Here is a 57,671-nt window from a genome sequence, read left to right as displayed (position 1 = left end):
GAAATCCTGCATAATACGGTCGGTTACAGCCAGCGCTCCTATTACCTGAGCATGATATTTATGGTAACAGGCGCAGTAGCGCTCATCCGCCGGTCACTACCCTTATTCCTGCTGTTGTGCATGCCGATTATGATTACACTGATCGCAGCGGCATTAAAGCAATTTTCGCTGATCGAACGTGTGGCACTGTTCATGCTGCCGTTCACGATGCTGCTTACCGGCTATGGCTTCTCAGAAATACTGAAAGTTAAGTTGCAGTCCGTTCGCTTCCTGTTTATCTGTATCGGACTCAATATGCTCTGGGAATACAATTTCAGGCAGTTGTTCTACGAGCGGTTTCTATTTCAGGAACTTACAATAGGCTTCGACTTCCTGCTCAAAAAGAATGTGACCGGAAAAGAGTTGTATGTAGATTGTACTAGTCGCGACACCTATATCTATTACACCGAAATTCATCCGGACAGAAAAAAATATGAACCATTAAAAGGTGCTTACCTGTATGGGTGGGCTGAGGATGATTACCGGCCCGCACTCGTCCATATAAAAACACCTGAAGCATTTCTTATATTTACGGGAGGAAGTGAAGAGCAGCGCGCCCATCATGTGGAACAGGTGAAAGACGTGATGGACCTGTACAAGAGCTACGATCTCAGACATTGCTTCATTTTTGAATTTGTTCCTAAAAACCATTAAGACCGGTATCTATGGCCAACAGCGCATTTAAAAAACACATACAGTCCTTTAAAGTACCCGAAGGGAAAAAGGTGAAATTGTCGAAGCTGGAAACAGCCTACGATCCGGCAGGCGTCAACAAAGACGAAAGCGAACTTATCCTCAAGCAAAGTGTGGAACAATTATCACTTGTTCAGGACAAGTTATACGCTTATAACAGGTACAGCATACTCATTATATTCCAGGCAATGGACGCAGCCGGGAAAGACGGCGCCGTAAGTCATGTGATGAGCGGACTGAATCCGCAGGGAGTAAGGGTTTCGAGCTTTAAAGTACCCAGCAGTGAAGAACTCGACCACGATTATTTCTGGAGACATTATAAAGAGCTGCCTGCAAGAGGTGAGATCGGTATTTTCAACCGTTCTCATTATGAAAATGTGCTTGTCACCAAGGTGCACCCGGAATATGTACTCGGCGAAAACCTGCCGGCGGTGCAATCGGTGGAGGATATGGATAAAGATTTCTGGAATGCACGCTATAAACAGATCAACCGCTTCGAGAAGAACATCTCGGAAAATGGCACGATCATCCTCAAGTTCTTTTTGCATCTGGGTAAGGAAGAACAGAAGCGGCGGTTTATCGAACGGATTGACAATCCTAAGAAGAACTGGAAATTTTCCACTGCAGACCTGAAAGAACGCATGTATTGGGATAAATACCAGGAGGCATATGAAGAATTATTGCAAAAGACCAGCACAGATTACGCACCCTGGTTTGTGATTCCGGCGGATAACAAATGGAGCGCACGCCTGGCCATCAGCGAAATTATCCTTCAGGAATTTGAGTCGCTCAAGATCCATTATCCCAAAATAAGCAAGGCTCAGAAGGAAGAACTGCTGAAGGCGAAAGAAGCGCTGATGAACGAAAAGTAGCAGCTATTTTTCAATAGCTGCTTTCAGCTCCGCAGACTGAGGTGTAACGGACGAAGGATACACTCCTATCAGATGACCCTGCTCATCAATAAGGTATTTATTGAAATTCCATTTTACTTCGGAATCCTGAAATCCATTTTCCGACTTGTGCGTGAGCCAGCGGTATAAAGGAACCTGTTTGTCACCTTTAACCACTACTTTAGATGCCATCGGGAAGCTCACACCATAGTTCTTTTTGCAGAAGGATGCGATTGTTTTGTTGTCTCCGGGCTCCTGCGCTCCAAAATCGTTGGACGGAAACCCAACAATTACCAGTTTACCTTTATTTGCCTTGTAAAGCGCCTCCAATCCTTCATATTGGGGAGTATATCCACATTCGGATGCGGTATTAACGACCAGAATTTTCTTTCCTTTAAACTGGGAGAAATCTATTGTCCCGCCCTCAAGCCCGGCAACTTTGAAGCCATAGATCACGGGTTGCCCGTCTTTTCCGCCTGCACGTGCAGACAGTGTAATACCGGCGCCAACAGCACAAAGTAAAATAGTGAGAATTGCAACTTTCATTTTAGCGGATTTTTGCAAACTTACGGATAGTAGCAGTTCGGCAAACACAAAACAAATCCTAAATTTGCGCATCCATGACTGTAAAAAACGGACTTATCTGCGTGGCCCTTGGGGTTTTGATTGCCGGATGTGCTAACATAATCCCTCCTACCGGCGGGAAAATGGACAAGACCCCTCCGCAGCTTATTTCCGTTTCGCCATCAGATTCGCTGCTCAATACCCGCGTTACCAGGATCACAATGCGTTTCGACGAATATGTGACTGTTGCAGAGGCGGCAAAAGAACTGCGGGTTTCCCCTACACTACGCAGCAATGCCTCCATGAGCTATTCCGGGAAAACGGTAACAATAAAAATTCCGGATTCGCTGCTTGAAAACAATACGACATACACTGTGAACCCGGGAAAAAGTATCCGGGATATGCATGAATCAAATATTTACCCCGCTAAAAATTTCATTTTCAGTACCGGAGCCTGGTTCGACTCGCTTCAGATCAAGGGGAGCGTTGAGGTTGCATCCACGGGCCGTAAAGACAGCAGCGGCAGTACTAAGATCATGCTGTATGCGGCCACAGATTCTTTCACATCCGTGTTGAAACAGAAACCACTTTATACCACGGTAACCGACAGTAAAGGCGATTTCAGCCTGGTCGGTCTGCCTTCAAAAAGTTTCCATATTTATGCATTGTCGGAGACAGACAACAGTATGGTCTTTGATAAAGACGAGGAGCTGATCGGATTTTATGATGCAACCGTTCATCCTGCCACAGATACGGCACCGGTTTTACTGAGGATATTCCGGGAAGAACCGGATAGTACGCGTCTGAAAGCGGATAAAGCGCAATTACAAAGCGGACGCATCAGCAAAACACCTGCCGGATCCGGAGCTCCGGCCCTGGATACGAAGATTTTTGAATACAGGGTGCAGACCGACACCGGCAAAACGGATAAGCGCACTTTTGAAATCAACCGGCCGCTGACGATTTATTTTTCAAGAAAAGCCGACAGCATTTTTGTCAATCGGATCGCGCTCAGCTCAGATAGCTCTGACATAGAATTAGAACAGCAGTTCGAGTACACACTTGATTCTTCAAAAAAGAAAATGGAGATCATCAGTAACTGGCAGCAAGACCGTGTATACACGCTGCGTTTATTGAAGGGTTTTGCAAAAGACAGCTCCCTGACAGACGCCATGCCTTCGAAATGGAGATTCCACAGTAAAAAAGACGAAGATTACGGAACACTGGAAATACGTGTACCCGAAAAATACCGGTCACCCGGCTACCTGATCAGTGTGAAAAAAGGTGATGATTCCGTATTTCTGAAACCTGTGGACACAACTGTTTTCCGCCTGAACCTTCTGGATCCCGGCTCCTACTCGGTTTACATAATCCGGGATACAAACAAGGATGCAATATGGACGACCGGCTCATTAAAAAGCAAAAGACAACCGGAACAGGTAATACCTTACCCGGAAATCATTATGGTAAAAGAAGGTTGGGAGCATCGTATAGACTTTGAACCGAAGAAAAAATAAAGACATGACCTATCATTTTGTCGTTGGAGACATGGCAGCCAAACCGCTGCTCGAAGCATTTGATCCGGAAACCGGGCATCATGTTGTAGTGCTGAAAGACGTATTGAGCCTGGGACCTTTGCAGAAAGCCGAGGGGCAGAGCTTCAGCGAAATGCGGAGCCAATACTGGCGCACGATTCTTAACGATGAAAAAAATGAGATTGCTGTAGATGATATGGAGCGGTTGCTGGACATCTCCAAACAAATGTTTGATGATGAGACCATCAAAGCGGTCATCTGGATGGCACCGTTGCCGGCTGACATCTGTGCTTATTACTGGATATTACCTTACATGAGCAAACACAGCATGCGCTTCTCTGTCATCAATATCGCCGGATTGCCTTTCCTGAATGAGCAGGGAAAACTGTTTTTCCCTAAAAGCATATCCGAACTCTCCGTACGGGAAATACAAAAAGCAACCAGGCTCGCCCGTGCGGTTAGCCCTTCGGAACTGGAAGTAGACTTGTACGAATGGAAGCAACTGCAGCAATCCAATTCAGGGATTCGCGTTTCCGGTGGCGGAAAAAAAATGCATGCGCATCCCGAGAACTTCTACGATCACCTGTTGCTCAATCAATGTACTCCTGCTTTCCAGAAGGCAACGAAGGTGGTGCATAACGCAATCGGTAAAGATAATGCGATCCCTACGGGAGATGCATTCCTGATATGGCGATTGCGGGCATTGGCCGAAGCGGGCGCAGTGCAGGTGCAGGAAGGCAAAGCACTCAAAGACATGGAAGTGCGTTTACACGGACAAGAAACCGCATCAAGCAATGAATAACTTTCAGATAGAGATCAAAAATCCGTACACGCGTTCCCAGCGCCATTCTACTTTTGTATACCTGCTTAACGGCTTTGCAATGGTCGGGATCGGCGCTTTCACACAACTGCTTGGCAATACGCATTGGATAAAGACCGTCTTTCATCCGCCTGTTATCTCCGTCGCCGTATTGAGTTCGGGCGTTCTGGTGTACGGGATCGCCCTGTTGCTCGCGGTGTTTTTCCGTAATAAACAATGGCTGCAGAATCCCGGCATCGCTAAATGGGTACGTATTTTCTGCATTGTTGCGAATCTGAAGGTCGCTATCATTTTCCTGATATCTCAATGGTGGGTACCTGCCGGCATCTCTCTCGTTATGCTGCTGGCTCACCTGTTCTCCCTGTACATCCAGCAAAAAATGACGCGACCCCTACTGGCGGTATTCGATACGCAACGCATTACATTACCGGCGTCAGCCCGACGCAGCACACTCGAATGGACTGAGGTGGAGCATGTATTGCTGCGTCACGGAAACCTCACGATAGACTGTGCGCATAATGTCTTATATCAATGGACAATCAGCAAACATGGGATAGAAAACACTGTAGCATTCGAAGCCTTTTGCAGGGAACAGATAGAACTTGCAAAACCTAAAAGAGTAGCAGACTGGTAAGCCGGAATTTGCTGATATTTATCATAAAAGCCCTTTTGACCGCGTTTCAAAGGGGCTTTTGTATTTACCTTTGAAGAGATCAATTATTAAAGAGACAATTATGGCACATTATCATTCCCTAGGCCAGATTCCGCGCAAACGCCACACCCAGTTCCGCAAGCCGGACGGAGGGCTTTACTCTGAGCAACTGTTCAGTACAGAAGGTTTTTCTTCGAATTATTCATTGCTTTACCATATTCATCCGCCAACCGTTATTATCCGTTCGGAAGAACCTGTGGACATCTCCCCTAAAGCGTCTACCGATAATATTCTCAAGCACAGAAGCTTTCAGGGTTTTAAGATCAAACCGGAAGATGATTTTCTGAAAAGCAAAAAGGTAGTATTGTTCAATAATGATGTGCATATTTCCCTGGCCGCTCCCACGAAAGGACTCACCGGTAATAAGTTTTATAAAAATGCCGACTCGGACGAAGTGATCTTCGTTCATGAAGGAACAGGTGTACTCAAAACCCAGTATGGACAAATCAGGTTTGCCTACGGTGATTATCTTGTCATCCCGCGCGGTACTATTTACCAGATTCATTTCGATACAGCAGACAACCGTCTGTTCATTGTCGATTCGTTCAGCCCGGTAACATTTCCCAAGCGTTACCTGAGCCGTTACGGCCAGCTTTTGGAGCATGCTCCGTTCTGCGAGCGGGATATCCGTAAACCGGAAAACCTGGAAACGATCGATGAAAAAGGCGAGTTCCTCATCCAGGTTAAAAAGAAAGGACTATTATACCCCATCTGGTACGGCAATCACCCGTTTGACGTGGTAGGCTGGGACGGCTGTGAATATCCTTATGCATTCAGCATTCACGATTTTGAACCGATCACAGGACGTGTGCACCAGCCACCTCCCGTGCACCAGACATTCGACGCACATAATTTTGTTATCTGCTCGTTCGTACCACGTTTATACGATTATCACCCACAGGCTATTCCTGCTCCTTACAACCACAGCAATATCGACAGCGACGAGGTATTGTATTACGTGGACGGCGAATTTATGAGCCGTAAACATGTGGAACGCGGTATGATCACACTGCATCCGCTGGGCATCCCGCACGGGCCGCATCCCGGAGCAGTTGAAAAAAGCATCGGGAAAACGGAAACGCCGGAACTTGCAGTGATGGTGGATACCTTCCATCCGTTAATGATGACAGATTATGCCAAAGGCATAGAAGACGACCATTACATGATGAGCTGGAGCGAATAGCATTTCCGGATCTTATACAATGAAATAACCCGTTCGAGTCTGATCGAACGGGTTATTTTATTTAAATGCAGTGCCGGCGGCTTACCGTAGTAACGTGATGTTCCCTCGTTTTGTTTCCGTTTCACCGTTGATGAATGTCGCATTCACCACATAAGCATATCCTTCCATCGGCTGCGGCGATCCGTTGTAATTACCATCCCAGCCTACTTCCATATTCGCAGAATGGAAAACCTGTTGACCCCAGCGATTGTAGATATAGAAATCCATATGCTGTATTGCGGCACCGCGTACATAAATGACGTCATTCACGCCATCATTGTTCGGCGTAAATGCCGTAGGCACGTCCAGGCGCGGCACGATCAGCGCTTCCACATTTTTACACACCGTGTCCGGACAGCTGCCGGAAATAGACGCAACCAGGCAGGTTTTATAGGTGCCGGATTTCAAGAATAAGTGTGCCGGGCTTTCCAGGGTACTTTGCATACCATCTCCGAAATACCAGGTATAGCCGGTGGCATTTTTAGAAAGGTTTTTATAACGTATCGAGTCGTTTTCCACCGGTATACGCGGCTCAAAATCGAAGTCTGCCAGCGGACCCGGTGAAATCACAATAATTCCACTTACGGAATCGATACTATTACATGCTTTATCATTCTTCACAATCAGGCGCACCTTATACGTACCAACGCTATAGGAATGGGAAGGATTGCTTGCGGTGGAAAAAGAGCCATCGCCGAAATCCCAGTAATAGGTAGTGCCATCGCTTGCAACAGTGGAGAAAACAAACGTCGCAGACGACCCTTTCGTACAAAGTGAGGGTGGTATCGTTGCTGCAGCTTTAATGAACAGGTTCTGAATCGTTATTGTTTTACTGATCGAATCCACAGCGTTACAGGAGAGATCGTCGCGCATAATCAGCGTTACGGTGTAAGTACCCTTGGCAGCATATTCGTGAACGGGTGGGTTTGCGCCGGTATAAGTAGAACCGTCCCCGAAGCGCCAGGTAAACGTTGCGGTACCACTGCGTCCGAATGATGAGGTATTTGTAAACTTCACACGGTAAGGAGCATTACAGGTGTCGATCATGAAGTAACTGAAGTCGGCCGCCACACTGTTCGTATCTACTGTAACGGTAAAATACATGGTGTCTGTCTGATCGAAGCAGGCATCGGGATTTGTCGCGATGAAGCGCACTTTGTACACGCCGGGTTTTGTGAAGGTATGTTTACTATCGGCGGTCGTTACATCCGGAGACCCGTCGCCGAAACTCCAGGAAAATACTTTACCATTGGTGGAATTGTTCTTAAAATTTACGGTAAGCGGTGCGCAACCGGATACATTATCGGCGGAACCGTCGACAACCGGCGGGGCAAGCTCAAATGTAATTTTCAATGCTGCCAGGTTACAGTTGCCGGAACCGTTTTTAGGACTGATGGTGCCGGGCGTAGTGGGCAGTGCCGGGGTGGAAGGGCCACCACATCCGCCGCATATGGCCTGATAGATGATACCGCTTTTATCGAAACGGCTCGTACCCCCGTCCACGTGCTCTCCCAACATCGGATTGGTACTTGAGCGTCCGTAGTAAGAGCCGTAAACAAGCGAAGATGCATCTTTGTTCAACACGATAAAGTAAAAGTCGAAACCGTCCGTCGAGGTTTGAAATGCGGAAGAAGTAATCGGCATACCGTTTGTAGTGCCCGTATTAGGAAAAGCACTACCGCCGAGTGTACCGCCCCAACCGGATATGTATATATTTTCACAGGTATCGACAAGGAACGCTACCGGAGAGATATTAGTGGCTGAAGAATTACCTGATCCGAACACTGTGGAGAAAACGTAACCGGAGAGGTTGTTCATCATTTTCATCACAAACTGACTGGAGTTAGGATTAGAATATACTCCTGAAGACACAGGGAAGGTGCCGCCCAGGGTTTGTCCCATAACATATACAAAATCCTTATCATCGACCGCAACTCCGTAGATCTGATCATAGCTGCCTTTCCCAAGGAAACTACCGGCCTGCAGGGTGTACGGCGCACTGTTGGAGATTTTCAGTATAAACCCATCTGTAGCACCCGCATAAGCGGGCTGATAGGCAGCAGCAGTTGTCGGGAAGTCAGAACTGTTTGTTCCTCCCGCAATAAAAACAGAAGTCTGTGCTTTGTTCAATGCAAGTACATAACCCGCATCATCGTCCGATCCGCCCAGATAGGTACTGAACAGCAGACTACTTACGTTGCTGTTTAGTTTGACGAGCACAGCGTCCTGCTGCCCCTGGATAGAGCCCAGAATCGGACTTTGCGTAGGGAAATTGGAAGAGTTGGTACAGGAAGCAACGTATATATTACTGTTCCTATCAATAATCACTTCGCTTCTTGCATCATCACCGTAATTGTGCTTCAGACTTCCGCCGGTGAATTCCTGTGCATCGATATTCACACAATCGTCTCCTGAACCACCGATATACGTTGAACCGTTGATACCTGTACCCGCACTATTGAGTACAGTGACCACCAGATCTGCCCCTCCGTTCCAGGTGCGGTCATATGCCGTTGCCGATACCGGGTAGTTGGCGGAATAAGTACGGCCGGCAATAATGAGATTATCAGACTCATCGACAATCATACTATGTGGCTGATCGTTATCGGAGCCTCCTATATAAGTCGCATAAATTTTAGTGGTGCCATCGGTATTGATCTTCATGATCGCCATGTCTGCCGGAAACAGATTACCGGTAGAGGAAGTACCCCCACCCCAGGTGGTCTGAAATGCGCCGGTTGTTACGGGAAAACTTGTACCGCCTACTGCGCTCACACTGCCGCCCGCATACATATTCCCGTTGCGGTCGTAAGTGGCAGTGAAGCCCCAGTTGTCTGCCGTAGAGCCGGTGAATGTTGCGAAAATCACCTTGGGATCGATGAGCAGCGGCGCTTCATGATTATAGCCTTTAGGAAAAACGAATGAAACAGTATTGTTTGCCTCCAATTTATAGCGGCAGGGAACCACAACGCGCTCTTCATTTACGTATTGGTACACAAAAGGCTTTTCCTCTGTGGCATCTCCGACGGATGTGGAAATCACCAGGTTGCCCTTCTGATCAATGTGCACTTTTTCTGTTCCGTCAAAACGCAGGCGTATTTGTGTCGCGTCGGCATTGGGTGCTACAATAAAATCGTATTTAAGCGTGCTGTTCTCCGAACTGAGGTGTAGATCGACGCCGTTATAAATACCCTTAAAATCCAGGCTCAGGGCCGGGTGAATTCCAGAGGCCCATTTGGAAGAATCGTTACCCAGAAAGTAATTATAGTAATGCTTCTGAATTTTTCCTTCCTCGAATACAGGTTGCTTTGCTCCCTCAAAAACTGTACGGTAAACATGGTATTTGATCCGGGGTGCGTTGGTCAGCTGACCGTGTTTATAAGCGTCTATTTTATCCCAGGCACCTTGTTCAGCCACCTGATAGGTAATTGCGTTTTCCTGAACAAATATTTCGGCGTTGGGACCGGAACATTTATATGCAAAATTGCCATCCCATTGGCCCTTGTTACGGACAAATTCAAGGCGGGCATTCTGTGCGAGCACAGACGACGAAGCGATAAGCATGGCCGCCAACTGTAAGAACCTTTTCATAGCAGGGGAATATAATTTTCCTTTACCGTAAATTTAAGAATTTAAAATAAAAAAGCACATAAGAAATCTTATGTGCCTGAAAATAAATGAAAAAAAGTACGTTATGGCTGTGGCTGATCACCAAGCTTGATCTCATCAATGATTATCAGCTGATAGTAGCTAAAAGGGGCAGATGAACCGCATGTATCTGCAACATCGGAATAATGATATTTCACTTTTACATGCATACCGTTATTCTGATACGCGCTGTACAACTGATAAGGCTTTTCAATAGTTCCGTCTTCAAATTGCAATAAATAACCACAACCCTTACTTGACAGGTCGCCACTATCCACTACGATAGCATTTACGAAATTCTTATCATCCTTATTACAAGCCAGAAAAGAAAAAGTAGATATGATCGCAACCAGGTACAAAGACTTTTTGGGCATTTTATGCTTATTTAATGTTAAATAGAGCGGTAAGGTAGAAAAAATAATCGAACGAAAAAAGACTTAAACCTATTTTTTTTCTTTCGAAGTAAATTTATAACCAACGCCTCTGATTGAATGGAAGAAGACCGGACTACGGCTGTCTTTCTCGAAATATTTGCGGAAACCAAGGATAAAATTATCAATTGTGCGTGTAGTCGGATAAACATTATAGCCCCATACCACCTGGAGGATGTGTTCTCTCGAAACAGTCTCCCCATCGCGTTCTATCAGTAATTTAAGCAATGCACTTTCCTTTTTGCTCAATTCATGCCTGGCACCGTTGCGATCGAAACATTCGTGCGCAGCGAAATCAATGCGTCCGCCTGCAAATTCATATATGTCCGGCACGGAGGTTGTTTGCCGCAGGCGGTTGTTTTTTGTAACTAACTTAGATACACGCAGCAATAGCTCCTCAAGGTTAAACGGTTTTGTGAGGTAGTCGTCTCCGCCTTTTTTTAACCCTTCAATACGGTCTGCAGCAGAGTCCCGTGCAGAAAGAAATAAAATAGGAACTTCCATATTCTGGGTGCGTATTGTTTCACATACCGTAATGCCGTCCATTTCGGGTAGCATGATATCCAGTATGATCAGGTCGAAGTATTCCGAACGTACCATTTTTATTGCCTGCGATCCGGTTTTGGCAACACTTACTTCGTATCCTTCCAACTCCAGATTCAGCTGAAGCATCTCACTGATATTTTCTTCGTCTTCCACTACAAGTAAGTTTCCTTTGGATGCCTGTTTGTTCATAAACGGATAATTATTAGTAAGTCAAATTTAATTGTTTCGCTGACAGATATTTTTCATTATGCGCAATTTTTTTGTGAAAATAATGTGCATTTCCCCTACATTTGCAGCCCTTGGTTCTGCGGGTGTGGTGAAATTGGCAGACACGCTAGACTTAGGATCTAGTGCCGCGAGGCTTGGGGGTTCGAGTCCCTCCACCCGCACCGACAAAAAGCTTCCTTGAAGGAAGCTTTTTTATTTTGTCTTACTCGAAGACTCAGGCTAAATAAAAAAATGCGTCCCATCAGGGACGCATTTTTTTATAAATAACTCAGGAAATAATTAGTGAGCTACAGAGAAACGCTCAGATACTTTCTGACCGTTAGCTTCTACAGTGTACATATATACACCGTTAGCCAGGGCTGAAGTATTGAAAGTTACATTACCTTTCTGACCAGCGTTGAAAGTTCCGGCATTTTGCGTAGCAACTACCTGACCCAGCATGTTGCTGATGTTTACAGATACATTTGCTTTTTCAGCAACAGTGAAAGGAACAGTCAGGCTATTGTTAGCAGGAACCGGGAATGCTTTAGCTTCAGTAACGATAGATTGTTCTTTGATGTTTGATCCCAGATCTTTAACCAGTTTACAATCAGCACAGCTTACAACAGCAGAAGCAGCCAGGTACTCGTAGAAGAAGCTTACACTGTTCATCGCTTCGATGAACGCGCTACCCCAATAGTAAGTGGTATCGCTGGAGAACATCAGCGCAGAGTGGCTGCGATCAGTCAGCGTAGCGTTCCATTTTCCTGCATAAGGCATGATTTTGCGGGAACCGCCGAAGATAGCCATAAAGCGGTGGAAAGTATCGATATGGGAAGTGTTAGGAACCCAGGTATCGCCGGATTTGAAGGTGTAAGTCAAAACAACACCGCTACCAGCCGGAACGCTTAATTTACCGGGAACGGCAAATGTGAATGTTTGGATGTCAGCAGTTGCGATCGGACTACGCATAGCAGAAGTCAGCGGCTCTTTCCAGAGAACGCGGGCAGGAGTACCGGAACCTGTAGTGAAGCTGTAAGCTGCGCGGTTAACGCTGTCTTTATTGATTGGCTGAGCGATATGGAAAGTATCCAGGTCAGCAGTTGTCAGGTAAGGAGTTACATCGATTCCGAAACCAGCCAGGTAAGCGGCATCAAATCTGTAATGAGAATATGCAGTCTGATAAGCTACAGAGATAATCAGCGTATCAACAACAGAGGTTGGACGCGTAATACCGGTTACATACAAACCACTGATACGAACCGAATCAACTGTATAAGCATTAGTTGAAGTAATTCCGATCTGATCTTTAAAGTTAGGGTTTGTTGCATCGTTGAAGATACCGTCCATTGGGTACAACACCTGCGCAACAGAGTTATAGTTTACATTGCCCAGTCCGGTGCCATATGTTTGCTGAACTGTAGAGTCAAACCAGATACGGCAAGCCCAGATACTGTCAGATTCAAAAGAGCTTACAGAGAGGTTGTAATCGAAGTGGCTGTACTCGCGGGAGCCGCCAAGAGTTGTTTTTGCAGTGCTTTTACCGGATGTAGGGGCTACAGCAGCTTTCTCACTAACCAACCCTGCATTTACATGAGGCTTAAGCCCGGCCTTCACCAAGCTTTGAGCTTGGGCACCAACCGCAGAAACTGCAGCCAAAGCACCCACCAGAAGTAATTTTTTCATCATTCTAAGTTTTAAAAGTTTGATGTAAAGATAATATTCCTCGGATACAAGACAAAAAAAATTTTGTATCCCGTACCGTCTTCAGAATCGTGTTTTTATTGCCCGGAAACTGATTCACAGGGTTATATTTGCAGCGCATTTCAAAATCATATGCTTCCTCAGTTCGAAAACACCGAAATCGCGTTCCGCTACCGCAGCAACGCAGAACTCAAACAAGCTCGTTTCTTATTTTCCTCAATGGGTTCCCCTATCCTTACAGGATTGGGCATGACCGCAACAAAATGGGCGATGGCGCTGCATCTGCCGGTAAACGGCCTGATAAAAAGAACCATTTTCAAACAGTTCTGCGGCGGCGAAACGATGGAGGAGGCAGCAGCTACGGCCGATACGCTGTCCAAATACAACGTGGGTGTGATCCTGGATTACGGGGTGGAAGGAAAGGAAGGAGAAAGCGAATTTGATAAAGCCGTGCCTGAATTTCTGAAGGCAATAGATTTTGCCGCAGGACAAAAGAATATTCCTTTCATCAGCATAAAGGTAACCGGATTCTCCCGCTTCGCCCTGCTGGAAAAATTAGACGCGGGCGAACAACTGACTCAACAGGAACAGGAAGAATGGAACCGTGTATTCACACGTATTGACAGGATTTGTGCCCGCGCAGCCGAAAAGAATATCAAAGTGCTGGTGGATGCAGAAGAAAGCTGGATCCAGAAACCGATTGATCAGATGACTGATCAGATGATGGAACGCTATAACAAAAAGACAGCGGTGGTTTACAATACATTCCAACTGTACCTGCACAGCCGTCTGCCTTTCCTGAAAGCGTCGCTGCAACAGGCCCGGCAAAAGGGATACCTGCTTGGCGCCAAACTGGTACGCGGCGCATACATGGAGAAGGAACGGCTCAGGGCTTCTGAAATGAATTATCCGTCTCCTGTACAGGTAGATAAAGCAGCTACGGACCATGATTATAACGAAGCTGTTCTTTTCTGCATCGAACACCTGAACGATCTTGAACTGTTTATCGGTACCCATAATGAGTATTCCTGCCTGCAGGCGGCAAAAGAAATGCAGGAGCGCGGCATTCCCTCCACTCATGCCCACGTTTACTTTTCGCAACTGTACGGAATGAGCGACAATATTTCATTTAACCTGGCGGATTCAGGCTATAAAGTTGCCAAATATCTGCCCTACGGGCCGGTAAGGGATGTAATGCCTTACCTGATGCGCCGCGCGCAGGAAAACACTTCCGTAGCAGGGCAAACAGGAAGAGAGCTGACTTTGATTAACAAGGAACTGAAGCGCCGTAAACTGGCGTAGTGGTCGTTACGGCACCTTCCGCAACTCTGCAAGTAATTCTGAGATATGGTTCATCGCCGATAAGGTGCTGAACCATTTTTTCTGCCGGTCGTACACAACCACGAAAGGCACCGTACCTGCATGAAAGAAACTGCCGAAAAAGAACGCCGTATCCTGCCCTATTTTCAACTGCCCCTGGCGCGCTATTCCGTTTACCACCGCAAATTTCTGGATTTCTTCAAAGGGCATCGGCGGTGAAGCCAGCACAAAGTTCACGTTGCTGATGGCAGCAAGGCTGTCCTTCAGCTCGCGCACGAGCGCCGAGCAATGATGGCAATCGGGACTTACAAGCATCAATACGCTCGGACTTCCTTTGCGGATACGTACGGTATTGAAATACCCCCCGTCTATGAGGCGTATCGAAAAAGCAGGAAGTGTGGAATGGATCCTGTACGGAGGAGCGTTGGTCTGAGCCGGAGCAGCAAAACCGATTGCGCAGGCAATAACTAAAACAGTCAGCATTCTGACCAGGCGCCGCACCAATACAGAGTACATCCTAATGAATTATTTAAACCAGGAACTGTATTTAAGGTAATTGTTGGCAATGCGCTCCACTTCTCCTTTCAGTAATTCAGGACTGACATCCTTCACCTTTTTTGCAGGCACACCTGCAAAAATACTTCCGGGAGGTACCTGTGTGCCCTCGAGCACCACTGCGCCGGCAGCGATGATACTGCCTGTACCGATGTGCGCATTATCCATAACGATCGCTCCCATGCCAATGAGCACGTTGTCTTCGACCGTACATCCATGAACAATTGCATTATGCCCTACGGAAACATTATTGCCCAGAACGGTTTCGGTTTTCTGATAGGTACAGTGGATACAGGCTCCGTCCTGAATATTTACTTTATTACCCATGCGGATCTTATTCACATCTCCCCTTACTACGGCATTGAACCAGATGCTGCAATCTTCACCCATCTGTACGTCGCCGACGATCGTTGCATTCGGCGCGACAAAACAGGATGACGGGATCTGAGGGTGAACGCCTTCCACAGGCAGAATAACTGGCATATCTTATCGATTATTTACTCCAGATATTGTATTTCATAATACACCAGATGGCGCGGAATCCGTCTCTCCATCCTATTTTCTTGCCTTCTTCGTACGTACGGCCATAGTAGGAAATACCCACTTCGTAAATGCGGATCTTAGGGATACGGCTCAATTTGGCGGTTACTTCCGGCTCAAAACCAAAACGTTTCTCCTTCAGATCAAGGCTTTGGATTACTTCCCTGCGGCAAAGTTTGTAGCAGGTTTCCATATCCGAAAGGTTCAGATTGGTAAGCATATTGCTGAGCATTGTGAGCCAACGGTTGCCTATAGAATGCCAGAAAAACAGGATCCGGTGCGGATTTCCCCCCATAAAGCGGGAGCCGTATACCACATCGGCAAACCCATCAAGGATTGGTTTCAGCAGCAGATTATATTCTTCCGGATCATATTCAAGGTCTGCATCCTGTATCACTACCAGTTCTCCCTTTGCGTTACGTATACCCGTATGCAACGCGGCACCTTTACCCTGATTCACCTCATGTTTGTAATACGAGATGGGCAAATCCGGATTGGCCGCCTGATAGGCTTTCACCGCCTCTTCAGTGTTATCACGGGAACAGTCGTTCACAATGATCACCTCCTTCTCTATATCGCCGATGAGGCGCACTGCTTTCACCTTATTTAAAATGCGATGTATTGTTGCGCCTTCGTTATAAGCAGGTATTACAATAGAAAGAGTCTGACCCATACTGTATGATTGGTTCTTAAAATTCCCGCAATTTACAACATCGTCAGCAATAATATAAACTTGCTTAATTTCGCCGACTATGGAACAGTACCAGAAATTGCTACAGCATATTTTAGATACCGGCGTGGAGAAAAAAGACCGCACCGGAACGGGTACAATCAGTGTATTCGGATATCAGATGCGTTTCGATCTGGCGAAAGGATTTCCGCTCGTAACCACAAAAAAACTGCACCTCCGTTCCATTATTTATGAACTGCTCTGGTTTTTGAAGGGAGATACCAATATCAAATACCTTAAAGATCACGGTGTATCTATCTGGGACGAATGGGCGGATGAAGCGGGCAATCTCGGACCGGTATACGGGCACCAGTGGCGTAGCTGGACAGGAGCAGACGGTAAAACTTATGACCAGATCAGGGATGTACTGCATCAATTAAAAACCAATCCGGACAGCCGCCGCATGATCGTGAATGCCTGGAATGTCGCAGACCTGCCGCAAATGGCGCTAAGTCCCTGCCATGCATTGTTCCAGTTTTATGTGGCCGACGGCAAACTGAGCTGCCAGTTGTACCAGCGAAGTGCGGATACATTCCTCGGCGTGCCTTTTAATATAGCCTCCTATGCGCTGCTCACAATGATGATGGCCCAGGTATGCGGGCTGCAGCCGGGGGACTTTATCCATACTTTCGGAGATGCCCACCTGTACAGCAATCACCTCGAACAGGCCAGACTACAACTCACCCGTGAACCGTATCCATTACCGACATTAAAACTTAATCCGGAAGTAACAGACCTTTTCGAATTTACTTTCGAGGACATCAGCATTGAAAATTATCAGGCTCATCCGCACATTAAAGCGCCGGTGGCCATATAACTCAACACATTTACTTTTTTAAACCAGCATAACAAATCATGAGCATTAATAAAGTCGTAGCAGGCGCCGCAGCCGCGGTAAGCGACATCCAGGACGGCGCAACGATCATGTTCGGCGGATTCGGCCTTTGCGGTATTCCCGAAAAATGTATCACTGCGCTTGTAGACAAAGGGGTGAAAGATCTGACCTGTATCTCTAACAATGCGGGTGTGGATGATTTCGGGATCGGACTCATGCTGCACAAGAAGCAACTGAAGAAGATGATCGCTTCCTACGTGGGAGAAAATGCAGAATTTGAACGTCAGCTGCTGAGTGGAGAACTGGAAGTGGAGCTGATTCCGCAGGGAACACTGGCTACCCGCTGTCTGATCGCCGGATATGGCATACCTTTTGTACCGGTATTGGCAGGAGTAGGAACTGAAGTAGCCGAAGGCAAAGATGTGGTAACCCGTAATGGCAAAGAATACCTGATCGAAGAAGCTTTTGACGCAGATTTCGCCATTGTAAAAGCATGGAAAGGAGATACCATGGGCAACCTGGTCTTTAAAGACACCGCACGCAATTTTAATCCGCTGATGGCCATGGCCGGGAAAGTGACCATTGCCGAGGTGGAGGAACTGGTGCAACCGGGCGAGCTCGATCCGAACATGATCCATACACCCGGTATTTACGTGCACCGCATATTCCAGGGCGACAATTACGAAAAAAGAATTGAACAAAGAACCGTACGGAAGGTTCAGTCTTAATCATAGCATTACCATCCTGTACCTTCAAAAAAATTGTATCATGGGTCTGACCAAAGAACAAATAGCACAAAGAATTTCCAAAGAACTGAAAGACGGTTATTACGTTAACCTGGGGATCGGTATCCCAACGCTGGTTGCCAATTTTATACCGCAGGGCATTAACGTTGTTCTGCAAAGTGAGAACGGCCTGTTGGGCATGGGTCCTTTTCCCGAAGAAGGAAAAGAAGACGCTGACCTTATCAATGCGGGCAAACAAACCATTACCACACTGCCCGGCTCCGCTATCTTCGACAGCGCCATGAGCTTCGGGATGATCCGCGCGGGCAAGGTGCACCTGACCGTGCTCGGCGCGATGGAAGTGGCTGACAACGGTGATATCGCCAACTGGAAAATTCCCAATAAAATGGTAAAAGGAATGGGAGGCGCCATGGATCTTGTTGCTGCTGCAAAAAATATCATCGTGGCGATGCAGCATACCAATCCGAAAGGAGAAAGCAAATTGCTGAGCAAATGTTCTCTGCCGCTCACGGGTATCCGCTGTGTGACAAAGGTTGTTACCGACCTGGGTGTATTTGAGATCACGCCGGAAGGATTCCGTTGCGTAGAGCATGCTCCCGATGTGACGATCGATGAAATAAAAGCAAAAACTGCAGGAAGACTTGTGATTGCTGAAGATGTAAAACCAGTGACGCTTTAATCGTTATCTTTACCCACAGGGTCAGGTAATAACGATAAGCAATGGAAATGTCTTTGATGAGCGCAATATTAGGTGGTTTACTGCTGGGGTTGTTTATGGCGATCTCGGTAGGGCCTACTTTGTTCGCCATCATCAAATACAGTCTGAACCATAGCTACAAGACAGGACTGGCGTTCGTGCTGGGTGTATCGATCTCTGACATCATGTATGTCACGATTGCAAACCTTGCTGCTCCCTGGCTCGATTTTATTTATAAATATGAAAAGCAGGTTGCCCTCATAGGAGGCATTGTACTGTTGGTTATCGGTCTCATCGGGCTTGTCCGCAAATACAAGCCGGTGAGACCATCTTCCACCAAAACCATTATTTCAAAGGGCCACTACTTCCGCATCTTTGCCAGTGGCTTCCTTATCAACACGGCCAACCCCGGGGTGATCATTAACTGGATCGCATCCGTAACACTGGTCACCAACGCTACCATCCACCTCAGCAATTTACAGAGCGCTCTTTACAGAACCACTTTCTTCGGCACCTGCCTCGTGCTGGTATTGGGCGTGGATGTACTGAAAGTATTACTCGCGGATAATATCCGCAGAAGGCTTACCCTGCGCAAAGTGATGTACCTGCAGAAAATTTCGGCAGCCTGTCTGTTTGTGATCGGTACCGGACTTACGTTGTTTACGCTATTCGGTAATTATTTTAAAGACGGGAAAAATTTACCTGCGAAAAAAGTAAAACCAGTTGCCGTTGTAAGCAGAAGCTAATAACGACCGGAATCGTAGTGGGCGAACTTTCGTAACTTAAGCGCTAAGTATATGCTCATGAAACAACAATTGCTGCGTTTGCTCAGCCTTCATGAGGGGGAAGAGCAACGCGAAATCACACTCGAAAAGGTAAAAGCAAATATTTCTTTCAAAGGCTCCAATCTCTGGATTCTCGTTTGTGCGATCATTATTGCCTCAGTAGGACTCAATGTGAATTCAGGGGCAGTCATCATCGGCGCGATGCTCATCTCTCCGCTCATGGGCCCGATCGTAGGTGCCGGATTTGCGCTCGGCATGTACGATTTTCCGCTTTTGAAACGCTCACTCAGGAACCTGCTGACCGCAACATTTATCAGCCTTGCTTCTTCGTCGCTTTATTTCCTGCTAAGTCCGTTTAAAAGTGCACAATCGGAACTTCTTGCCAGAACCGCCCCTAATATTTATGATATCGTAATTGCATTCTTCGGCGGACTGGTAGGTGTCATTGCCATTACACGGGTAGAAAAAGGCAACCCTATCCCTGGCGTAGCGATCGCCACCGCACTGATGCCACCGCTATGTACAGCCGGATTTGGGCTTGCAACCGGAAACATCCGCTTCTTTTTGGGCGCGCTTTTTTTGTATACAATCAATTGTGTATTCATTTGCATCGCCACCGTAGCCATCGTTAAATATCTCAGGTATCCTTCGGTAAGCAACGTAAATGAGCAACATCAGCGACAGGTTAAATACCTGTTGACTTTCTTAACGATATTACTTGTGCTGCCTGCGGGCTATTTTGCATTTTCATTATATCGTGAACAGCAATTCAAACAACGTGCCGCTCAATTTATTGAGAATGAATTTGAGCGCAAAGGGATTGTGATTGTGTATCAGAAAACAAAATATGCCGCAAGCGGCAGCACAATAGAACTAGCATTCCTGAAAAAAAATTATTCTGCAGCTGAAAAGGATACGTTACAGCGACTGCTGTCCGGCTATGAACTTAGCAATACCCGATTGATCATAGACGACAACTCGTTGAACAACCTGGACAAATTCCGCGATGATCTGCTGAACGAAGTAAGAAAGCGGGATGAAGCTCTGGATGATAAGGACAAGCGTATGGCTCAACTTGAGCAGCGGCTGGTAAGTAATAGTTTCGACGACAAAAAATTGTCGTCGGAAGTAATGGCCTTATTTCCTGACATTGTGTCAAGTTCAATCGCTTACCATAATTTTACCGGGAAAGATACCACACAGCGTATTCCGGTATTCATTTATGAAAGCAGGAAAAAGCTCAGTGCCTCCGATAAGGGAAAGCTGCAAGAATGGCTGAAGGCACGATTGAACCAACGTTCTGTAGATGTACTCTCCCGATAACTAAAGTTACTAAGATGAATGCCTATTATTTTTTTGTCGCGCTGATATTACTTGCTGCTGTCTTTTCCTACATCAACACCCGGTTCATAAAATTACCTTTTGTGATCGGTCTGTTCCTGCTTTCGACGTTGCTTTCAATATTGGTGATCAGTGCGCGCTTCTGGTATCCCGCGAGTGCCGCACAGTTGCAGTCGATCACCACACCGGACACGATCAGTAAAGTGGTGCTGGAAGTATTGCTCGGGCCCCTTTTATTTGCGGGAGCATTACACACCGACTGGCCGCAGCTCAGGCACCAGATCCGATCGATTGCTGCATTTGCACTTGGAGGAGTGCTCTTTTCAACGCTGTTTATTGCGCTGGCTTTTTATGGCATTGCACTGGCCCTGGGCATACAGGCTGATTTTATTTACTGCATGCTATTCGGTGCGCTGATCTCTCCTACCGACCCCATAGCAGTACTGGGCATCCTGACAAAAGCGGGGGTTCCGAAAAGAGTGGAAAGCATTATTGTGGGTGAATCACTGTTCAACGATGGTGTGGGTGTGGTGGTGTTCCTTTCGATCCTGCATATGTTGTATAATGGGGGCGGCAGCCATTTTCAGTTCGATGCATTTGGTCTGTTGTTTCTCCGGGAGGCAGTGGGGGGTATTCTCTGGGGACTCGGTTCAGGTTTCCTGCTGTACTGGCTGATCCGTTCCATCGATCATTACGAAACGGAGGTATTGCTTACGCTTGCATTTGCTACCGGAGGTTATTGGCTGGCCAATCAATTGCATCTTTCGGGTCCGCTTGCGATGGTTGTAATGGGTTTGCTGACCGGGAACTATAAGGAAGAAGAGGCCATGAACGACCATACACGGGATTATATGCATAAATTCTGGGAGCTTGTGGATGTGATATTGAATGCGGTTTTATTTATCCTGATCGCGTTTGTGCTGCTTTTTATAGAGTTTAAGACTACCGTGATCCTCTTGGGACTTAGTTCCATCATAATCGTGCTGCTCTCGCGCCTGGTGCTGGTGTATGGAGCGGCGGCATTGTTTCCGCGCCTGTTCGGATTAAGCAGACTGGATGCCAGGATCATTACCTGGGGCGGGTTGAGGGGTGGCTTGTCGCTTGCGATGGTATTGTCGCTGCCGGACAGCGATATGAAAAGTATGCTTATGGTGGCGACCTATTGTTGTGTACTGTTCAGCATCATTATCCAGGGTCTGACCATTGGGCGCGTTGCACAGTCCAAACAGTAATGGACATAATCATTGAAAAATTTGGAGGACAACGATCAAACATTTATGTTTGCAACCCAAAATAGGGGATATAGCTCATTTGGTAGAGCGCTTGCATGGCATGCAAGAGGTGACCGGTTCGATTCCGGTTATCTCCACAAACAAAATCAAGCGGTTACGAGATAACACTCTTAGCCGCTTTTTTGTTTGTTACAACAATTTCTGGATCAAGTTGAGAGTTGTCGAACCTAAAATAGTCGTTTTTTCGTGGTTCACAGCCGATATTATCGGGCACCATCTTATGACCATATTTACTTGGCTATCTGGAATGGTTTTATGCCAACACAGGCATTACAGATCCCGTTTGCTGGCATTGACATTTACAATGAAATGAAAGTGAGCACACTTGGGATGTAAAAATTATCCAGAATTTTGTTGATGAAAATATGACCTTTATGCCCATGCCCATTTTCGCAAATGGGTATTTTGTATTGAATATAAATTAAAAATGAATCTAAGAATACTCATAACAAGCCTGTGTGCATTGATGGCTATTACAGCCACGGGGCAACAAAAATTATCAAAAATATTGGCTTTGCAAGATATCGACAGCCTGGTAGCTACCTTGGAAACGATACATTACAACCCATACCTGCATATTACAAAAACTGCTTTTCATAAAAATGTTACTGAAATCAAACATTCCATTCCCGATACGATTGAATTTAAAGATTACCTTTTGAAGCTATACAAAATTACAGCCAGCCTGCAAGATGGACATGCTATGCCTGCTATTGTACAGCCTGCGCTTCGGTCTGAATTGGTGGGCGCCAATTTTCTGCCCTTAAAATTGGTGGTGGATAATAAAAAAGTATATGCAGGTAGCCGCGGTATTTTCAGCCTCCCACCTGACGCTCAAATAAAGCACATCAATGGTCTTTCTCTCGAAAAGTCTTTATTAGAATTGGAACAGCTTTTAGGCGGAAGCAAAAATTTTACTCAGGAAATGGCGGCAAAGCTATTGTCTTATTTTCTCTTTTTGCAAGGAGTGCAACCCCCATTTACTATCGAGTATATCACTTCAACAAAACAAACTAAAAAAGATAAAATTAATAATGGTATAACATTTATAGAAATGATACACATTAGTATGCCGCATTTAAAAGAGCAAAATTCTTTTAGGGTCATGAGTCATGAAGGTGCTTATCTGAATTTTATTTCCATGAATGGCGACTTGCAACAATGGGGCAGTTTTTTAGACAGTGCATTTATAGAAATGAGGGCGATGGAAATCAAAAATCTATACATCGATATCAGGAACAATTCCGGTGGCAATTCACTGTTTGGCAATTATTTACTGGCCTATCTTACCAAAGAAAAATTCCTGTTTTCAAGCGGAAAATGTTGGAAAATCAGTGCGCGCATGAAGCAATACCAACAGCAAAATGGCAGTTTTAATAAAGAATACCAATCAAGGGAAACAGGCACCAACTGGTGTTACGACAAATGCATACCAGAAGAAAATCCTGTAATTGCCGATAGTATTTTTAACGGAAAGGTTTATTTGCTCACAAGCCCGTTTACATTTTCGAGTGCCAATATGCTTGCCGATGCTTTTAAGACTTTTCATCTAGGCACTATTATAGGCGAATCCACCGGTGAATATACCAATGACTTTGGCGAAGTAATGCAGTTCGAACTGCCGAACAGTAAAATCAAAATTCAAACCACAACATCTTTTGAATATGGTGCAGACTGCGATAAGACATCATTTCATACAGTAAGCCCTGATATAATTATAAAACCATCATTGGACGATAAAATACGAGGAAATGATGCTGTGATGCGATATCTGCTAAAAGTAAAATGATTTGAATAAGATTTATGGTTATTAAGGCAATACCAATTTTGCAAAAAATCTTTTCTGATTTACTAACAAACTCATATTTATAGTTTACTCGTTCTTTGTGGCTTTGACAAAAACAGATTATCGCTATCAGCGGAGTATAGCTGGAATAGCTCTTTTGTTTGCAACATGTCTTGCAGATTTTTGCAAAGAGAAACCCGCACCGGAGTAAGACCAAATGCGGGTGTCTAAAATATTGGACAGAAAAATTTTTTGTACTTATGTTTAGCCGAATCTCAGCAAAGTGCTGTCAATACAGATTTTCAGAGGAAAGACATGTCTAAAGAATTGTACAAGTTGGTTCGGCATTTTGCCAAATGCCAAGCGGCATATTTCATTGTCCGTTTAACCTATCAGCTTCTCCATTTCGCAGCAGAGCAAGGTGCGGCAAAAGAGCATGATTTGTCTTTACAGTTGACATGCAGAAATTCGATTCCGAGCACCGGAACCATCCGCTGAAGGATAGTGCTACCCAATATGTAAGTGGCGTCAATAGGCTACGATAAGAGTCGCAGTGGAAGCGTCATACGTTATATTGGCAGTGGCGCATGAAGGATGACAAATTCCGAGCTGGCCCGTACTGCTATAACAGGGTCCGCTAACGGTTACCTCTTTACTACAAGGTATACCATTTGCGTTAGGATAGTATACAGTAAAAGATGGTATCCATAACGCGTTCGGCGCACCTGAACTCCAGCTCAGGGATGAAATATTAAGCGTGGCCGACGCACCGTTGGGTATTACTACTGCATTACTTTTGGTAAGCAGGTTACAACTTCTATCATAATAGGAGATATACACCTTAATGCTACAAAGGCTACCGACTGTGTTGTTGACAATTGTAAAACTGCTTTGCGATTTTGCGGCAGTACATACAAACAGAAATAAAATGATTAAAGATAAGTTTTTCATAAAATTCGGGTTGATTAGTTCAGATTAACCGCAAAATAGTTAAAATATTTATTGATATAATTTTTTTAACGATAAAAATATTTCCAACTATATGTTTACATAAGGATACACTGACACTAAATACCGAAACCTCCTGTTCCGCGGGAATAGAGGTACAACCCCTGACATAACGCAAAAGTGAATATTCCTGTTTGAGAAATAAAAAAACGGACAAGATATATCCCTAAACAGCGGTAGCTGAGTTCTGAAAAATGACGTTATAGCATCGTCATTATATGCTAACCAGCACGTCGCATCCTTTCATCATTGCAGGTCGCTGTATAGGCACGCACATGTTTGCCTTTCAGCCACATCCGCTCATAGCGCCTTTTGAGGGTCCATACTCTCGCTGACAGTAAAGCCCAGCCCAAAGCTGGCAGTAACCATCCCCAATGCGATAATAGCCTGGTGATGGTCTGAAAAACTGCCGCGCGGGGAGCAAGCCATTCTCCATCCGCTCCATAGATAACACTGGAAAAAATCCGGTCAACATCTCTGCGACTGGCTGTATGCGCATAAAGACGGTATTGGGCCCCGGCTGCCAGAATTGAGGCGAGGCTCCTCCTGCCGCCAATCGTTGAAAAATCAGGTTTCATATCTATATCGAAGAAGAACCATTGGCCGTGCAATTTAGCCTCCATAGCAAAGTGTCCCCTTAAAGCAACCTTCCGCGCAGGTACACCCATGCTGCGACATAAAGCAATGAAGATGATACTTACCTGACTACAGGAAGCAGATTCCCCGCTCAGAATATCATCCGGCAATACTTTCGCAGCGAGGTCCTTCCAGATAAACCGCCCACACAGCACAGCAATCCAGTTCTCCCGGACATTATAAACACCATAGGCATGCACAAAGCGGTGACGCAACACCCATGCTGCCGCTTCCAGATGACACAGTGTATCCCTGCACTTCTGCTGTCGTGCATAAGCCAGGAGGCTGTTCATGTCTGTGAAGCGGCCATTCAGTTCCGGCCGGTACCACGTATGCAGTACCCTGCCGAAACGATCATCGCCTGATTTGACATAAGGAAACGGGTCTATAGTATTTGCCGGGAGGAAGTTCATACACAGACCAACAACTGCGATGATCAGACACAGCGATCGGCCATACGATCTTCTATTCAGGCGCATAATGAATGGGAACATCGCTAAAACGGAATTTATCCATTGCCGGCAAAACGACAGACAGCAATAAACCGGGGCTCATTCCAAATATCACAGGGCCAGACAGGACCTACTGTACCGTTACATACCCTGTATATACCTGATCGTTCAGTACCAGCCGGATCACAAACTGCCCCTTGGGCAGTGCAGACACATCCAGCTTATACTCCTGAACATCACCCAGAATCAGTCCCCGGTGTTGCTCCTGACCCAACACATCCGTAACAATAAGCTCTCCACCCTTCAGGCTGCCCGCGCCCACACTTAACGTAAGCTCCTTATGTGCCGGATTCGGATACAGGTTCAGCGTACGATCACCCACTTCAAAATCCAGTCTTCGGGTCGGACCATATGCATAACTTCCTCCTTCGTTCACCATTTTCAAACGGTAAAGATTGATTCCTGCTGAAGGGTGCGCGTCTGTAAAGCTGTACCGGCTGTTGCTGCCCTTAGCCATCGTCTTACCTATTGCAATCCAGTTGCTGCCATCGGCACTATGCTCCACATCCATATAACGCACTCCGTCCTCTGTTCCAGTGCTCCATTCCAGTAAGGCCTGACTGTTGTTTTCCTTACGCGCTTCAAACGAAAGCAGATGTAACGGTAGCGGACTCGCGGTGGAGGACGCCACATACCCAAACGTGCTGAAGCTCGTCACCAGGAACTCTGCGTACGGAACACCACGATCTGTACCCAAAGCTACCGGTGTAACAGACTCTGAATTTTTCAATCCGCCTGCTGTAAGATCGTCTACGACATCGTGCGCGGTATGCCGGCTGCTCTTGATCCAGCCTTTAAAAGCCGTACTGCCGCTGCCCGGCCAGCTGTCTGAAACCATCGAAGCCGTATCTGAACCCTGATAATAAACACGAACTTTTACACCTCCGCCTGTTGTATAGCTGCCCGGAGCCACAACGGATTGCAGGCGTTTGGTAAGGCGTATGCTGTTCACACCATCGGTCATCTGATAATAGCCGGAACCGGACGTGCTGTACGTACCTGTTCCTGCGCTTACCAGGCTGCCTGAGTTATCTACCGTTAGGGAAGATGGAGCAAATGCATTACCGTTTGGATCAAAAGACATGATCACTTTACTGAGATCGGAAGACAGCTGATAATCGTCATAACCGGATGCGTTCGTACACGAAGCAATGGACGTACCGCTGCTGCCTGAAGGGAGCAGTGCCGGAACAGCATTGCCCAACATGATCGTGAATAAAGATGAGCCGTTGCCACCCGGCACGAATGCTACCGTATCAAACCTGGCCACGTTACCCGTAAGGGAAGATGCTGTGTACACAGAGGGGGTACCTGTGGAAAAATTCAGATCGCCATCCGTATCAACGACCATCATGATATTGGAAGCTGTGGCGCCGGGGGCCAATGCCAGCAAAGCACTCACATCACCTGCCTGCACATATACACGCTGATTGAAATCAGTGGCCTGAACCCGCCACTCACGACTTAACCGGGTGCCACACAATGACGACGGAAGACCGCTGGTCTGAGTGGTCGACATCGGTGCATAGTTGTTGCCAGCGATCAGAAAAGAATGGCCTGAAGCAATAGACGCATGCGATCCGTTGGCACCTGTAAAATTATTGTCCGTACTGAAGACCAGAGAATCTCCGCCAGTCTGTGATTTGGAGATCTGCTGATCCAGCGATCCTACGCTGTCTCTGCCCAGCCCGAACACATTGTACTGATAGGTACCTGAACCATTCCAGACCGTCGTGCTCCGGGAACTGATATAATCATAAGCTACTCCGGGGCTCAGTGTAATTCCCCACTTCAGCGCCAGGTAGCTCTCCACGCGCATACGATCAAAATAATAAACATAATCTCCGGAATACACAACCATCTCAGCGAGATCACCACTGAAGAAACTGCTTCCGCCTGTGTTGCCTCCTACCAGGTAATCACCTGCAACCGTGGGTAGCGGTGCATTTACGGAGTACACAGAACCATTATTCATACCATTCATATAGGCGGCAAAATATCCACTGCCCCCCCAAGGGTAAGCCGGCCTGTACAAATAAGTGCCCAGCTGCAGACCGCTCATGGCTGCGGTTACATTATAAGATTCACTGCGGGTACCACTGTCAGTCGCTATTCCTGCCGCGCTTACCGTAGAGCGCACAGGATCTGTTGCGAGGTTGTCGTGAGATAATACAGGACCGGAGTTACCGAATCGTCCTATCAGAAACACGGCATAGGAACCATAATAACTTTGTCTGTAACCGCTGGACGAAGCGCTTACCCGGAACAGGTCGTTCACTCCGTCAAAATGCATTACAGGATTATAGTTCAGACTATTGGCGGATAGTGTGGGACGCGATGAGGTTCCTGATTGCAGGAAGTAAGGAGGCACACCGGAACTGACAACGCTGCTACCCCAGGAGTCTACGGGACCGGAGCTTACAGTCGCTCCGCTGTTTTGGGTATACCTACCCGCATCCAGCCACAAGCTCAGATTGGTACCGAATCCGCCGGGAGTCCAGCATTGCATATCATAGTTGATCGTCCAGCCGTCATTCGCAATCAGTGATGCCCGCTGTTCGCGGCTATCGCAATACGTAAATCCAGCTGCTCCCAGCGTAACATTGGTCTTATGCGGTGCTGCCTTCCAGGCAATAAGGATGGAATCGTATTGTGCATTATTCAGACCCGAATAATCCAGCATATTAGCCATGTTGGTCACATTGTCGATTTCCAGGGTAACCAGGTTCCGGTGGTAGCCGGTGGCGCTGCTGAACATTCCGCTCATATCGGCAACATTGCGGGTGTTCCAGCAGGAGATATCCTGATTGAATACTGTATTACTTTGAAACATCCAACTCATGTTCGTAACATGCTGTAATGTGGTATCGCACCAGTTCAATGGCAGATTGTAGTTGCAACTGTTAAACATATAGCTCATATTCCGTACTGAAACAGGACGCCAGACGCTCAGTGATACACCGGCGTTCGTATAACTGCTGGCACCATAAAACATCCCACTCATATCAGTAACCTTACTCACATCCCAGCAGGAGATATCCTGATTGAAGACAGTATTGCCCTGAAACATCCAACTTGTATATATAACGTGCTGCAGCGTGGTATCGCACCAGTTCAATGGCAGATTGTACTTACATGAGGCAAACATACCGCTCAGATATAGTGCCGACACCGGGCGCCAGACGCTCAGCGATACACCGGCATTCGTATAATTGCTTGCTCCGGCAAACATACTCCCAAAATTGGTCACGTTATCGACACTCCAGCAGGAAATGTCCTGATCGAATAAGTAGGCTCCACTGAACATCCCTTGCAAAGAAGTCACACGACTCAGCGTGGTATCGCACCAATCCAGTGGCTTATTGTATTTTGTTCCGCCAAACATATAGCCCATTTCCGTTGCCGACACAGGACGCCAGCTACTCAGCGAAACGCCTCCGTTCGTATAACTGCTTGCGCCATAAAACATCCAGTAAAAGTTGGTTACCTTACTCACATTCCAGCAGGAGATATCCTGGTCAAATACAGTATTGCTATAAAACATAAAATCCGTGCTCGTTACATGCTGTAGTGTTGTGTCGCACCAGTCCAGCGGCTTATTGTATTGAGTAGTGCTAAACATCTCGCCCATGTCTGTTGCTGACACAGGACGCCAGCTGCTCAGCGAAACACCTCCGTTTGTAAAATTTCTGGCGTTGGAAAACATGGCACGGAAATTGGTCACCTTGCGTACATCCCAGCTGCTCAGGTCCTGGTCGAACGATGTAGCTAAACAGAACATTGCACGCAAACTCGTCATATTGCTCACGTCCCAGAGATTGAAGGCTCCGCCGTTTAATGAATAACAGAAAGAGAACATGTAATTCGGATCGGGATTTGCGCTGAGATCCGGAGCATCTACCATAGAAACACGGGTGAGATTTTCGCAATGACAAAATGCGTATGCGAAAGTGGTCCATACAGAACTGCCCCACTGCTCCACCGAGGTCAGTTTCATAGCGTCTCCGCGCAACTCCGGAGGATAATAATTATCCATAAACCGGAAGGAAGTAACACCCGTGTACTCGATCTGGAAACTGGTTTCCGTACCGCCCCAGTCGCTGTTCCTGATCAGCAGGCCGGCACTTACACCGGTGTAGGTCTTCAGTGTGGTTGTGCCGGTGATGTCCTTTACCGTGATATTCACTCCGGACGTCGGCAGCCCTCTGCGCAGGAAAAACTGCCCTACAGGGGTTGCATCTGTGCTTGCGTCACCGCTTGTACCTGTTCCGGGACTCAACGTCGTGTTTACCCGGATAATGAATTGGGCGTTCGACTGTTGCATTCCCAGCATCAGAACCAGCATCGCACCAAACAGCCGGAGGAGAAAGAAATTGCGTAATTGATTTTGCATATTTAATTTTTGATTAGGGTAATAAATTGATCTGCGATGAGCATAAAAATTAAAGTGAGAAGGATAACAGGCGACGATCTTTAGTCCTTTCAACAATCAGGCTGGAAAACGCTTTCATCTTAAAAAGCGTAACCGGAACGTCTATACCGATCTTCAATTTGGCAGTCAGGCGACGTTCCTCGTTATAGTAAATCACGTCAACAAAAAATATGTTCAAACAATAGGACCGGTGAACCTTCAGCATTGAATTGCTTTCGGGCAATCGCGACAAAACTGTTTTTAAGTTTTTAGACAATTTGTACACCCGATCAGAGGTCAGATACATCAACGTATAGGAGCCACAGGCTTCCAGTAAAACGATCTCGTCGAAGTTTACCAGAAAAAGCCTGCCGTCACAGTAAACCGAAATCTCGGGTCTTGTAGTCATTCGTTAGGTAGTAAAACAATAATAAAATCAGATTCAGTCCTGCTCTTCAATATCTTTAAAGAGTCGTCTGTCGTGCTCTTGCGGTTGATCGGCCATAGCAACAGCATCGTTATCGCTTAAACCTGCCTTCTGATAACTGTTGCTTTTACGCAGGAGAGAGGCTTCGGTGTTTACTGCCGTTGCAGAGGATTTCTGTTCCAATTCGTAAAGAATCCTTTCCACCAGCAACAGCCGTTCCGAAAGAGGAAGTTGAATGATATACTGTAGTGGGTATTGCATGAAAATGGTTTTATTAGAGTCCGGCACTAACCGGATAATTAACGATGCAAACTTAAACAGATATATACTATTTTTTATTAATACATATGTTTTAATACTATTATTGACCGTATGGTACTTTTGTACCAATGAATAATCTATATAAATACCTAAGTATTAATATCATCATTTTGTTATTCTGTTTCTATAGATTTGCGATCTATAATTCATTTCCATGAACACGAGAGAACACCCGAACTTTGCGCGTTATTCTCTTTCAACATTATTCCCGCTACCATTACCCTTATTCTTTAAAACAGCAGGAGATTATAGACACGGGAAAATAGAAGCGGACCCAGCCAGATCATCTAAACAGTTCGCTGCCCTGAACGAATCAGATCCGGCTCCGATCCTCAGCCCAAAGTGTAATACAGCCTCCGACCCGGCTGTTGAAGGATATTTTATTTACCAAGATGCCTATTACGTAGATCCCCTGAATTTGCAGAGTAACCGGTTTATCCATACCAGACAGCTAAGGCTTTCTGTACATCTCCCCCCCTTGGTTCACAACCGGAACATACACACCGAACAGCAGGCTATAATACTCACTCCTTATTTAAATGCCCGCTATCCTACGCACGAAAGACGCTATGATCAGGGTATTGCCCAGACGTCTCCGTGCGATGGATAAATGAAATCAGCACACACGTTCACATCACCATCATCCCCATAAAAAATGAGCATTATCAGGATTGCTGTTATAGAGGATAATTCTTATCACCAGGAGTTTATCTCGTCCATTATCAATAAAGAGAGTACTTTGGATTGCGTAGCGGTCATAGACAACGGGCTGGAAGCGGTCTTTCGCATACCTGATCTGGCACCCGACATCGTTCTTGTTGATCTGGGCCTGCCCAATATTGACGGCGCAGATTGTATTGCTCAATTGGCACCCTTATGCCCGGATACAAAGTTCATGGCACTAACGGTAAAGCAAGACGACAAACACATCTTTAAAGCACTACAGGCAGGTGCGAAAGGATATATTTTAAAAAGAAGCACACCGGCGCAGATCATACAGGCGATACATGATATTTATCGCGGCGGAGCTCCGATCAGTAGCGAAATAGCCATAAAAATTCTCGACCACATTCCTTCCCTGAAGAAAAGAACAGGTAATCTGTATGATTCGATAACCAAAAGAGAACACGAAATACTGGAACACCTTTCGGAGGGACTTACCTATGATGAGATTTCCACCAAACTGGAAATAAGCATCAATACGTTTAAATCTCACATCTACCGGATATATACGAAACTAAGTGCCGATAACAGAACAGAAGCATTATTGAAATACTTTGGAAATAGCCGAATGTGAAGTGCTAAACAAATCAAATGGTTTTCTTCACTAAGGACAAAATTACAGCTCACCAAGACGGCTTCAGAAAAGGAACTTTCATTCATTCAGGGCTGGTGTTCAGACAAAGCAAACTGAAAGTTCAGGATCTGTGATGTAAACATTTATCTCAAACTCTAAATGCAGGATTTATTATCCCTGATCAAGCTGCTACAGCGTACGCTCTCTGCGCAATATCTGCCTGTTTCACCGACTATTTGAAGTATCAACTATCTGAAGGGAAACACTGTCTCTGCGCCACAATTTCATAATGTCCGACCCATACTACGTTGTTTTCATTAAGCTATGAAGATACTGAGGGGTGTTGTCATATTGCTGCCGGTAAAGAGAAGCTGAAAACACTTCCCCCTTCTGGGAGATTCCGGAAAGACACTGTGCCTCCCTGAGCTTCGATAAACTCTTTTGCAATAGCCAGCCCAAGTCCGCTACCGCCAAGCTCATTACCAGGAATTTTAAAATAGCGCTCGAACACCCTTCCCGCATATTGATCGTCAATTCCCGGACCATTGTCGCGAACGGAAAACATGACATTGCGATCTGCATAGGTCGCCTCTACCCGAACAAGTCCGCCAGCCGTGCTGTACTTGATCGCATTACCGAGGAGGTTGATCAGCACCCAGGAAGTTTTATCGGCATCTATCAGGATAAGGGGTATATGCTCCGCAACTGAGACGGCAATCTCCACTTTCTTCTCCTCTGCCTGTATATGGAGGGTTTTCAGTGCCTGTACTACAATATCCGACGCCGCAACCTTCTGTAATTTCAGCTGAATGTTTCCTGTCTCTATCTGTGTCATATTCAGCAATTCACTTGTAAGCCGCAGGAGCCGCTCTGCATCTTCCTGAACATTCATAACCATTTCCTGTTGCTCGGTATTCAGTGAACCGGTACGCTGATCGCTTAACAGCTTAAGACTCATTTTAATAGAAGCGATAGGCGTCTTGAGTTCGTGAGAAATCGTTGCAAGCAGATTGGTTTTGGAGATGTCCAGCTCCTTAAATGAGGTGATATTACGCAGCATAAACACTTCTCCGATTGATTGGTCGTCCGTGTGCACAGAACGGTTATCTATGGAGAAATAATGCTCCTTGCCATCCACGATGATCTTCAGCGGTTCGGCTCCGGGTTCGTTTTGCAGGATCATCCGCAGAAGGTCGTTTTTCAACGCAAGGTCAGGTGCATAACGTCCTTTGCTTTCCTGTGCGGTAAGATGCAGCAGATGCTGTGCGGTAACATTGATAAACAATACCCGGCCTTTCGCATCCAGTCCTATTACCCCATCATTCATCTGGTTGATGATCGTTTCTACACGCTGTTTTTCAAACAAGACCTGGTTGATGCTGCTGTTCTCGTAATCGTATAGCTTCTCGGCCATCGTATTAAAAGCAGCAGCCATCTCCCCGAACTCATCTTTATTATCCAGGTAAATGCGCTTACTGTAGTTCTTCTGCGCAATTTCGGTAATCCCTTCGGTGAGCAGACGAACCGGACCGGCAATATAGTCCGGGAAATTTACAGCAAGGGTAAAACTGATCAGGATCAGTACAGCTGTGATAATGGATACCCATAGTCTGGCTGAAGAGGCCTCCTGCATCGCCTGCGCATTTTTATACTCCAGCGCATGCTGGTTCAATCGGTTAATGGTAAGCAGAAACTTGTTGGCTGAATCTATCACAGACGAGTCATTCATCCCTTTTTTGAGAAGTTCGAAATAAAGCCTGAGCTGCTGTGTCGCTTCGCGTTCGCCCTTTTCCGTGATATTTTGCTCCTGCAAACAAAGGTTGTCTGCAAACAGCGCCCGCATATTGCTGTCCCGCAGCCGGGTATTCAATGCATAAGACATCTGCGAGCAATAACGTATTGTCTTGTAATTCGCATCGAGCAAATTCTCCGTATTGTGCGAGATGCGATTGATAAAAACAAATGCAATGACACTAAGCGTCAGCAGCAATACGAAGAGTACGCCAATACCTAATGCGATTTTCGCTTTTATGGTTCGCAGCATATCAGGACAAAATTACCAGATCTATTTTCCGGACAGACAGTGCATTCAGTAATTCTTTGAAAACACCGGTCGCCAGGATGATCTGCAGCAGGCTCAGATGCGGCTTACCGATACATACGGTCGTAATTGCATGATCTTCCACAGCCTGCAATATCCCGTTTGCCACTTTTGTGTGTTGCACCTTCAGCACCTTCGCCCCCAATTCCGTTGCTAATTTAAAGTTGTTTATCAGATGCCGTTGCTTGTCAAGTGCTATTTTATCGGAACTTTCACGAGGTGTCTCCACAAAAAGCACGAACCATTGCGCACTGTAATATCCTGCTAAGCGTGCTGTCTTCCTGACCACAGCTCTTGCCGTACGCTCGTTGCTTCCGATGCAGGCCATAAACCGTTCATGGCGGAGCACCCCGCCCTTGGGTATGGCCATATCTACCCTACGCTCTACCTGACCTGCCACTTCTTTAAGCGCAAGTTCCCGTAACTGGAGTATATGTTCGGGCTGAAAGAAATTAGACAAGGCCCGCTCCACTTTATCCGGCTTATAGATTTTTCCGGCTTTCATCCTGCTGATAAGATCATCGGCGGTGAGATCAATATTCACGATCTCATCTGCTTCCATGAGTACGCGATCCGGTATCCTCTCCGATATTTCCACACCGGTAATTTGCTTTACAATTTCGTTCAGATGCTCCAGGTGCTGGATGTTCAGCGCGCTGATCACGTTAATGCCTGCATCCAGTATTTCCATTACATCCTGCCATCGTTTTTCATGCTTACTTCCGGGAATGTTCGTATGAGCGAGTTCGTCGACGATCACGACTTCCGGGTGCAGATTCAGAATCTGTTGCAGATCCATTTCCTCCAGCGCTTTTCCTTTGTAAAAAGCCTTTCTGTTCGGAATCAGCGTCAGCCCGCATAGCAATGCTGCAGTATCCGCTCTGTCATGCGTTTCAACAAATCCTAATTTTACATCCACGCCATTCTGCATCAGCGCATGTGCATCCTGCAGCATACGGTAGGTCTTGCCCACTCCCGCTGCCATTCCGATGTAAATCCTGAACTTACCCTTGCGGGAGCTCCTGATCAGATCGAGAAACCGGTCTGGTTCATGGTCAGTAAAGTCGGAAGGCATATTTGTCTTTTTAGGATGATCTCACCTTTTGCGGAGCATACAAAAGGAAGCGCTTATATATACCGCTACAGACGGAACAAGACTGCAAAAATGATTTTATTTTCTGTCTTAACCAGGTCCGGAGCCCATCCTGCCGGCAGGGGGGTTGTGGTATAACCGGTAGGGGATGTCACACCGCCATGTCCCGCAAAATAGGGAACGTTCGCCTGACGATGCACGAATTCCATACGCACGGTAAGGCTTTGATTCGGCATCCAGTCGAGATTGGTTGAGCAATCCCACCCTTTGAACTGATCTCCGGGATTTGCACTGAAAGGATGCGTGCCTTCTGTCTTCGTCGGGTTGTTCGGGTCGGGCAAAGGACTTGCATCGCCGGTCGGATACAGCACCAGGTAACGGCCCGGGTTAGTCATGAGTCCACCGCCTATTGTCCATGCAAATTTGTTCTGATGAAACCAGATCCGGCTGTAGAACATCGCACTCAGGAAATATTGCGCCGGACCTTTTGACGGGTCACTGTTACTGAAACCATTTACGCCTCCGCCTTTTTCAAAGCCAAGATCTCCGGTAAGCGAAAAGGCCATACGGCTGATGCCTTTACTCGCGGGACGATTATAGTAGCGCAGCAAAAAACTGTTATCGGAATGGAAGCGCTTGCGGTCCGGGATCATGGCTGCATCGGTTCCGTAATAATCATTGGTAAGCAACTTGATATTTTCGGTGGGGCACCAGGTGATATTGGCACCAACGCCGGGCATACTGTTGAATTTACCATAGCTCTGCCATCCGTTGATAATCCAGGGTTCGATCTTCAGTTTGGTGGATGGAAAAATCTGAACGCGCATTCCATTGAAGAACCAGGGAGTATTGTCCGAAGTGAAGGAAGCCTGGTATTCCCAATTCTCTGCCTGATAATAAGAATTAAGGCCTACATACGACATAAAGAGTCCGGCGTCCACATTTACCGGCACCTTTCCTATTACAAAATGATATCCCGCATAGGCTTCACTCAGGTAGCGCAATGCGTCGTTCAATTGGTACTGACCGCGATAAGGACTGTAATCATTACGGGGAACGACAATTGCACGATTACCGAACTGGGTCATTACTCTTCCGCGTGCGTTCTTATAGTTGAAATCGCCTCCGAATCCGACATACATAATGTTTACTTCATTATGCCTGGCTAAAGCCGTGGATCCCACCACCGTATTATCAATCGGGTTATTGAACGAATAATTGTAATTGGCATCCAGCATAAAGGATCCCGTGAAATATTTTGTCTGTAATACGGATTCACTGCGCCGATCGCTACCATTCTGCCAGGTCTGGTCCTGGCCTTCGAACGGAATGATCTCCTGTTGTACAGAATCGGGAATATGTTCCGCAGTTGTATCTGCATACGGAATTGTAAATGCGTACACGCTACTAAGCGGCACAGTGCCAAGCAAGGTACAAACAGCAAACCGCGTAATTTGTCTTTTCATATGTAAGTATTGATTGCTCATGGATATTTGTATTAAAATTAGTGGGAACTCAGTGATCAGCATAGGATGCAGATCATTTCTTAAGATTATCGTTATACGCCATTCTGTCCAAAGCAATATTCAGCAGAAGGACATTTATGATTGCGGGCCCAAGCAGCGATCTGCTGCAATGATCCTGAATCATTGATTTTATGCGCTTTTCGGAGACATTTCTGGCAGCTGCCACACGCTTTACCTGAATCATAGCAGCTTCATAAGAAATATCAGGATCGAGCCCGCTACCGCTCGCAGTCACAAGTTCGGAAGGTATCTGTGCTTTAATCGCGCCGGGGTTATGTATCAGAAAAGAGTCGATCCGCTGCTGAACCAATTTCAGATACAGCTTATTGAAAGGCCCTTTGTTGCTACCTCCCGATCCCGAAGCATTGTAATCCACGGCAGAAGGGCGGGACCAGAAGTAACGATCCTCAGAAAAACGCTGAGCGACTGCTATATAATATCGCTTACCTGAATACCGTATCGTGACACCATTACCTCCTCCCGCTGAGGCCTTTGCAACTACAAGCAGCAATGCAGGGTACAGCCCGCAGAGTAAAAGCGCACATAGCAGTGAGAGTACCAATGAAGATAAAATTTGCTTTTTCATCGTATGAATTTTAGAAAAAATGCCCCACAAGCAAGTCGATCAGTTTGATCCCGGCGAACGGGATAAGCACACCACCCAATCCGTAGATCAACAGATTTCTGCTAAGCAATACCGTTGCGCCGACAGGCTTATAAGACACCCCGCGCAATGCAAGCGGGATAAGCAGAGGAATAATGATCGCATTGAAAATGACAGCCGATAAAACAGCACTCTGCGGACTATGCAGCTGCATCACATTCAAGGCCCGCAACGAAGGAATGGAAACGATAAACAAAGCAGGAACGATAGCGAAGTATTTAGCCACATCATTAGCAATGGAAAAGGTGGTGAGCGTCCCTCTTGTCATCAGCAACTGCTTACCGATTTCCACGATTTCAATCAGCTTGGTAGGGTCATTGTCCAGGTCTACCATATTACCGGCTTCCCTTGCTGCCGCGGTACCGCTGTTCATTGCAACGCCCACATCAGCCTGCGCCAGCGCCGGCGCATCATTAGTACCGTCCCCCATCATCGCAACGAGCTTACCGCTCTGCTGTTCTTTACGGATGTACGCCATCTTATCTTCCGGCCGGGCTTCTGCAATAAAATCGTCCACGCCTGCTTTCCCTGCTATATACTTTGCCGTAAGCGGATTGTCACCGGTTACCATCACGGTCTTAACACCCATTTTACGGAGACGGTAAAAACGTTCGCTGATACCCGGCTTGATGACATCCTGCAATTCTATAACGCCCACTACGCTTCCATTCTCAGCAACCACCAGCGGCGTGCCGCCGTTTGAGCTGATCTCACTAACCGTATGCTCCGTTTCCGGCGGAAATATGTTTCCTGCCTTTGCCACCAGATCGCGGATCGCATCAAACGCGCCTTTCCTGATCCTGGTATGATCATAATCAATGCCGCTGCTTCGGGTTTCGGCAGTAAATTGTATAAAGCGGGGGTTGGCAATCTGATAGACAGACGGGCGCACACCTGCAAGTTCAATGACAGACTTTCCCTCCGGTGTCTCATCTGCATAGGAGGACAAAACCGCGCACCGGACAAAATAGGATTCATCTATTCCCGGTGCAGGGTAAAAATGTGTCGCTTTTCGGTTACCAATAGTAATGGTTCCTGTTTTATCCAGCAGAAGCGTATCCAGATCACCGGCTGTTTCCACCGCCTTTCCCGACTTAGCGATAACATTGGCTCTTAAAGCTCTGTCCATTCCCGAGATACCTATGGCGGAGAGCAGGCCACCGATAGTGGTAGGGATCAGACATACAAACAGCGCGATATAAGAAGCGATGGGAATAGAAGTACCGGCGTAAGAAGCGAACGGCTGTAATGTGACGCATACGATCACGAATACAAGTGTGAACCCTGCCAGCAAAATAGTAAGTGCAATCTCATTCGGTGTTTTCTGACGGGATGCACCTTCTACCAAGGCGATCATTTTATCCAGGAAACTTTCACCCGGATCTGTAGTTACCCGAACCTTAATATGGTCGGACAGGACTTTCGTTCCACCTGTTACAGAAGATTTATCGCCGCCAGCTTCGCGGATCACGGGCGCAGATTCGCCGGTTATCGCCGACTCGTCTATAGTAGCGATCCCTTCCACAATTTCGCCGTCCAGCGGGATAATATCCCCTGCATCGCAGACATAAAAATCTCCTTTCCGCAAAGCAGAAGACGGAACAGACTCCGGTTCATTAATAAATACTTCCCCGATCAGCTGGATGCGTTTTGCAGGAGTCTCTTCTCTCGTTCTGCGCAAAGACGCCGCCTGGGCTTTACCCCTGGCCTCAGCCAACGCTTCCGCAAAATTTGCGAACAACAATGTGACCAGTAAAACCGAAAAAATGATCAGATTGTAGGCAAGTGAACCCTGCGAATGTTCTCCGGTAAATATCCAGATGCACACGGCAAGCATTATCGCAGTACCAATCTCGACGGTAAACATGACCGGGTTGCGGAATTGCACTACAGGATTTAATTTGGTAAAAGACTGAGCGATTGCACGCTTCAGCAACGACCATTCAAATAATCCGGAACTTTTATTTTCCATAGCATTCATTATTATTGTTAATACTGACTCAGCCATTCGGCAATCGGACCCAGAGCCAGTGCGGGAAAAAACGCAAGTGCGGCCAACACCACTTTCACTGCCAATATGAGCAGCCCGAATGCCGGTGTATCCGGCTTCAGCGTTCCGGAACTTTCGGGTATGTATTTTTTTGAAGCGAGCAAACCGGCAATTGCCACCGGTCCGATTATCGGAAGAAAACGGGAAAACAATATGATCACCGCAGTAGATATATTCCAGAAGAAATTATTGTCCGATAAGCCTTCAAAACCACTCCCGTTGTTTGCCGAAGAAGATGTGTACTCATACAGCATTTCACTGAAGCCATGATAACCGGGGTTATTAAGCCAGGAATAACGGGCAGCCATATGAGTGGAAACAGCGGTTCCTGCCAGTATGAGGAACGGATGCAGTAAAGCAATGATCATAGCGATCTTCATTTCACGGGCCTCCACTTTCTTTCCGAGAAACTCCGGTGTTCTGCCAACCAGCAGTCCGCCTACGAAAACGGCGAGTATCAGGTAAATGAAAAAATTAAGAAATCCTACTCCTACACCACCGTAGAATGAGTTAATCATCATGCCCAACATCATATTCATGCCTGATAAAGGCATAAAGGAATCGTGCATACTATTAACAGAGCCCGTGGAGATTACCGTGGTTGCAATACTCCAGTAAGCAGAAGCCATAGCCCCGATACGTATCTCTTTCCCTTCGACATTACCATGCGGTTGCGCAATACCCATTTGTGCAATAGCCGGATTACCGGCAACTTCGGATTGTATTGCGGGGATAACCAATGCAAGAAAGCCAATGGTCATTACAGACCATATAACCCAGGCCAGCTTTTTACGATTCAGATAGAAGCCCATTGCAAACACCATTGCAAAAGGCAATAGTGTCTGGGCAACCATCTGCACCATATTAGTGAGGTATACGGGATTTTCCAGCGGGTGCGCAGAATTGGCTCCGTAAAAACCGCCGCCATTTGTGCCGAGATGTTTGATCGCCACAAAAGCAGCGACGGGACCACGACTTACATGCATGGTATCACCCTCCATTGATACGACCGTATCAGCTGCGGAATAATTCATCGGTGTACCCTCAAACACATGAATCACGGCTATGAGCACGCATAGCGGCAAAAGAATACGGGTGCAGCTCCTGAGGAAATAATAATAAAAGTTTCCAAGCCTGTCGCCGGTACGCTCACGAAGTGCACGGAATACAACCGCTGCGGCAGTCATTCCTGTGGCAGCGCTCACAAACTGGAGAAACATCAGCGCAAAAATCTGCGTAAAAAACGAAGCACCTGTTTCTCCGCTGTAATGCTGAAGGTTGCAGTTACAAAGAAAAGAGATAGCGGTATTCAATGCCTGATCGGGAGATTGATCCGGAATTCTGTCCGGGTTAAGCGGCAGCCACGACTGGTTCGCCAAACAGAAAACGGCCCAGAGAAACCAGATTGTATTAATGACAAGTAACGACTTCAAATGCTGCTTCCAGGTCATTTCTTCCGCAATGTCAATACCTGACAATCTGTAGAACAATTTCTCCACCGGTCCGAAAATACGATCAGCAGATCCGGGCAGTCCCGCGTAGACATTTGCAATATACTTACCCAGGGGTACCGCCATTAACAACGTAACGACGAACATCAACAGTACTCCTGCCATCTCTCCATTCATATAATCAGAATTTTTCCGGCTTCACCAGGACGTAAGCCATATAAACAAATACGCTTGTGGCGATGATTAATAGTGCGATCATATCAGATTGTTTCGAACCAGTCTATCGTTTTGCGGAGCAGGCCGAAGCAAACGAGCGTGGCTATTATCAGAATTGCAGTGTTCATATATTGTTTTGCTTTAGCAGTTTTTGTGCGTCTGCCTTCTGTATTGCCAATGACGTTCCATTCCGGGCAGCTAAACACTTCAAAATGTGCGAAACGGCCGCAGGAGCGGATTACAACGAATAAAAAATCAAGCCGGCCAGTAGTCACCATGAAAAAAGCTTCTCATTTTGAGAAGCCCGTATATCAGAATGAGAGGATTGCGTCTATTTTAAACCGTACTCTTCCAGTTTACGGTACAGTGTAGCCAGTCCTATGCCCATGAGCCTTGCTGCCTCGGTTTTATTTCCCTTCGTATGCTGCAGCACTTTGCGTATGTGTTGCTTCTCCACGCTAGCCAGCTGAAAAGATGCCTGCGCGTCCTGCCCGGATGTCGCCTGCTGGATAGATAAAGGCAGGCTTCCGGGCATAAGTATCCCGGTGTCTTCCAGGATAACCGCCCTTTCCATGGCATTCTTCAGTTCCCGGATATTACCCTTCCACGGATAGTGCACTATCGCCAGCATGGCTGTGTCTGAAATAGCAGCTATTGACTTACCTGCCCTGCCCGCATAGAAAGAAAGAAAATGCTGTGCCAGTGCAGGAATATCTGCTGCACGGTCCCGGAGTGCACTCAGCGTAATGGTAAATACGGCTATCCGGTAATACAAATCGCTGCGAAAGACACCTTTCTCTATTTCATCCTCCAGGCGCCGGTTAGTGGCCGCGATTATACGGATATCTGCTTTCAGCTCTTTCGTATCTCCCACACGCATATACGTTCCATTCTCGAGGAGTCGCAGTAATTTCGGCTGCAGGTCTACCGGCATTTCCCCGATTTCATCCAGGAAAAGCGTTCCGCCATTTGCCTCCTCAATCAATCCCTTTTTATCTTTCACCGCACCGGTGAATGCACCTGATTTGTGGCCGAACAGTTCACTTTCCAGTAAATCCCTGCTGAATGCGGAGCAATTCAGCGCAACAAAAGCGCTGCCCGAACGTGCACTTCCTGCGTGAATGGCATGGGCAAATATTTCCTTACCGGTTCCGGTTTCCCCCATCAGCAGTACCGCCGTATCTGTGGCAGCTACTTTACGGGCAAGGCTTATGGCCTCTCTTGTAGCGGGACTATCTCCGATTACGGATTCGAAAGCGCCCCCTCCCGGCATCCTCACTGTTCTCTTTTTTTCCTGCCGGATAACGGTGAGCTGACTCAACACAGGAATGATCTTCTCATTGTCGTCTCCTTTAACGAGATAATCAAACGCGCCCCGCTTGATCGCTTTCACCCCGTCCGGTATGTTTCCGTAAGCAGTAAGCAAAACAATGTCCAAAGCCGGGTACGCTTCTGTTACTTCCCCGACAAAATCAACACCATTACCGTCCGGCAGCTTTACATCACACAGCACAATATCAATTCCCCCGGATGCAAGCAGCTGACGACCGGAAGCAAGACTGGCAGCCTCTTTCACCGCATAGCCTTCCAGGCTGATAATACGTTTCAGCAAGCCCCGCAGCTTTTCTTCGTCGTCAATAATGAGTATTGTGGGATTCATCGATGCAAAGGTATCTAAGTTACCGACACCAATTTAATGCTTTGACAACACGAAAGTCCGCCGGAATCTGCACGTTTTCCCTGGCCAACGGGCGATCTTTGTATCTTTATTGCAGATACTTACGCAATGAAACAACTATTCATGATTGCAGCCGGAGCCTGTATGATAGCTTCATGTACCGGCAATGCAACCGAACAATCTCAGAAAAAAAGTAAAAATTTCCACGACTATACTGAGCGCTTCACTTTACAATTGTGGAAGCAGTTTCCCGGTTTCGGCAGCGCCATGGGCTTTCACGCCTGTGACAGTGTTTTGCCGATACCCGACGAACAGACCAGACTGGCGGATGATGCTTTTGCAAAAGCGCATCTCGACTCGCTGAATGCGTTTGAGCTCAGCGATCTTTCTGATAATGACCGCACAGACTACCTGATGATCCGTAACTACCTGCAGTCGGTGATCTGGAGTAATGATACCGAAAAAGCCTGGCAGTGGAACCCTTCCCAATACAATGTCTGCGAACGCTTTGCAGAAATCCTGAACGGGAGTTACAGTACACTTGAAGCGCGTCTGCGCAGTATTTCCGTGCGGCTGGGAAATGTTCCCGCTTATTATGAAGCTGCAAGGAAAAACATCCTGAACCCTACGAGGGAGCATACACAGCTTGCTATCGACCAGAATACCGGAGGCGCTTCCGTATTCGAAAAAGACCTGCCGGAAAAGATCAGAGCCTCGCAACTGGACAGCAGCGAAAAAACAGCAATGCTGGACAAATGCCGCAATGCAGCTGAAGCGATCCGTGATTTTGCTGCCTGGCTGAAAAGCAATCCCAACCCGCAACCGCGCTCCTTCAGGTTAGGCAGGGAGCTGTATCAACAGAAGTTTGCTTACGAAATACAATCCGGCAGCAGCCTCGAAACAATGCACGAACGTGCGCTGGCACGCAAGCGGGAATTGCACGGGCTTATGTTCAGCACCGCGCAAAAGCTCTGGCCTGCATACATGGGATCTAAAGTCGCCCCCCGTGACAGCCTGCAGCTCATCCGCCAGGTGATTGACAAAATATCGTTGAATCATACCACCCCGGACTCCTTCCAGGCAACGATCGAAAAACAGATTCCCGAACTGGTAGCATTTGTAAACCGGAAACAACTCATTACGCTCGATCCCTCCAAACCATTAGTGGTACGCAGAGAGCCGGATTACATGGCGGGTGTGGCGGGAGCATCTATTTCGGCTCCCGGTCCTTACGACAAGAATGGCAACACCTATTATAATGTTGGTAGTCTGTCCGGATGGCCTGCAGACAAAGCGGAAAGCTACCTGCGCGAGTACAACCGGTACACACTGCAGATCCTGAATATCCACGAAGCAATACCGGGCCATTACACGCAGCTTGTATATGCAAACCAATCGCCGAGCATCATCAAAAGTATTTTCGGAAGCGGCACGATGATCGAAGGATGGGCAGTATATACAGAAAGAATGATGCTGGAGAATGGATACGGAGCACCCGAAGGCAGTAATGAAGCTACTCCCGAAATGTGGCTGATGTACTACAAGTGGAACCTGCGCAGCACCTGTAATTTCCTGCTCGACTATGGAGTGCATACCGCAGAGCTTTCTGAAGAAGCTGCGATGAAGCTGCTCACAGAAGAAGCTTTTCAGCAAAAAGCAGAAGCAGAAGGAAAATGGAAACGCGTATCTGTGACCCAGGTACAGCTGTGTTGCTATTTCACAGGCTTTTCTGAAATCTATTCATTACGGGAAGAGATGAAACAAAAACAGGGAACGGCTTTCAGTCTGAAGCAATTTCACGAACAATTCCTGAGCTATGGTAGTGCTCCGGTAAAATATATCAGAGAAATGATGATCCGCAAGTAAAACGATACCACCACACCTAAATACAAAACATATGGACTATATAGCCATTAATAAGGCGCTCTGGAATGCCCGGACAGAATTGCATATCGATTCTGCATTTTATGATATGGGCAGCTTTTTAAAAGGGCAGAACTCGTTAAAGGAAATTGAGCTCGCACTGCTCGGCGATGTGAGCGGTAAGTCGGTATTGCACCTGCAATGCCATTTCGGCCAGGACACGCTTTCGCTCGCACGCATGGGAGCCGAAGTCACGGGCGTAGACTTTTCCGACAAAGCAATTGAAACAGCAACAAAGCTGAGCGAAGATCTGGCGATTCCGGCCACATTTATCTGCTGCAACCTGTATGATCTTCCGCAGCATCTCGACAAACAATTCGACTACGTATTCACCAGCTACGGAACCATCGGCTGGTTGCCCGATATTGACAAGTGGGCATCCGTGGTAAGCCGCTTTCTGAAGACAAACGGGAAATTTATTTTCGCGGAATTCCATCCCGTTGTGTGGATGTTCGACGACAATTTCGATCACGTGGCCTACAACTACAGTAACAGTGATCCGATTGTGGAAACGATCAGCGGCAGCTATGCCGACAGAAACGGAGCGATGCAACAACAATCAGTGGGCTGGAATCATGGTCTTGCCGAAGTGATCAGCGCATTGCTTAAAAACGGATTGAGCATCGAAAGCTTCAGGGAATATGATTACTCGCCTTACAATTGCCTTCCCGGACTGGAGGAGGTTGAACCGGGAAAATTCCGCGTGAAAAAGCTGGGCAATCATATACCAATGGTGTACTCTCTTACTGCTGTTATTAAAAATCCGGCTGATGAGCACAAACAATAAGCGGTTCACAACAGATCTCACACAGCACAGATACAGGATTACAGCAGACGGACCCATATCCGACATATTCAGAAATCGCGGTCTGAATGATCTGCATACCGCTGCAGACTTTATCCGGCAACTACCTTATGGCCGCAATCCGGATAAGCATCGTCCCGAAACAATATTTACGGATGGTTGTGCCACCTGCAGCACAAAGCATGCTATCCTGAAAACCCTTGCGCTGGAACATGACTGGGATGAGATCGGGCTGTTCATCGGGATTTTCAGGATGAACGGAACAAATACCCCCAAAGTGAAAGATGTATTGAAGGCTAACCGTTTGCAATATATTCCCGAAGCACATTGCTATTTAAAGATCAACGGCGAAATTCTGGATATTACCACGGTGCAATCCGGTCCGGAACAATTTGTGCCTGACCTTATGGAGGAACTGGAGATACTGCCTTCACAGATCACGGAATTTAAAGTAGCCTATCACAAGGCGATTCTCAGAATGTGGCTGGAATCGAATCCGGAACATGCGCTCAGTCCGGATCAGCTCTGGTCTGTCCGGGAGCAATGCATCCGTTCACTCAGCATATAATTACAAAGCCGGACTGGTAAGAATACCGGTCCGGCTGCTATGAACTACGAGACGGATACACGTTCAGAAAATGCCACAATATCAATATCAGCTGGCGGCCGTATGCTTAGAATGATGAAAAACGGCCACCGCCTTAATTGATTTCAATACCTCCCGGGTTGTGTTTGCCTACCTTATTTAATTTATAGTTCAAGACGATCATGAAATATCTGGAAAGAATATTGGATCGTTGTTCCACTAGATAATTCTGCTCTGCCGCCCTTACCACAGACTGATTCCTGTTCAGCAGATCGAAACCCTTCAGTGTGATACTTGCGCGCTCATTCTTCAGCAAAAAACGGGTCAGCTCCGCTTTCACCAGAGGCACCGTTATCTGATCGGAAAAGCCACTTCCGGTATACCGCGTAATATCTGCGGACACCTGCGCAAACCAATGCTTACCCGATTGCCAGCTGATCGTTCCGGAACCGCTGTATACGCCATAAATTGCATTCTGATTTGTGTTCACCGAATAGCGGGAATCGGTGATACGCGCCGTACCGCCAAGGCGCACCGTCCACGCCTCCCGGTGTCTGTTGGAGATGTTCATGCTGAGTTCGTGCGTGAAATTGGTATTCGTGTTCTGCACGTCATTGATCGGGCTCACAGAACGGGATATCGTTTCACCCGCTTCGATGCTGTACGTGATACGAAGCGGCTTTATAGGGCGGCTGTAGGAAAGCCGGCCGTTGAGATCAGCCATATAAGAGGTGTTCACCCATAGTATGCGCTGACGCAGATCCGGCAGTATCGTCCGGGAAGTATTGATCTTATCCTGCGTGTAAGACGCATTCACATAAGCAAATAACGAACTCATGGAAAACTGGTCGAACATCTGGTAAGTCAACATCAGGTTATGCCGGTATTCGGGTTTCAGGTTCAGGTTTCCGGTGATAGCGGATAAGGGGCTTGTATAGTAGGTAACGGGTATCATCTGGTTTGGAGCCGGTGTGTTGATCTGCGTACTGTATTCTGCACTCACATTATGATGGCCCGGAAATTCTTTCCGCCAGTAAAAAGATGGTAACAGGTACCTGTAATCCCGTGAACTGATGTTCATGGACCTTGTGGCCGGATTCATACTCACCCATTGTCCCTGTACATTTATATTCCATTGAAGTTTTGAACTGCTGTATTTCAGGCTCATCCCGGGAGTGATCTGGTATACGTCATTGCGGAAGTGCGGACTCAGAGAGTCGATCTCATTCTTCTGATCGCTCAGAAGTCCCTGACTACGATTCAGCTGCTCTTTCCGGTAAACGAAGTTGATACCCGGCTGTAAAAAAAGCAGTCCGCCCAAAGCTCTTGTGGTATTTACATCGAATGTGGATACTTCCTTGGTGTTATGGTTTTGCCGGTATTGCTGATTGACGATTGACCCGGGAGTGTTCAGAAACTCAGTAACATTGGTCCATTCCGCGTGATCAATTGCACCTGAATACCCCTGGCTTCCATACATCTGAAACAGATTACCCAATCGGCGGGCTTTATGCACATAGGAAGCTTCCGTAGTCAGGTCAATTACATTCCCGACACCCGAAGAATGATCCTGCAGTTGATTCTGTAAAGCCGCATCGCTATACGATCTGGCCAAGGCATCCGACGTTGCGTTTTTATTTTTAACCTGCCCTTTTGCCTGCACGGTTATCTGGTTCAGAGAATCAAGGTCGTTGCGCCAGCGCATACTGAGCCGGTTAGCCAGATCGTTATTGTTGCGCTGATCGTACTCATTGGTAGTGTATGTCGCACCGGACGGCAGGTAGTTCCTGGAGAACGTGTTGTTCGTAACATCCTTGGTAGTGGTGTTGGAGAGATAGCTTATGTTTAAACGGTTTTTAGGTCTTGGCTCATACGTGTAGTTGAGTCCCAGCACCCCGGAACTCACGTTTCCGGAAGGCTGCTGACCGAAATTCATCGGAATATCGTCACTGCTCATATCCACACGACCGCCGCCGCCCAGCGCGGATAAACCGCCATTGAAGCTGAGGTAATCGTTAAAACTGAACCCTGTCTGATTGATATTATTCAGCATGCCTATGCCCGCGAGTTGCTCCTTGGGTTGAAACCGGAACACACGTGCTGCGCCTTCATAGCGTTGATTGCTCCCGACGCCGGCTTCCACATTCCCGAAGTAGCCACCGTGTTTCCCGTCTTTCAATACGAGATTGATTGTCTGATCCCGCTTTCCGTCATCAATACCCGTAAACTCGGTCTGGTCCGATTTCTTTCCGAATGTCTGTACATGACTCACGGCATCGGCAGGTAAATTCTTTGTTGCCACCTTTGGATCATTCCCAAAGAACTCCTTACCGTCTACCAACACTTTGTTCACATCTTTACCCATCGACTTGATGTTACCCGCTTCGTCAACCTCCACACCGGGAAGCTGGCGCAGCAGCTCTTCCACAGGAGCGTTCGGCTTTACACGATAGGAGCCCGCATTGTACTCAACGGTATCGCCTTTCAATCTTACCGGAATTTTATCGCCTGCAATTACGACTTCGCCCAGTTGATGAGCGGCAATATTATCCTCAAGTGCGACATCCGGAACAGACTGACCGGCCTCCTTCCCAACGTGCAGTTTCTGATAGTATGTATAATAGCCCACCAGTGAGATCTGCAACAGGAAATCTCCCTCCGGTGCGTCTTTTATCAGGAACAGGCCATTGGACTGAGAAATGGCGAAGGTTTCCATCGTTGAGTCTTCGGGATGCAGTAAGGCGACCGTAGCATTGGCAATCTGCTTACCCTGCTCATCGGTCACTTTTCCCGAAAGCTGGGATGCATGGGCAATAGAAGTGCTCCCTGCAATGAAAAGCAGGATCAGGATGTGTTTCATGAAATATAAATGATTTAGTTACCGATAGTCTGTATTACAACATCTGTTCCTGCGCCGCTGAACTGACTTTTCATCTCTGCGCTCTTCTGACGCTGAATTTCTGCAAACTGTTGGCTGGTAACTTTCTTACCCCTTGTCGGTTCCTTTATTTTTTTCTCAAGTCCCGCGTCGCCTGCTTCTATTGCCGTAGCCTTCACGCTCATATTGTCGCCAAAACTGGCTTCAAGAATGAGACCCGGCAATCCGCCTATATATTCCGGCCCGGCAGGCACCGGAAAGTCAGTCGTAAACCAGGCAGTGATGGTATCCTTATCTTTCACTGTAGTAGCTTCCATAACGGGGTGACCGAGTATTGATTTCTGGTTACCGGTCATTTTCCATTTCGCTTCCGGCCATTCATCCGAAATAAGGAAAGTCCGGCCCACAAGTTCTTGCTGAAACACCTGATGCTTCGCGTCAAAATCGCGGAATAAAGATTCCTCTGTTGTACTTGTCTGCATGCGGATGACCATCCCACCTGCGGACAACTCCTGGGGTGGCGCCTCCTTCACTGCATCATTTTTGTACAGAGAGCGTGCAGGAGTGAATAGCAGGATTTTCTTTTCCGTAGTTTCTTTCGGCATCAGCGCACGGATGTTTTCGGGTATATCATCCATGTTTCCGGGTTTCATATGAATGACCCTGTCGTAATGTACAATACCCGATTGCTGGGCTTTACCGGTGTAAGCATATACGTTCAGGAGAATCGTCATCGTAATAATTCGTTTCATAGCTTTTGTATTTTTAGTGTGATGGAACAAAAGTATCCGCACGTTTTCGGGCAACAGGTTAATGCCTGACCAATTATGGTTAATTAAGGTTAATCGGAAGCAGCAATAGACGCACTTATAATTTCTTTGCATCAGAAATCATTCTATGAAACAGAAGTACAGAAAACGATTGCAGCTGATAGGACTCATGATGGTCTTCAGTATTCTGCTGCTCATCCAGTTCAGTGTAAAATGGCTGATCGCCCAGTATAAGGATGAACATCAGATCCTCGCGGACAACCTGAATGAGTTGCTCGGCAAAACGCGCGAACAAATGATCGACTCTGCAATTCATATCGAGTTTACGACATCCCTGCCTGCCGATACACTGCTCCTCCAGGATACGCCTTCAACCAGAATACAAACCGTTGCAACGATCAACAGAACAACAACTGTTTCTTTCGGCAATCAGGACAGCCTGTCCGAAGCCACCCAAAAAGAAATCGCTGCTCACGCCAACGAAGTAACAGGCGAAATGGAAAACGGTATCAAACGGTATATGATCCGCCTTGACCCGAATCTGGCGGAAAATATCGCGTTTATGGATTCAGGAAAACTGTTGCGTGTATTCAATAAAGTTGCGGACTCTGCCTTTCATCTTCGTGCAGACCGCCAAACAGACACCACGCGCGCGATCGTGCTGGACACGAAACTGGGTTATTATCTGTCTGTAGATAATTACAATAAATTCCTGCTTAAAAAGATAGGTCCTGAAATAGGGTTTGTAGCCCTGCTGATATGCCTGTGCAGCGGAGCATTTGTACTGGCTTATGCGACACTCAGAAAACAGCTGTTACTGAATGCCCACAAAGACAACTTTATCAGCAATATGTCGCACGAATTAAAAACGCCTGTTGCCACAGCTAAGGTTGCTATCGAAGCACTGGCAAAATTTGACGGGATAGAAGATCCGGTAAAAACCCGGGATTACCTGCAGATGGCGGGCTGGGAAATAGACAGGCTGGAAACACTTGTGAACAATGTATTGAGCAATGTGCAATTGGAAGACGGTCGTTTGCACATGCAATATGACCGTGTCGATATTACGTCGATGACACAACAACTGCTGAAAAACATGCAGCCGCTTTTCCGCGAAAAGCACAAGCACGTCATGTTCGATTCCGACGGAAAAACTGCTGTGGTACACGGAGACAAAACCCACCTGCAGGGATTAGTGTACAACATCATTGACAATGCCCTTAAATACGGCGGTGGCAACATCCACGTCGGCATCCATAGTGATGCCGTTGAAACAAAGCTTACCATTTCCGATGACGGAGCAGGAATACCTCCGGCTTTCAGCAATAAAATTTTTGAACGTTTCTTCCGTGTACCCTCCGGTGACGTGCATGATGTTAAGGGATACGGACTGGGACTGAACTACGCTAAATACGTCGCAGAAGCGCATCAGGGAAATATACGGCAGTTCAACATCCCTGGCGGCGGTGCAGCATTTGAAATCACCCTACCTTTAAATGTTGCATCATGAAGACGAAAATCCTCTACATAGAAGACGAGCTTTCAATGGCGCGTATCGTATCAGAGACTCTGAGCTCCAGGGGTTATGAGGTGATGCACCGCGAAGATGGCGGACGCATACTGGACGTGATCAGCAGCTTTGGTCCGGACCTGTGCCTGCTGGATGTGATGTTGCCTGCGATCGACGGATTCAGCCTCGGCTCTATGATCCACAATCTGTACCCTGCATTGCCGATCATCTTCATTACTGCAAAAAGTCAGACTACAGATGTTGTATCCGGATTCTCTTCCGGCGGCACAGACTATATACGCAAGCCTTTCAGCATGGAAGAACTGATGGTGCGTATCGACAACCAGATCCGTCTCTCACAGAATAAACAGACAGGCAACAACGAAGGTGTATCGGATATTCAGCTTGGCTCGCTTCTGTATATTCCATCGCGACTTGAGTTGCAACACAAACAAACGGTCATCAAATTATCCAATCGTGAAGCAGAGATATTGAACGTACTATGCATGCACCAGAATCAGGTGATCGACAGGAGAAAATTATTACAACTCGTTTGGGGAGACGACTCTTTTTTTCATTCCCGGAATCTGGATGTATACGTGCGTAAGCTCAGAGAATATTTTGGTAATGATTGCGGCGTGGAGCTCATCACACTTAAAGGAAAAGGATACCACTTCTCTGTACGCAATTAAATGCACAAGCATCTGAAACAGTAGCGTACAGCAGCTTCCAGCGTATGATGACCAATGGTCCTCAATAAAAAATCCGATCGCATATTCATTGCATCGTTGCGGAAACGATCTTTCAGCGATGCTATCGCCGGCTTTCGATCGCAGCTTTTATACACGCACAGTTGTTCACACGTTTTCAACAATCAAAAAAAAAATTCTCTAATAATTTTTTTCACCAAATAATATCTTTAATATTGTGTAAGGATTGAACTTACTAACCCATCCTTATACAAAAGCCCGGAAGTCCACAACACTCTCCGGGCTTTTTTTATCAGCCGGAAACCTTACGGGAAGCACATCTTCAGCGACACCATTTTTTATGCCACACACATATCTGTTTTACAAACCCTTTCAGGTGCTTTCGCAGTTTTCTCCGGAAGGAACAAAAAAAACACTCGCAGATTTTTTCGAAGGAATCGGCAAAGATGTTTACCCTGTGGGGCGACTTGATTATGACAGCGAAGGTCTTTTGTTGTTATCGAACGATAAGACTCTGACACATCGTTTGCTCGAACCCCGCTTCGGTCACAAACGTACTTACTATGTACAGGTGGAAGGAACAGTAAGCGATGACGCATTGCATCAGTTAAACAAAGGTGTTACGATCAGCGTAGACGGAAAGCAACATGCAACAAAGCCCGCAATTGCGAAAAGGCTTCCGGCAGAACCGGAACTTCCGGAAAGAAATCCTCCGATCCGCTTCCGGAAAAATATTCCCACTTCCTGGATCTCGCTCACAATTACAGAAGGCAAGAACAGGCAGGTAAGAAAAATGACCGCCGCTGTCGGATTTCCCACCTTACGTCTTGTACGGTATAGCGTAGGAGAATTGAATATACAGGAAATGCTGCCCGGCACATGGAGGGAATTATCCGGAACAGAACTTGCGCTTTTGGGATTGTAATCCGGAACGGATACAGCCCGCAGGATCCCACAACCGGCAATCGAATGCACTCTGTACGAAGCCGATCCATACGTAATTAGCACATTTATGGTGCGACCCGGCCTTTTTACGACAGGGATGCTTAATTTTGCCTGCTCTTATACTATTATATATTTTATGTTCAACCTGATTTTGTTTGGCCCTCCCGGAAGTGGTAAAGGCACGCAGTCTGCAAACCTGCTTCAGAAATACAACCTGCAGCACATTTCCACCGGAGACCTGTTACGCGATGAAGTTGCCCGCAAAACCCCATTGGGAGTGGAAGCGAAGAAATTCATGGACCAGGGAATGCTGGTACCGGACGAAGTGGTGATCGGTATGATCAGCACCAAAATAGACGAGAATCCGCACGTGCGCGGTTTTATCTTCGACGGATTCCCACGCACCAAACAACAGGCGATTGCTCTTGATAAACTACTCGAATTCAAGAACACCCCGATCAGTCTGGTGCTCGCGCTTGAAGTGCCCGACGAAGAACTGACAAAACGCATCCTGCATCGCGCAGAGACTTCAGGCCGTGCCGATGACACGGAGGAAGTAGTGAAAAAACGTGTGGAAGAATACCGCGCCAAAACCGAGATCGTTGCTTCTCATTACGATGCACAGGGAAAAGTGGAGCGTATCAACGGATTGGGTACGGTAGAAGAGATTTTCGCTGCGCTGAGTGCTGAGATTGATAAAGTGATATTACCGGAATAGTGGAGAAAGCAAACTTTGTAGATTTTATACGTGTCTTCTGTCACTCCGGCAAAGGAGGGGCAGGAAACGTGCATTTTGCCCGCACCAAATACAATGCCCAGGCAGGAGTAGATGGTGGAGACGGCGGAAGAGGCGCTCATATTATATTGCGCGGCAATGCGCAGCTCTGGACCTTGCTGCATCTGCGCTACCACAAGAATATTCTCGCCGAAGACGGTCAGAAAGGTGGCAAAAGCAATATGACCGGACGCGATGGTAAAGACATTATTATTGAAGTACCCTTAGGCACCGTAGCCTACGACGAAGAAACCGGAGAACAGGAAGCTGAAGTACTGGAACACGGACAGGAAGTGGTATGGCTGCGCGGCGGGCGGGGGGGACTGGGCAATGCCCACTTTGCCACCCCGACGAACCAGGTGCCGGATTATGCACAACCCGGTGAGCCCGGCATAGAAGGCTGGAAATACCTGGAGCTCAAAGTGCTGGCAGACGTGGGACTTGTTGGCTTCCCCAATGCCGGAAAAAGCACACTTTTATCTGCGGTAAGCGCAGCGCGCCCTAAAATTGCCGATTACGCCTTTACAACGCTTACACCGCAATTAGGTATTGTGCCCTACAGAGATGATAAATCGTTCTGTATGGCCGATCTGCCGGGAATTATAGAAGGTGCTGCAGAAGGGAAAGGACTCGGACACCGTTTCCTGCGCCACATCGAGCGCAACTCCGTATTGCTGTTTATGATACCGGCTGACTGCCCCGATCATTCCGCGCAATTCTACATCCTGCTCAAAGAACTGGAGGAATTTAACCCGGAGTTGCTGGACAAGACAATCATCCTGGCGATCAGCAAAAGCGATATGCTGGATGAAGAGTTGGAAACAGAGATCGCAAACACGCTTCCTGAAGGAATTCCGCATTATTTTATTTCCTCCGCTACTGGAAAAGGAATCACAGAGCTGAAAGACGCATTATGGCGCGCACTCAATGAATCAAATGCCTGAACCCCAGGACAATAAAAGTTCCGGCGCTGTCAAATTAAAAACTCCTCACTTTATTATAGCGTTTGCTATTTTTGTCGCATGAAAAAAACCCTGATTATTACCGGAGGTGCGGGCTTCATCGGCTCGCACGTGGTAAGGTTGTTTGTAAATAAATACCCCGACTACCGTATTATCAACCTGGATGCCCTCACCTATGCAGGCAACCTGGAGAATCTGAAAGATATTGAACAGGCTGCGAATTATCATTTCGAAAAGGCAGACATATGCGACGAGGCCGCCATCCGTGCCCTGTTCGCGCAATCTAACCCGGACGGTGTGATCCACCTTGCCGCGGAAAGCCATGTGGACCGCTCGATTACCAACCCCAATGCGTTTGTGCAAACGAATGTAATGGGAACCGCCAACCTGCTCAACGCCGCACTGGACAGCTGGAAAAACAATTTTGAAGGCAAACGCTTTTACCACGTCTCCACGGATGAGGTGTATGGCTCACTCGGCGAAACAGGTTTCTTCACAGAGACTACACCTTACGACCCGCAAAGTCCGTATTCGGCATCCAAAGCGGCATCCGATCACCTTGTGCGCGCTTACGGAAATACATATGGGCTTCCTTTCGTCCTCACAAACTGCTCCAACAACTACGGACCGAACCATTTTCCGGAGAAACTGATTCCGCTGTTCATCAATAATATCCGCAATAACCGTCCGCTCCCGGTATATGGCGACGGGAAGTATACCCGCGACTGGCTGTACGTGATCGACCATGCAAGAGCAATTGATACCGTATTTCATGATGGGAGAAATGCAGAGACGTACAATATCGGTGGCTTTAACGAGTGGCAGAATATTGAACTCGTGAAACTGCTTTGCAACAAAATGGATGAAAAGCTGGGACGGTCCGAAGGCACTTCCGCTCAATTGATCACATATGTAAAAGATCGCCCCGGCCACGATAAGCGTTATGCAATTGATGCGACGAAGATCAATAAAGAACTGGGCTGGGCTCCTTCCGTAACTTTTGAAGAAGGTCTTTCCCGTACCATTGACTGGTACCTTGAAAATGAGGAATGGCTGAATCACGTTACCAGCGGGGATTACCAGAAATATTACACTCAGCAATACAGCCACTGAAAATAACGTACCGCTTTTCCCGACCAGGTTATTGAGCGCTGGATAAGTATTCGATTTTGAAAAACTTTGAACCATAAATTATGAAAGGCATTATTCTCGCGGGCGGCTCCGGCACGCGGCTTTATCCATTGACGATTGCAGTCAGCAAACAACTGATGCCGGTGTATGATAAGCCGATGATCTATTATCCGCTCAGTACACTGATGCTGGCAGGTATCCGCGAAATTCTGATCATCACCACACCGGACGATCAGGCGGGCTTCCGCAAGTTGCTCGGAGATGGCAGCGCTATCGGTTGCCGGTTTGAATATGTCGTTCAGCCAAGTCCCGACGGACTGGCGCAGGCTTTTATACTTGGTGCCGATTTCATCGGAAATGATCCCGTGGCATTGATCCTGGGCGACAATATTTTTTACGGCGCAGGTATGGGAACTTTCCTGAAAACAAAAACCAGCCCCGATGGTGGTGTGGTATTCGCTTACCAGGTTCAGGATCCTGAACGTTACGGTGTAGTGGAATTTGATAAGGACTTCAAAGCTATAAGCATCGAGGAAAAACCGGCTCAGCCAAAATCGAACTACGCTGTTCCGGGTCTGTACTTCTATGATAATGATGTGGTATCTATCGCCAAATCTATTCAACCGTCTCCCCGCGGAGAACTGGAAATTACAGATGTAAACAGGATTTACCTGGAGCGCGGCAAACTGGAGGTAGGAGTATTACGCAGAGGTACGGCATGGCTGGATACCGGCACATTTGATTCACTGATGGAAGCGGGCGAATTTATTCATGTGATCGAAAAACGCCAGGGAATGAAAATAGGCTGTATCGAGGAGATCGCATACCGGAATCAATGGATAAACGATGAGCAAATGGATAAACTGGCAGGTATCTATATGAAGAGCGGATACGGCGCCTATCTGAAAAAGCTGATCGGTAATATATAATGCTCAGGCACTGCTCCGGCAGTGCTTTTTTATTTGAATTGCAATACCCTGGCCGGTTGCATCCTGCGTACGTAAATAGTGGGAATGAGCATACAGATAACCGTTATCACGAGCGTGGCGACATCCACAGCGATGATGTAGGGAATCTGTATACGCACCGGAACGCGATCCATGAAATAGGTTGCTTCGTCCATTTTCAAAAAACCGAAATGCTGCTGCGCGATACATAGCCCTAATGCCAGTACATTTCCCAATAGCACACCCATGCCGCCCGTCAGCAATGCGATATACAGAAAGATCTTTTGTGTACCGCTGTTGTTCAGCCCCAGCGCTTTGAGCAGCCCCGTGATGGTGGCACGCTCCACAATCAGAATCAGCAGTGCTGCTCCCATACTGATTGTCGCTACTATGGCCATGATGATCAGCAAAATGCGCACACTCAGATCCTGAACACCCAGCCAGTCCATAATGCCCGGAAATGTATCCGCAATCGTCTGCGTATTTAATTCCGAACCTTTGAAGATCTTGTCAGACACAGACTCGGAATAGCTTTCGTCCTGCAACTCCACCTGGTATCCGTTGATCTGATCCGGGCTCCAGTTGTTGATCCGTTGCAGCAGCCGGATATCCACCACTCCGAGATAGCGGTCCACATCATCGAATCCTGTATGATATATACCGGAAATCGCCAGTTTCCGGATACGCGGTAATGCTGATC

48 protein-coding genes and 2 tRNA genes (2 of these 50 cut by a window edge) are annotated in these 57,671 nt (G+C 47.0%); 27 read left to right on the top strand and 23 right to left on the bottom strand.

Going from position 1 to position 57,671, the window contains the following annotated elements; genetic code table 11:
• Positions 1–693, top strand: partial view of a glycosyltransferase family 39 protein gene (locus ABD846_RS02090; protein WP_344822172.1) — the 3' portion only. The gene continues 807 nt to the left of window position 1, outside the view; the window shows 693 of its 1,500 coding nt (coding positions 808–1,500); its start codon lies off the left edge, out of view; its stop codon occupies positions 691–693.
• Between the two features lie 11 nt (positions 694–704).
• Complete coding sequence (locus tag ABD846_RS02085) at positions 705–1,604, top strand: polyphosphate kinase 2 family protein (protein WP_344822170.1); 900 nt, start codon at positions 705–707, stop codon at positions 1,602–1,604.
• A 3-nt stretch (positions 1,605–1,607) separates the two neighbouring features.
• Here the strand turns inward: ABD846_RS02085 and ABD846_RS02080 are convergent, their stop codons facing one another.
• Positions 1,608–2,168 (bottom strand): glutathione peroxidase, encoded by a 561-nt coding sequence (locus ABD846_RS02080; protein WP_344822169.1) that lies wholly within the window; start codon positions 2,166–2,168, stop codon positions 1,608–1,610.
• A gap of 74 nt (positions 2,169–2,242) precedes the next feature.
• Between ABD846_RS02080 and ABD846_RS02075 the strand changes: the two genes are divergently transcribed.
• From ABD846_RS02075 to ABD846_RS02060, 4 genes are all read left to right on the top strand, one after another.
• On the top strand, positions 2,243–3,703 hold the full coding sequence (locus ABD846_RS02075; protein ID WP_344822167.1) for an Ig-like domain-containing domain: 1,461 nt from the start codon (positions 2,243–2,245) through the stop codon (positions 3,701–3,703).
• A gap of 4 nt (positions 3,704–3,707) precedes the next feature.
• Complete coding sequence (locus tag ABD846_RS02070; protein WP_344822166.1) at positions 3,708–4,523, top strand: DUF3658 domain-containing protein; 816 nt, start codon at positions 3,708–3,710, stop codon at positions 4,521–4,523.
• Positions 4,516–5,175 (top strand): hypothetical protein, encoded by a 660-nt coding sequence (locus ABD846_RS02065; protein WP_344822164.1) that lies wholly within the window; start codon positions 4,516–4,518, stop codon positions 5,173–5,175. Before ABD846_RS02070 ends, ABD846_RS02065 begins: the two co-directional genes overlap by 8 nt.
• Before the next feature lie 100 nt (positions 5,176–5,275).
• Positions 5,276–6,436: a homogentisate 1,2-dioxygenase gene (locus tag ABD846_RS02060; RefSeq protein ID WP_344822162.1), complete on the top strand. Its 1,161-nt coding sequence runs from the start codon at positions 5,276–5,278 to the stop codon at positions 6,434–6,436.
• Between the two features lie 81 nt (positions 6,437–6,517).
• Here ABD846_RS02060 and ABD846_RS02055 read toward each other — a convergent pair whose 3' ends face one another.
• From ABD846_RS02055 to ABD846_RS02045, 3 genes are all read right to left on the bottom strand, one after another.
• Complete coding sequence (locus tag ABD846_RS02055; RefSeq protein WP_344822161.1) at positions 6,518–10,066, bottom strand: DUF7948 domain-containing protein; 3,549 nt, start codon at positions 10,064–10,066, stop codon at positions 6,518–6,520.
• A 101-nt stretch (positions 10,067–10,167) separates the two neighbouring features.
• A complete protein-coding gene (locus ABD846_RS02050) occupies positions 10,168–10,497 on the bottom strand; it encodes a hypothetical protein (RefSeq protein WP_344822160.1) in 330 nt (109 codons plus the stop codon).
• A 69-nt stretch (positions 10,498–10,566) separates the two neighbouring features.
• Positions 10,567–11,289, bottom strand: coding sequence for a response regulator transcription factor (locus ABD846_RS02045; RefSeq protein ID WP_344822158.1), 723 nt, complete (start codon positions 11,287–11,289; stop codon positions 10,567–10,569).
• 118 nt (positions 11,290–11,407) lie between these two features.
• On the opposite strand from ABD846_RS02045, the gene ABD846_RS02040 reads away from it, so the two are divergent.
• A tRNA-Leu gene (locus ABD846_RS02040) sits at positions 11,408–11,489 on the top strand.
• A gap of 118 nt (positions 11,490–11,607) precedes the next feature.
• On the opposite strand, the gene ABD846_RS02035 is transcribed toward ABD846_RS02040, so the two are convergent.
• Positions 11,608–12,993, bottom strand: coding sequence for a T9SS type A sorting domain-containing protein (locus ABD846_RS02035; protein ID WP_344822157.1), 1,386 nt, complete (start codon positions 12,991–12,993; stop codon positions 11,608–11,610).
• 150 nt (positions 12,994–13,143) lie between these two features.
• Here ABD846_RS02035 and ABD846_RS02030 point away from each other — a divergent pair, with 150 nt between their 5' ends.
• Complete coding sequence (locus ABD846_RS02030) at positions 13,144–14,313, top strand: proline dehydrogenase family protein (protein WP_344822156.1); 1,170 nt, start codon at positions 13,144–13,146, stop codon at positions 14,311–14,313.
• 6 nt (positions 14,314–14,319) lie between these two features.
• On the opposite strand, the gene ABD846_RS02025 is transcribed toward ABD846_RS02030, so the two are convergent.
• Genes ABD846_RS02025 through ABD846_RS02015 form a run of 3 tightly spaced genes read right to left on the bottom strand, consistent with a single transcriptional unit; the run spans position 14,320 to position 16,099 of the window.
• Positions 14,320–14,847, bottom strand: coding sequence for a TlpA family protein disulfide reductase (locus tag ABD846_RS02025; RefSeq protein ID WP_344822154.1), 528 nt, complete (start codon positions 14,845–14,847; stop codon positions 14,320–14,322).
• Positions 14,848–14,856: 9 nt separating this feature from the next.
• Positions 14,857–15,369 carry a gamma carbonic anhydrase family protein gene (locus ABD846_RS02020; protein WP_344822153.1) on the bottom strand — a complete coding sequence of 171 codons (513 nt, stop codon included), beginning with the start codon at positions 15,367–15,369 and terminating at the stop codon, positions 14,857–14,859.
• 10 nt (positions 15,370–15,379) lie between these two features.
• Positions 15,380–16,099, bottom strand: a complete 720-nt coding sequence (locus ABD846_RS02015; protein ID WP_344822151.1) for a glycosyltransferase family 2 protein — start codon at positions 16,097–16,099, stop codon at positions 15,380–15,382.
• Positions 16,100–16,178: 79 nt separating this feature from the next.
• Between ABD846_RS02015 and ABD846_RS02010 the strand changes: the two genes are divergently transcribed.
• From ABD846_RS02010 to ABD846_RS01975, 8 genes are all read left to right on the top strand, one after another.
• Entirely contained in the window at positions 16,179–16,973 is a 795-nt protein-coding gene (locus ABD846_RS02010) for a thymidylate synthase (protein ID WP_344822150.1), read from the top strand.
• Positions 16,974–17,011: 38 nt separating this feature from the next.
• Positions 17,012–17,719, top strand: coding sequence for a CoA transferase subunit A (locus ABD846_RS02005; RefSeq protein WP_344822149.1), 708 nt, complete (start codon positions 17,012–17,014; stop codon positions 17,717–17,719).
• Positions 17,720–17,759: 40 nt separating this feature from the next.
• The gene (locus tag ABD846_RS02000; RefSeq protein WP_344822147.1) at positions 17,760–18,416 is read left to right on the top strand and encodes a CoA transferase subunit B; all 657 of its coding nucleotides are present in this window, start codon (positions 17,760–17,762) and stop codon (positions 18,414–18,416) included.
• 56 nt (positions 18,417–18,472) lie between these two features.
• Positions 18,473–19,180 carry a LysE family translocator gene (locus ABD846_RS01995; protein ID WP_344822145.1) on the top strand — a complete coding sequence of 236 codons (708 nt, stop codon included), beginning with the start codon at positions 18,473–18,475 and terminating at the stop codon, positions 19,178–19,180.
• 57 nt (positions 19,181–19,237) lie between these two features.
• Entirely contained in the window at positions 19,238–20,542 is a 1,305-nt protein-coding gene (locus tag ABD846_RS01990) for a DUF389 domain-containing protein (RefSeq protein WP_344822143.1), read from the top strand.
• 14 nt (positions 20,543–20,556) lie between these two features.
• Positions 20,557–21,792: a cation:proton antiporter gene (locus ABD846_RS01985; protein ID WP_344822141.1), complete on the top strand. Its 1,236-nt coding sequence runs from the start codon at positions 20,557–20,559 to the stop codon at positions 21,790–21,792.
• Positions 21,793–21,856: 64 nt separating this feature from the next.
• Positions 21,857–21,929 (top strand) — tRNA-Ala (locus tag ABD846_RS01980).
• Between the two features lie 350 nt (positions 21,930–22,279).
• Entirely contained in the window at positions 22,280–23,641 is a 1,362-nt protein-coding gene (locus ABD846_RS01975; RefSeq protein WP_344822139.1) for a S41 family peptidase, read from the top strand.
• Between the two features lie 1,226 nt (positions 23,642–24,867).
• On the opposite strand, the gene ABD846_RS01970 is transcribed toward ABD846_RS01975, so the two are convergent.
• The 4 genes from ABD846_RS01970 to ABD846_RS01955 form a co-directional block, all read right to left on the bottom strand.
• Complete coding sequence (locus ABD846_RS01970; protein ID WP_344822137.1) at positions 24,868–25,776, bottom strand: transglutaminase domain-containing protein; 909 nt, start codon at positions 25,774–25,776, stop codon at positions 24,868–24,870.
• 88 nt (positions 25,777–25,864) lie between these two features.
• A complete protein-coding gene (locus tag ABD846_RS01965; protein WP_344822135.1) occupies positions 25,865–30,187 on the bottom strand; it encodes a BspA family leucine-rich repeat surface protein in 4,323 nt (1,440 codons plus the stop codon).
• Positions 30,188–30,236: 49 nt separating this feature from the next.
• Positions 30,237–30,614, bottom strand: coding sequence for a LytTR family transcriptional regulator DNA-binding domain-containing protein (locus tag ABD846_RS01960; protein WP_344822133.1), 378 nt, complete (start codon positions 30,612–30,614; stop codon positions 30,237–30,239).
• Between the two features lie 33 nt (positions 30,615–30,647).
• Positions 30,648–30,893 (bottom strand): hypothetical protein, encoded by a 246-nt coding sequence (locus tag ABD846_RS01955; protein WP_344822131.1) that lies wholly within the window; start codon positions 30,891–30,893, stop codon positions 30,648–30,650.
• A 715-nt stretch (positions 30,894–31,608) separates the two neighbouring features.
• Here ABD846_RS01955 and ABD846_RS01950 point away from each other — a divergent pair.
• Positions 31,609–32,250, top strand: coding sequence for a response regulator (locus tag ABD846_RS01950; RefSeq protein ID WP_344822129.1), 642 nt, complete (start codon positions 31,609–31,611; stop codon positions 32,248–32,250).
• Positions 32,251–32,596: 346 nt separating this feature from the next.
• On the opposite strand, the gene ABD846_RS01945 is transcribed toward ABD846_RS01950, so the two are convergent.
• From ABD846_RS01945 to ABD846_RS01915, 8 genes are all read right to left on the bottom strand, one after another.
• Complete coding sequence (locus ABD846_RS01945) at positions 32,597–34,294, bottom strand: sensor histidine kinase (RefSeq protein WP_344822127.1); 1,698 nt, start codon at positions 34,292–34,294, stop codon at positions 32,597–32,599.
• 1 nt (position 34,295) lies between these two features.
• Complete coding sequence (locus ABD846_RS01940; RefSeq protein WP_344822125.1) at positions 34,296–35,426, bottom strand: sensor protein KdpD; 1,131 nt, start codon at positions 35,424–35,426, stop codon at positions 34,296–34,298.
• A 65-nt stretch (positions 35,427–35,491) separates the two neighbouring features.
• Positions 35,492–36,910, bottom strand: a complete 1,419-nt coding sequence (locus tag ABD846_RS01935) for an outer membrane beta-barrel protein (protein WP_344822123.1) — start codon at positions 36,908–36,910, stop codon at positions 35,492–35,494.
• A gap of 73 nt (positions 36,911–36,983) precedes the next feature.
• Complete coding sequence (locus tag ABD846_RS01930) at positions 36,984–37,556, bottom strand: potassium-transporting ATPase subunit C (RefSeq protein ID WP_344822121.1); 573 nt, start codon at positions 37,554–37,556, stop codon at positions 36,984–36,986.
• Positions 37,557–37,566: 10 nt separating this feature from the next.
• Positions 37,567–39,606, bottom strand: coding sequence for a potassium-transporting ATPase subunit KdpB (kdpB, locus tag ABD846_RS01925; RefSeq protein WP_425568008.1), 2,040 nt, complete (start codon positions 39,604–39,606; stop codon positions 37,567–37,569).
• 17 nt (positions 39,607–39,623) lie between these two features.
• Positions 39,624–41,312 carry a potassium-transporting ATPase subunit KdpA gene (gene kdpA, locus ABD846_RS01920; RefSeq protein ID WP_344822117.1) on the bottom strand — a complete coding sequence of 563 codons (1,689 nt, stop codon included), beginning with the start codon at positions 41,310–41,312 and terminating at the stop codon, positions 39,624–39,626.
• Positions 41,313–41,316: 4 nt separating this feature from the next.
• Complete coding sequence (locus ABD846_RS14740) at positions 41,317–41,394, bottom strand: potassium-transporting ATPase subunit F (protein ID WP_425568010.1); 78 nt, start codon at positions 41,392–41,394, stop codon at positions 41,317–41,319.
• A 288-nt stretch (positions 41,395–41,682) separates the two neighbouring features.
• A complete protein-coding gene (locus ABD846_RS01915; RefSeq protein WP_344822115.1) occupies positions 41,683–43,011 on the bottom strand; it encodes a sigma-54-dependent transcriptional regulator in 1,329 nt (442 codons plus the stop codon).
• A gap of 126 nt (positions 43,012–43,137) precedes the next feature.
• On the opposite strand from ABD846_RS01915, the gene ABD846_RS01910 reads away from it, so the two are divergent.
• The 3 genes from ABD846_RS01910 to ABD846_RS01900 are packed head-to-tail and all read left to right on the top strand — an operon-like array spanning position 43,138 to position 46,325.
• Positions 43,138–44,895, top strand: coding sequence for a DUF885 domain-containing protein (locus ABD846_RS01910; RefSeq protein WP_344822113.1), 1,758 nt, complete (start codon positions 43,138–43,140; stop codon positions 44,893–44,895).
• A gap of 31 nt (positions 44,896–44,926) precedes the next feature.
• On the top strand, positions 44,927–45,739 hold the full coding sequence (locus ABD846_RS01905) for a class I SAM-dependent methyltransferase (RefSeq protein WP_344822110.1): 813 nt from the start codon (positions 44,927–44,929) through the stop codon (positions 45,737–45,739).
• Positions 45,723–46,325, top strand: coding sequence for a hypothetical protein (locus ABD846_RS01900; RefSeq protein WP_344822108.1), 603 nt, complete (start codon positions 45,723–45,725; stop codon positions 46,323–46,325). The genes ABD846_RS01905 and ABD846_RS01900 overlap by 17 nt, the downstream gene beginning before the upstream one ends.
• Positions 46,326–46,458: 133 nt before the next feature.
• Here the strand turns inward: ABD846_RS01900 and ABD846_RS01895 are convergent, their stop codons facing one another.
• Together ABD846_RS01895 and ABD846_RS01890 are read right to left on the bottom strand one after the other, a co-directional pair.
• On the bottom strand, positions 46,459–49,203 hold the full coding sequence (locus ABD846_RS01895) for an outer membrane beta-barrel protein (RefSeq protein WP_344822106.1): 2,745 nt from the start codon (positions 49,201–49,203) through the stop codon (positions 46,459–46,461).
• 14 nt (positions 49,204–49,217) lie between these two features.
• Positions 49,218–49,973 carry a GLPGLI family protein gene (locus ABD846_RS01890; protein ID WP_344822104.1) on the bottom strand — a complete coding sequence of 252 codons (756 nt, stop codon included), beginning with the start codon at positions 49,971–49,973 and terminating at the stop codon, positions 49,218–49,220.
• 145 nt (positions 49,974–50,118) lie between these two features.
• On the opposite strand from ABD846_RS01890, the gene ABD846_RS01885 reads away from it, so the two are divergent.
• The 7 genes from ABD846_RS01885 to rfbA all read left to right on the top strand — a co-directional run bounded on the left by ABD846_RS01885 (position 50,119) and on the right by rfbA (position 56,953).
• On the top strand, positions 50,119–51,501 hold the full coding sequence (locus tag ABD846_RS01885) for a sensor histidine kinase (protein ID WP_344822102.1): 1,383 nt from the start codon (positions 50,119–50,121) through the stop codon (positions 51,499–51,501).
• The gene (locus tag ABD846_RS01880) at positions 51,498–52,193 is read left to right on the top strand and encodes a response regulator transcription factor (protein WP_344822100.1); all 696 of its coding nucleotides are present in this window, start codon (positions 51,498–51,500) and stop codon (positions 52,191–52,193) included. The genes ABD846_RS01885 and ABD846_RS01880 overlap by 4 nt, the downstream gene beginning before the upstream one ends.
• A gap of 358 nt (positions 52,194–52,551) precedes the next feature.
• Complete coding sequence (locus ABD846_RS01875; protein WP_344822098.1) at positions 52,552–53,136, top strand: pseudouridine synthase; 585 nt, start codon at positions 52,552–52,554, stop codon at positions 53,134–53,136.
• 156 nt (positions 53,137–53,292) lie between these two features.
• A complete protein-coding gene (locus tag ABD846_RS01870; RefSeq protein ID WP_344822096.1) occupies positions 53,293–53,874 on the top strand; it encodes an adenylate kinase in 582 nt (193 codons plus the stop codon).
• Positions 53,874–54,875: a GTPase ObgE gene (obgE, locus tag ABD846_RS01865; protein WP_344822093.1), complete on the top strand. Its 1,002-nt coding sequence runs from the start codon at positions 53,874–53,876 to the stop codon at positions 54,873–54,875. Before ABD846_RS01870 ends, obgE begins: the two co-directional genes overlap by 1 nt.
• A 78-nt stretch (positions 54,876–54,953) precedes the next feature.
• Positions 54,954–56,006, top strand: a complete 1,053-nt coding sequence (gene rfbB, locus ABD846_RS01860) for a dTDP-glucose 4,6-dehydratase (protein ID WP_344822091.1) — start codon at positions 54,954–54,956, stop codon at positions 56,004–56,006.
• 80 nt (positions 56,007–56,086) lie between these two features.
• Positions 56,087–56,953 (top strand): glucose-1-phosphate thymidylyltransferase RfbA, encoded by an 867-nt coding sequence (gene rfbA / locus ABD846_RS01855; RefSeq protein WP_344822089.1) that lies wholly within the window; start codon positions 56,087–56,089, stop codon positions 56,951–56,953.
• A gap of 29 nt (positions 56,954–56,982) precedes the next feature.
• Here rfbA and ABD846_RS01850 read toward each other — a convergent pair whose 3' ends face one another.
• On the bottom strand, positions 56,983–57,671 hold the 3' portion of the coding sequence (locus tag ABD846_RS01850; protein WP_344822087.1) for an ABC transporter permease. 496 nt of this gene lie beyond the right edge of the window; only the last 689 of its 1,185 coding nucleotides appear in the window; the start codon falls outside the window, past its right edge; it ends in the stop codon at positions 56,983–56,985.

Source organism: Rurimicrobium arvi (genome assembly GCF_039540495.1).
Taxonomy (GTDB): domain Bacteria; phylum Bacteroidota; class Bacteroidia; order Chitinophagales; family Chitinophagaceae; genus Rurimicrobium; species Rurimicrobium arvi.
This window is presented reverse-complemented; position numbering and strand designations above follow the sequence as displayed.

Bases quoted from the DNA above. Each gene is read 5' to 3' on its own strand.
- ABD846_RS02085 (WP_344822170.1), top strand. From the start codon at position 705: ATGGCCAACAGCGCATTTAAAAAACACATACAGTCCTTTAAAGTACCC.
- ABD846_RS02080 (WP_344822169.1), bottom strand. From the start codon at position 2,168: ATGAAAGTTGCAATTCTCACTATTTTACTTTGTGCTGTTGGCGCCGGT.
- ABD846_RS02075 (WP_344822167.1), top strand. From the start codon at position 2,243: ATGACTGTAAAAAACGGACTTATCTGCGTGGCCCTTGGGGTTTTGATT.
- ABD846_RS02070 (WP_344822166.1), top strand. From the start codon at position 3,708: ATGACCTATCATTTTGTCGTTGGAGACATGGCAGCCAAACCGCTGCTC.
- ABD846_RS02065 (WP_344822164.1), top strand. From the start codon at position 4,516: ATGAATAACTTTCAGATAGAGATCAAAAATCCGTACACGCGTTCCCAG.
- ABD846_RS02060 (WP_344822162.1), top strand. From the start codon at position 5,276: ATGGCACATTATCATTCCCTAGGCCAGATTCCGCGCAAACGCCACACC.
- ABD846_RS02055 (WP_344822161.1), bottom strand. From the start codon at position 10,066: ATGAAAAGGTTCTTACAGTTGGCGGCCATGCTTATCGCTTCGTCGTCT.
- ABD846_RS02050 (WP_344822160.1), bottom strand. From the start codon at position 10,497: ATGCCCAAAAAGTCTTTGTACCTGGTTGCGATCATATCTACTTTTTCT.
- ABD846_RS02045 (WP_344822158.1), bottom strand. From the start codon at position 11,289: ATGAACAAACAGGCATCCAAAGGAAACTTACTTGTAGTGGAAGACGAA.
- ABD846_RS02035 (WP_344822157.1), bottom strand. From the start codon at position 12,993: ATGAAAAAATTACTTCTGGTGGGTGCTTTGGCTGCAGTTTCTGCGGTT.
- ABD846_RS02030 (WP_344822156.1), top strand. From the start codon at position 13,144: ATGCTTCCTCAGTTCGAAAACACCGAAATCGCGTTCCGCTACCGCAGC.
- ABD846_RS02025 (WP_344822154.1), bottom strand. From the start codon at position 14,847: ATGTACTCTGTATTGGTGCGGCGCCTGGTCAGAATGCTGACTGTTTTA.
- ABD846_RS02020 (WP_344822153.1), bottom strand. From the start codon at position 15,369: ATGCCAGTTATTCTGCCTGTGGAAGGCGTTCACCCTCAGATCCCGTCA.
- ABD846_RS02015 (WP_344822151.1), bottom strand. From the start codon at position 16,099: ATGGGTCAGACTCTTTCTATTGTAATACCTGCTTATAACGAAGGCGCA.
- ABD846_RS02010 (WP_344822150.1), top strand. From the start codon at position 16,179: ATGGAACAGTACCAGAAATTGCTACAGCATATTTTAGATACCGGCGTG.
- ABD846_RS02005 (WP_344822149.1), top strand. From the start codon at position 17,012: ATGAGCATTAATAAAGTCGTAGCAGGCGCCGCAGCCGCGGTAAGCGAC.
- ABD846_RS02000 (WP_344822147.1), top strand. From the start codon at position 17,760: ATGGGTCTGACCAAAGAACAAATAGCACAAAGAATTTCCAAAGAACTG.
- ABD846_RS01995 (WP_344822145.1), top strand. From the start codon at position 18,473: ATGAGCGCAATATTAGGTGGTTTACTGCTGGGGTTGTTTATGGCGATC.
- ABD846_RS01990 (WP_344822143.1), top strand. From the start codon at position 19,238: ATGAAACAACAATTGCTGCGTTTGCTCAGCCTTCATGAGGGGGAAGAG.
- ABD846_RS01985 (WP_344822141.1), top strand. From the start codon at position 20,557: ATGAATGCCTATTATTTTTTTGTCGCGCTGATATTACTTGCTGCTGTC.
- ABD846_RS01975 (WP_344822139.1), top strand. From the start codon at position 22,280: ATGAATCTAAGAATACTCATAACAAGCCTGTGTGCATTGATGGCTATT.
- ABD846_RS01970 (WP_344822137.1), bottom strand. From the start codon at position 25,776: ATGTTCCCATTCATTATGCGCCTGAATAGAAGATCGTATGGCCGATCG.
- ABD846_RS01965 (WP_344822135.1), bottom strand. From the start codon at position 30,187: ATGCAAAATCAATTACGCAATTTCTTTCTCCTCCGGCTGTTTGGTGCG.
- ABD846_RS01960 (WP_344822133.1), bottom strand. From the start codon at position 30,614: ATGACTACAAGACCCGAGATTTCGGTTTACTGTGACGGCAGGCTTTTT.
- ABD846_RS01955 (WP_344822131.1), bottom strand. From the start codon at position 30,893: ATGCAATACCCACTACAGTATATCATTCAACTTCCTCTTTCGGAACGG.
- ABD846_RS01950 (WP_344822129.1), top strand. From the start codon at position 31,609: ATGAGCATTATCAGGATTGCTGTTATAGAGGATAATTCTTATCACCAG.
- ABD846_RS01945 (WP_344822127.1), bottom strand. From the start codon at position 34,294: ATGCTGCGAACCATAAAAGCGAAAATCGCATTAGGTATTGGCGTACTC.
- ABD846_RS01940 (WP_344822125.1), bottom strand. From the start codon at position 35,426: ATGCCTTCCGACTTTACTGACCATGAACCAGACCGGTTTCTCGATCTG.
- ABD846_RS01935 (WP_344822123.1), bottom strand. From the start codon at position 36,910: ATGAAAAGACAAATTACGCGGTTTGCTGTTTGTACCTTGCTTGGCACT.
- ABD846_RS01930 (WP_344822121.1), bottom strand. From the start codon at position 37,556: ATGAAAAAGCAAATTTTATCTTCATTGGTACTCTCACTGCTATGTGCG.
- kdpB (WP_425568008.1), bottom strand. From the start codon at position 39,606: ATGGAAAATAAAAGTTCCGGATTATTTGAATGGTCGTTGCTGAAGCGT.
- kdpA (WP_344822117.1), bottom strand. From the start codon at position 41,312: ATGAATGGAGAGATGGCAGGAGTACTGTTGATGTTCGTCGTTACGTTG.
- ABD846_RS14740 (WP_425568010.1), bottom strand. From the start codon at position 41,394: ATGATCGCACTATTAATCATCGCCACAAGCGTATTTGTTTATATGGCT.
- ABD846_RS01915 (WP_344822115.1), bottom strand. From the start codon at position 43,011: ATGAATCCCACAATACTCATTATTGACGACGAAGAAAAGCTGCGGGGC.
- ABD846_RS01910 (WP_344822113.1), top strand. From the start codon at position 43,138: ATGAAACAACTATTCATGATTGCAGCCGGAGCCTGTATGATAGCTTCA.
- ABD846_RS01905 (WP_344822110.1), top strand. From the start codon at position 44,927: ATGGACTATATAGCCATTAATAAGGCGCTCTGGAATGCCCGGACAGAA.
- ABD846_RS01900 (WP_344822108.1), top strand. From the start codon at position 45,723: ATGAGCACAAACAATAAGCGGTTCACAACAGATCTCACACAGCACAGA.
- ABD846_RS01895 (WP_344822106.1), bottom strand. From the start codon at position 49,203: ATGAAACACATCCTGATCCTGCTTTTCATTGCAGGGAGCACTTCTATT.
- ABD846_RS01890 (WP_344822104.1), bottom strand. From the start codon at position 49,973: ATGAAACGAATTATTACGATGACGATTCTCCTGAACGTATATGCTTAC.
- ABD846_RS01885 (WP_344822102.1), top strand. From the start codon at position 50,119: ATGAAACAGAAGTACAGAAAACGATTGCAGCTGATAGGACTCATGATG.
- ABD846_RS01880 (WP_344822100.1), top strand. From the start codon at position 51,498: ATGAAGACGAAAATCCTCTACATAGAAGACGAGCTTTCAATGGCGCGT.
- ABD846_RS01875 (WP_344822098.1), top strand. From the start codon at position 52,552: ATGCCACACACATATCTGTTTTACAAACCCTTTCAGGTGCTTTCGCAG.
- ABD846_RS01870 (WP_344822096.1), top strand. From the start codon at position 53,293: ATGTTCAACCTGATTTTGTTTGGCCCTCCCGGAAGTGGTAAAGGCACG.
- rfbB (WP_344822091.1), top strand. From the start codon at position 54,954: ATGAAAAAAACCCTGATTATTACCGGAGGTGCGGGCTTCATCGGCTCG.
- rfbA (WP_344822089.1), top strand. From the start codon at position 56,087: ATGAAAGGCATTATTCTCGCGGGCGGCTCCGGCACGCGGCTTTATCCA.